A 57,671-nucleotide genomic window follows, 5' to 3' on the forward strand; every position below is an offset into this window, starting at 1 on the left:
CCGCGCACGCCTGCGCAAGCACCGCGAATACGGGTACATCACCCCGCTCGAAACCCGAGCCAGGCTCCGACAAGACTTCACCCCCGCAGCGTAGAAACCCGCTGTCCAAGAACAGGGGGGAACTTCAGGTGCGTCGTAAGGACTCGCCTTGCAGAACGCATCCCGGGGTTACCAGCGGATCCGGGGTGGACTCCTCAAGCTCGGCCACCGTCTGGGTGCTTCGACGATCCGCAGGATCCTCAAACGCCGGCACCCGAGCTGTGCACCAACACGACATGGCGGCAGTTCCTCCGCATCCAAGCTTCCACCACACTCGCCGTCGACTTCTTTCACAATGACTGGGCGGTCACCCTGCGGCGGCTGTATGTCGCGGTCCGACCACGCCACCGCCGATCTCACCCAAGATAGGAAATGGTTCGGCGACGCCTGCGGCAGGATCGCAGGCGTCGCCTCGGTACGAAGGCCGGACGGTCAGATCACAGCGCGGACGTCCGCCCCGGTGCCTCGCCCAGGCCGGTCGCACCGACTACCGCGGCCAGGCCGACTTCGTCCTGCGCGACCAGTTCGTTGACCTCTTCGGTAGTCACCGCGAGGGAGATGGCCCAGAAGTAGACGGCGAGACTGGCCGCGGCCACCACCAGTAGGTCCAACAGGTTCGGCAGCACGGCGAGTTCGCCACCGCCGGACCGGAACCCGTTGCTGTCGTAGTTGCCGACATAGCCGAGAAGCACGTTCATCGCCAGCCACACCGGGATCCAGGCGAAGCCCTTCCAGTCGGCCCTGGTGATCGGCAGCGGATCCTTCTTGCACACCTGGGTGACCGCAAAGATGACGAACCCGACGCCGATGCCGCTCTCGATCTTCCATGTGGTGTCGAAACCACCCCAGTAGATGACCAGGTTGGCGGCGATAAAACCAATGGGCGCGATCACCGCGGCGCCCTTGAGCCGGTAAGGGCGGGGCCGCTGCGGATCCCGCTTGCGCAGCGCGGTCAGCGCCACGGGGGCGAAGGCATACATGATCGCGGTGGCGGAGGTGACAAGGCCCACCAGGCTCTGCCAGCTGGGGAACGGCAGGAAGGCGACCTCACCGATGACGAAGGCCAGCGCCACGGCCCACACCGGGATGCCTCGACGGGTGAGCCTCGCAAACGTCTTGGGCAACTCGCGAGCGTGGCCCTGCGCGTAGGTGAGCCGCGATGAGGCCCCCAGGTACACCAACGCGGTGCCGGCTGGTGAGACGAACGCGTCGGCGTACAGCACGTAGGCGAGCCAGCCCGCGCCGGACGCCGTGGCGAGCGTCGCATACGGGCCGAACGCGCCCTTGTCGATCGGCTTGTCCCAACCGTGCGCCACGGTTGCCGGGTTGAGGGAGCCGATGAACGCGACCTCCAGCAGGATGTAGGTGACCGCACCGACCAACATGGCGATCAGTATCGCGCGGGAAATGTCCTTTTGCGGGTTGCGGGCCTCGCCGCCGAACTGGATGCACTGCTCGAAGCCTTGGGCGGCGAAGACCACACCGGCCGGAAGTGCCGCGAAGACGCCCTCTGGTCCCTTGGCCAGGAAACCGCCACCTGCGTGGAAGTTGCCCGGGTGGAACGACAGCGCGACCAGCACCACGATCGTCAGCAGCGGGACGGCGGCCTTCCAGATGACGGTGACCGAGTTGCTCTCCGACATGGATTTGGTGCCGACCAGGTTGACCACGGTGAACAGCGCCATCAGCACCGTTGCCCAGGCAAAGCCGCTGCCGGTCAGTGTGGAGTTCTGCTGGTTCAGCAGGTGCAGGTGATTGTTGACCCAGCCGATGTTGTCCAGGTAGGTCAGGCTGGCCTCGACCTCGATCGGTGCCAGTGTCACCGCCTGAAGCCAGGCGGACCAGCCTGCGGCGAAGCCGGCCAGACGGCCGAAGGCGAACGCGGGGAACCGCGCGGTGCCGCCGGCGACCGGGTAGGCCGTGCCTAATTCGGCGTGGATGAGAGCGAGCACACCGAGGATCAGTGTGGCCAGGATCCAGGACAGCAAGGATGCCGGGCCGGCATGGGTGGCGGCCTTGTACGCACCGAGCAGCCAGCCCGATCCGATGATCGAGCCGAGCGAGAGCATCGTCAGCCCGAACACGCCAACGTTCCGGCGCAGTTGTTGCTGCCCCGTGCCTGTTGCAGTACGGCCTGTCACTTCCGTCATGAACTACCTCAATGCTGTGAGCCAGGTCCGGTGTCCCCCGTGAATGCGCAACGATCACCGGACAGCGTCGCTGCGCGGTGGGAGGATCCCGGCCACGAGGTCGGCCCGGAGCACGATCAGGACAGGAAGGACCAAGAGCGTGCGCCTGAACGCCTATTGTCAGGCCGCGCTATCTCGATGCAAAGAGTTCGACAGCAACGCTGCTGTTGGCACGCAGCGCCCGCGAAGAGGCGTGGCCCCCTGAAGCAGCCACGCCTGGGTCGACCGCGCATGTGCCGGATCCCCAACCTGACGAGGAGTAACACGGACGACTTGGGTGAGCCGCGACGGTGGCAGCGTCGCACCGGGCCTGTCCCGCTCCACCCACTGCCCATGCCGATCACAGTTCCCGACCAACTCACCCACCTCAACGACCATCGCCGCGGCCACCTCGGCGGTGTCCCACACGAGTACGAATCCGCTGCGTGATCAGCACGGACGTAGTTCTTGGCGTCTGCAACGTTCATATGGTGATGACGGTGGTGACCGCCGGGAATTGGCCAATTCTCGGCCAAGCCTACGCGCCAGCGACCGAACGGCAACGGGATTCCGCCGATGCGCTTAGATGGAATGGATAACTCCCCGGCGTCGCTGCCGCATTCACGCCGTAGGCCGCTTCGCCGGGAACCAGGGGTCGGGCCCCAACAGGGGCGCTTTCGGGAAGGGGAACGGCACGGTGACGAACGAAACGAGTGTAGGTCGCTTCGTCGTGGGGATGAGCGGCTCGCTGGGAAGCTTCGGCGCGCTGCACTGGGCGGTCGCCCAGGCCTGCCGTACCGGCGCGCAGCTCCTGACAGTCATGGCGTGGGAGCCCCTCGGCGGTGAGCCGGTCTACAGGCGTGCCCCGTGTCCACCCCTGCTCGCACAGTACCGCAGGGCCGCGGACGAACGGTTACTGGCCGCGTTAGAGACGGCCTTGTCGGGCAAGCGACTTGACGTGCCGATGGAGACTTGGACAGTACGAGGTCCGGCGGGCCCCGTACTGGTGGCCGCCGCGGACCGAGCGGATGACGTGCTCGTGGTCGGAGCCCCTCGCGGCGGCGTTGCGCGGCGGGTGCTGCGGTCGCGGGTCATCCGGTACTGCCTGACTCACGCGACGTGCGCGGTACTGATCGTGCCGCCATCCCCCCTACAGCGTGACCTCGCCGCCATACGTCGGCGTATCGCCCTGAGACTCCCCATGGGGCCAGGTCTCCAGCGATGGTTTCTCACTCCGAGCCGTAGAGGTTGAGGGGTTCGCCTCTGTCTGACTGCTCCAGTCAAGACGACACCCCGCTCGCTCTCCAGATGCGGTCCGAACCGCGCGTTGGTCAGCGCCTCGGGTTCGCGCTCGTCCAGTCGTACGGGGCCGGGCGGGTAGCTCCCGTAGCTGAACACCGGAAGGCCGATCTCCACCAGTTCCGGTGCGTCGCGGTGCCACCCCCACACCACCATTCCCGCCATGCCCGCCGCCTCGGCCTCCAGCACCGCCAGGTCACCGACACAGGCCTCGTCCGAGGGCCGCTGTTGTCGATGCCCAGCACGTCACCTGGTACGGCCCGGCCGGACGCCTCCAGGAACACATCCACGCTCCCGTAGTGCCGCACCGGCAGCGCTCGCCCCGCGATCCGCTGCCCGGTGACGACCGTCCGAACGCCAGGGGCGCGGCGCGTAGCGGTACGCCGCGCCGTAGGCAGGCGTCGGCCACCACGGCGTGGACAGCTCGGCAAAGACCTTCAGCATGTGTGTCTCCCCGACTCGGCCCCGTCACCACCGGCGGGACGCGGACTCATCGGCCATCCTCACCCGCGCACGGCACCCGCCGCCGGGCCCGTGGCGCTTCGACGCCGGTCGCCTGGCAAGCGTTGGCGGACTGCCCCCTGCCACTTACCGCGAAACGGGGCCGGGTCGCCTCCCGCGCCGATACGTTGAGTCATCACGTCGTGGTGCCGCGATTGGGGATCGGGGGGGACGCGATGGTTTCAGAACGCGATCACATGGTGGCCGACCTGGCGCGCCAGGTGCTCCATCGGATACCGGAGGACCTGCTCGGGCCGGGCGAGTTGGAGCTCTTCGACGAAACAGCCGCGCTTTGGCTCACCCGGCGCGGGAAGCCGGGCAGCGCTCGTAACGACATGTTGGGGTTCGGACTCGACGCCGCGCTGCCCGTGGTGACCGCGGCGGCGCTGACGGCGGCGCACACCGCGGTGGGTTTCCTCTGGGAGGCGACCCGGGACGCGGTACGGGACGAGGCAAGCGGAGTGCTGCGGTCCGGGATCGACCGCGCGGTCGCCCGGCTGCGGGCACACCGACATCGCGAGGGCAGACCCGAGGTCGAGGGGGCCGGCCCCGCGGACAGACCGGACACCTTCCCGGCGAAGGGCCTGGACCCACAGCGGCTCACCCAGGTCCGCAAGGTGGCCTATGGCCAACTGATCGCCTCCGGGACATCCGAGGAGATGGCCGGATTGCTCGCCGATGCCGTGGTCGGAGCCCTTGCCGTGCGAGCGGACGGCCACCAGAAGTGAGCCGGCCCCTGGCGGCACCGGTCCGGCGAGCGGCACCACTGCGGATCGCGTTCCCGTTCCTGCTGGTGTCCTTCACGGTCCTTGCCGCGGCGCTGCATTGGGGAGACCAATGGGGAGCGCGTCTACTGGGGCGCGAACCATGGCAGTTCGTCGCCGGTCCGCTCGGTACCGTCTGCAACCGCGACGCGCAGAGCATGTACCTCTGGCCGACAACATGGAGCCGCTACCAGGACGCGACGCGCATGATGGGGCAGTGTGGGGACTCACCACTCAATCCCCTGCTGGTCTGGTCGCATGTGCTGGGCGCGGCGCTGTTCTGCGTCCTGGCTGTCGTGCTCTACGCGGTCGGGCCCACGTGGCGCATCCATCGACGTGGCCTGATTGATCTTCCAGACGAGCGACTCCCGGAACTCGCCGAGCACCTGGAGGAGTTGTGCCGACGATCGGGAGTGCGGACGTCCTTTCTGCTCCATCCACTCGACCCCACGCTGAGCGGCGCCGCCTTCGGGACCGCGCGAAGACGCTACGTGCAGCTCAACCGCGGACTGCTCGCCCTGCATGCCACGGACCGGGCGCGCTTCGACGCGGTGGTGCTCCACGAGCTCGCGCACATACGCAACCGCGACCTCGACATCACCCAGTTCACGGTTGCCCTCTGGCGGGTCTTCACGGCACTGGCAGTCACCCTCTCCCTCTACACGCTCGCCAACGCCGGTCCGCCCAGGGACTGGCTCTGGATCGCTCAGAGCCTCTACGAACTCCTCGTGGTCTCGGGCTTCGTGCTGCTGGCCCGCAACGCGGTGCTGCGCAGCCGGGAAGTCCACGCCGACTTACGGGTGTTGGAGTGGCAGGGCACCTCCGAGCATCTGGAAGGCGTGCTCGCTCTCGGTACCGCCACCGTCGGCTGGCCGTCCCGAAGATGGTGGCGGTGGCGGGTACACCCCGCGGGTCGGGACCGCATCGGGGTGGTGAGCGGCAGCCGACTCGCTCCCGAAGTCGGCTTCGGCGGTGGCTTCCTGATCGGGGTCGCGGTGATCCTCCTCGACGGCTTGGTGGCATCCGTCGTTCCCTGGCTCACCGGTTACCAGTACGGGACGATGAGCAGCGCCGTACCGTATGTGGCCTTCGCCGCCGGAGGCGTGGTCCTCGCGGCGTGGCAGGCGATCGAAGGTACGCAAGGAGTCGGTCGGATCGGGGTAGGGCTCGGGGTGGGTCTGGTGGCCGGAGCCACCGTGCTCGACGCCCACACCGTTCTGCTGCCGGTCGCCCCCTTGCCGGACGGCTCAGAGGCGCTGATGTTGGTCCTGTGGGCGGCGCTGTCCGTTCTGGCGGCGTGGGCGTACGTGCGCTGGGTCGCCATGTGCCTGCGGGCCTGGGCCGCCGCTGCGCCGTATGCCGCCGGGTACCGGTGGACGCTGCTGGTGACGTGGTTGGCGAGCGCGCTGGTGCTCGACGTGTGGCAGCAGTTGATGTTCCGCTGGATTCCCCAGGAGGCCCTGATCGCACGTTACGTTGGCCTGGGGCCATGGGCGTCCCCGCCCATCGCCCTCTTCGTCGACATCGCGCTGAACGTTCTGCTCTTCCTCCCGCTCCCGCTGACCGGTGCGTTCCTCACCGCGCTGGCCCTGCATCCGCTCACGGCTCACGCGTGGCAGTGGGGATCGGCTCGTCGGAAGGACGCGCCGCGGTGCGATCCAGCGCCCCTACGGATCCGGCAAGCGGTCCTCATCGGGGTGCTGGCCGCGGCCGTCGTGCTCGCGCTGTACTTTCCTGGCTTCCTGCTCATCCGGCACGACGCGCCCGACTGGGCGAGCCAAGGATGGTGGAAGTGGGCGTATCTGGGCCTGCGTTGTGTGATACCCGCCGCAGCGGCGGCCACAGCCGCGGCACTTCGCCATCCGTTGGCCGTCCCGCGCGGCATGCTCGCCGGTCTGGTCGCCGGTCTCGTGGGCAGTCCCGGCATCACCATGGTGGCCAACACCGCCGACTGCCTTGCCAGTAGCCAGGCGTGCCATCCACTGCACGGTATGACGGCTTCGGCGAGCCTGAGCTACGTACTGTTCGGGCTCTTCCCCGCGGCCCTGTTCGCGGTCGCCTCGCGCCTTGCCGTGCGGCGCGGGTGACAGCCGCACCGGCCATCTGTCCGTCCGCTCAGGGCTTCAGTACGATCTTGCCCCGGGTGTGTTGCCGCTCCAGTTCGCGGTAGGCGTCACGCACTTCGTCCAGCGGGTGGACCTTGGCGATGGGGATTTCCAGTTCGCGCTGGTCGATCAGTGCGGCGAGTTCCTTGAGCACCTCGGCGCTGGCGGCTGCCGCGTTGCCCTCCGCCTTGACTCCATGCTTCTGGGCACCGGCGAAGTCGATGATCGTGTCGATGCGGTCGGGCCGCACTCCGAGATCAAGCGCGAGCTCGATGTACCCGTCGCCGAAGGTGTCGATGAAGGCGTCGACCCGGCCGCCCGATGCCGCACGGATCCGGTCGGCCACGCCCTCGCCGTACGTGACCGGGATGGCCCCATGGTCGGTCAGCCACGGGTGGTTCGGCTCGCTCGCCAGGCCGATCACCGTGACTCCGGCCTGCCGCGCGAGTTGTACGGCCAGTGACCCGACGCCGCCGGCGGCCCCGGAGACCACCACGGTGTCGCCCGGTGCGAGCGCGACCGCCCGTACCGCCGCGTACGCCGTCGTCCCGGCCACGAACAGGGAGCCGCCCTGCTCCCACGAGACGCCCGCCGGGCGGTGGATCAGCTCGGTGTCCTCGACCAGGACGTATTCGGCGTGGCTGGCCCGGCGGTTGGTGAATCCGATCACCTCGTCCCCCGGTGCGAAGCCCTCGACGCCCTCGCCGACCTCCTCGACGGTCCCGGCGAGGTCACTGCCCTGGCCGGATGGGAAGGTGGCGGGCCACCGGTCGTGCAGCAGCCCTTCACGGATCTTGGCCTCCCCCGGGTTGATCCCGGCGGCCACCACCTTGACCAGCAGCTGTCCGCGACCGGGCGAGGGACGTTCGACGTCGACGACCTTCAGCACGTCAATGCCGCCGTACTCGGTGAATCGGACTGCTTTGGGCATCGCGCTCCCCTTTCAACGCTTGTGATGAAGACGGCAACAGCCGGGGAGCACCAGGGATTCCCCCCGACGGCTCTTCGGATCCCGCCCGGTGCGAGCGTGAAGCGCCGAGCGCTGAGGAATCACTCGCCGCACCGCATATCCATACATGGAGATCGGAGGTGGACCGGCTTAGCCTGAAGCTGATCGAGGCTCCGCCTCGGCCATCACACGGGCCAGTCTCCGGACCACAGGTCGCCCGGCCTGCCATGCCCTGAAGGAGTCCCTGATGGCCACCACCAAATGGTTCTTCGAACCCGGCCACACCGCCGCCGAGTTCAGTGCCCGGCACATGATGGTCACCTACGTGCGCGGTCAGTTCAAGAACATCCGCGGCCGGCTGGAGGTGGACCCGGAACACCCCGAGCAGGCCAGAGCCGAGGCGACCATCGATGCCGCCCAGGTCTACACCGGCCAGCCCGAGCGGGACGCGCACCTGCGCAGCGCCGACTTCTTCGACGTCGAAAACCATCCCACCTGGACCTTCACCAGCTCCAGCGTCAACCAGGTGAGCCCCAACGAGTTCGAGGTCACCGGCGACCTCACCATCCGGGGCGCCACGCGCCCCGTCACCTTCGACCTCACGTACCTGGGCCAGTGGGACACCCCCTGGTGGGAGGGCGACCAGAACCTCGGCCCCCGCCGCCGGGCCGGTTTCGTCGCCCGCACCCGGCTCAACCGCCATGACTTCGGCGTGAGTTGGAATGACGCACTGGACCGTGGCGGGGTTGTGGTCAGCGACCTGATCGACGTCACCGTCGACATCGAGGCCGTCCAGGAGCCGGACTAGGGCCTGTTCGAAGTCGTGATCAATGATGCGGAGATCCGGCACCGAAGTGGTGCGTGTGCTGGTAGAACACCCGTGTGGCGCGACGTGAACTCAGCGATGGCGAGTGGGAGTTGATCGGGCCCTACCTGCCGGTAGGGCAGTACGAGCCCTACCCCGGGCACCTGCGCGAGCAGCTTTAGGCAGTGATCTGGCGTTCGGTCGGGGCGTCCTGGAGGGCCGCGTGAGGGCTGCGACGCGTTGGGCGAGTTGTCCGGAGAGCGCCTCGGCGATCAGTGAGCCGCGTGTCGGGAAGTGCCGGTAGTGGGTGGCGGCACCCACACACCTCATACAGCGCCGTGCTGATCAGCGATACGGCGGCGCCGGCCTGGCACGAGGGCTGCATCGCACCAACTCCTACTGCACGCTGCTGGGGACGGCAGGCCAGCCTCCCCTGCTGCCGGGCACTCCACAATGGGGCGATCTCAGAATGGGGCGATCTCAGCGGTCAGTTGGGCAATCACTTCAGCCGTCAGCTCCGTGATCCGCCGGTTCCCGACGATCACGTCACGCACTGCGATCCCCACCACGCACTTGATCAACGCTCACGACGCCGACGCGCTACGCCCGACCACGCACGAGCTCATTAGCTGTACCTAGCCCGGGTCCCGGTCCGTCGCCGCGCGGGCGTACCCGGCCAGGCCATCGGCCATCCGCTGCATGAAGCGGGTCAGGTACCACCGCCAGAACGGCCCCGAGAGACGCAGCTTCGGCTCGAAGGTCGCCGACCAGGTGATGTCGGTGCCACCCTGCGGCACCTCGGCGAGTTCGACGGTGCCTCGATAGGACCGGAACGGACCGCTCACGTTCTCGTAGCCGAACCGCCGGTCGGTGACCAGCTCGACGATGCATTCCCGGGAGACCGCCCGGCCGGTACGAAAGACTCGTGTGTCGCCGACCTGCTGTCGGCCTTCGGGATCGCCGCCGTCCTCGATCTCAACGGCGTCGATCGGCGACCACGACGGCCAGGTGGCGGCATGGACGAGCACCGCGAAGACGGCGTCGGGGTTCGCCTGCGAATGTGAGGTCACGGCATAGGTGTACGGCACTCCGCCACATTAGGACGGCGCGGTCGGCTCGGGACATGCGCGGGATTGTTCACCCGTCGATGAGATCTTGCGGTACACCGACGGCCGGACACCGACGTGCACCAGGAAAGCTGAGGACAGGCTGCCAGCGCTGGAGAAGCCGCAGCGCTCGGCGATCTGCCCGATGGTGAGGTCGGTGCCGTCGAGCAACCGCCGCGCCTGCTCGATCCGCAGGCGGGTGAGAAACCGATGCGGCGTCTCGCCGGTGGCTTCGCGGAACACGCGGATGAAGTGGTAGACGCTCAAATGCACTTCGGCGGCGATGTCGGCGAGCGTCAGCGGATGGGCCAGGCGGTCTCGCATGACCGCGATGCCTTTGCGGACAGCCGTGCGCTCGGGACCCGGTACGCGGTGGTCTCGGCCTTGAGTCAGCAGATGTGTCGCGAGGAAGGCCGCGGCCGATTCCGCATACACGTCATTCGCGCCCTCGGCAGCGGGCAGCGCGCGCATGACATGTTCAACAACCGCGTTACCCGCACCCAGGCCGGCGGACAGCGCTTCGAAGTCCGGTTCCGAACAGCCCAGTTCAGCTGCGGCCCGCTCAACGGTCACCCGCGGAATGTGCACCTGGATGCTGTGCATCGCCGACGTCGCGCGGTAACTGCGAACGGTCGAGTGGCCGGGGACCATGAGTTCCAAGCGGCCGGGGACCCAGCGTCGCCGCGTCGATCTCCCGCCGGCGTGTATCCGCATCACCGCATCCCCGCTCGTGCAGAGCACAAGATGCAGATCGGACACCCCGGGCAGCGGAAGATGCTCCGCCTCCCGCGCGTGGGTGAAGTGCTGCACAAGCAACGACCGCCAGCCGGCGTCCTGCCAACTGCAGTAAGTACGCCGTACGAACGTTGCCATGTCGAAACCGGCGTACGGCGCCAGATCGAAGTCAGACGAGTCGAACACCCCACGAGTCTAGGCTTGTTGTGCGGTCGCGTTCGGCGGCTCGGGACTCGGTTGGGGTGTGCTCCCGCGGGCGGGTGGCCAGCGGGGCGGCGCGGTCGCGGACCAGGCTGAGTCGGGTGGTCTGCCGGGACATCACGGTGCCCAGCGTCCAGTCGACCGCGGTGCGCATCCGGTTACCGGGCAACGACAGCAGATGGTCACCGCGGGTGACCGCCTTGGCCGGGAACCCGCCCAGCGGCACGTGCAGCGGATCGACCGCGGGCCCTTCACTGAGTGATCGGACAAGGGCGCCGGGATCACGGGCTGCCCACCGAGTACGGGTCGTGGAAGTCGCCACGTACGGGTCGCCGTTGGGGACGGTCGACATTCGTACCTCGATGGGGGCGCTGGTCAGGGGCTTCGAGGGCCCCGGTACGTTCTGGGAGCGGCAGCCGAGCAACTCAGGGGGACGTCTGAACGGCGATGGGCAGTGACGACATAGGCCAGGCGCCGGAGCCGGACCGGGATCAGGCGGGGGATCGGATCGCAGGCCGGTCCGGGGGCGCGGCCCCGGGGCTGGTTCCCGGGCCCGGCGGGTGGCCGGCGCCGTGGCCGGCCCCTGGATGTAGCGCTCACGAGTGTCTACAGGCATCCGACGCACGGCTGCCGCACGCTAGACGCCATGAGCGCAATCATCGTCTTCCCCGTCCAACCCGGGAACCCGCCATACCGCGTCGTGCAGATCCACAGGGACCGAGTCGGCATCGCTCACGACCTGTTCGACGTGCTCCGCCTCGCACACCAGGCAGGTCTCGAACACGTCGATCTTGACGACCCGGAAGACGTGCGCTGGCTAGGAGGCGACAAGTACCGCTGGACCCCATAGCCCCGCACAAGTCTGCGCGGGGCCTTCGCATTGGGACCTGCCGCGTACCCCCGGCCACAACCATGTGGCCGGGGGCATTCAACGGTGACCCGCGCCGCCCGGTGCGTCAGCCGACGGCTACCGCCTGCGCGCCGTAGTCGCGGTGCCTGCTGATGTTCTTCTCCAGCAGGGCCAGGGTCTCCGCGACGCCGACATGGCCGTCCCCGGTCTGCGGTAGCCGCCCGTCCGCCTGCTTGAGGTCGACCAGCGCCTGGTCGATGGCGGTGTGGGCTGCGAATAGGCAGGGTGTGCTGTAGATCGCGACGTTCACGCCGAGTGCGGCGAGCTCGGGCAAGGACAGCCGCGGCGACTTTCCGCCTGCGATCTGGTTGAACAGCAGGGGCTTGTCGCCGATGACCTCGCGCACCTTATGGATCCGGTCGACGCTGCGCACTCCGTCGACCAGGACCACGTCCGCGTCGGTCGCGGCCAGCGCCTTGGCCCGGCGCAGGATCTCGCTCTCCTCGGTGGCGTCGGTTCGGGCGACGACCAGTAAGTCCCGCCGTGCGGCGATGACCATGTCGAGCTTGTCGAGGTACTCCTCAAGCGGCAGTACTTGCTTGCCGTCCACGTGTCCACAGCGGCGGGGCCTTTTCTGGTCTTCGAGGATCACCCCGGAGGCGCCGCATGCCTCCAGTTGCCGCACGACGTGGCAGGCGGTTTCGGGGTCCACGTAGCCATCGTCGATGTCGACGAGCAGGTGCTGTCCGGGGAAGGCCAGCCGCAGTCGCTGTACGAACGCGACGATGTCCGGCCAGGCGATGAAGCCGATGTCGGGTAACCCGTAGTGGGATGCGGCGAAGCCGAAGCCGGAGACGAACATCCCGTCATAGTGCTGGGCCGCGATCGAGGCGGAGTACATGTCGTAGATGCCGATCAGTGGCGTGGTTCCGTCCTCGGCTATCGCCGCGCGCAACCTTCTGGGGTAGTTCACGCTGTCCTCCGAGTGTTGGGTGCATGGCGCATCTGCCGGGTCCTGCCCGCGAAGTACAGCTCGGCAGGTCGCGCCGAGGACTTGGGGGGCTCGTGCAACGTTCGGCAAAGCGTTGACAAAGCAACGGTTGCGGCCCCCGGACGCGATGTGTTTCGCGCCGTCCCGTTCGCTGGGGTTAACGGCGGGATATGTTGTCGGGTTCAATCCCAGGGGAGCGCTGCCCTGTCCTTCCGGTGACATCGTGATTCTGCAGCGCACGGTGCTCGTACGGCGGCGTACACCAGCGCACTGCAGCAGCTTCACCGTGTCCGTTCCGCGTGAGGCGCTGCGGCCCTTGCGCTACCGGACGCGGTCGAGCCGGATCACGACGACGACGGCGAGGACTGATCGGGGCCGACCGGGCCGCTCCTGCCGGGGCGGATGTCGACCTCGCAGAGTGCGTTTGCATCAACGTACTTCGACCTCCGACCACTGGGCGGTCGTGAGTGTTCCGGGCGGTTCTCCCCGCCCGGAACACTCACGAGGCCGAAGCGGCAGCCCGAGCGTTTCCCACACGGTCAGCATCGCGATCGAGACGCTCTCCGTGCGTTCGATGTCCTCGGCGACATCAGGGCTGGTGAGCTGGAGGAGGGTGGAGAACTTCTCGTTCTGCGGCTGACCGCCGTAGGCGGCGCGCCGCCGCTTCGCGAGGAGGTTGTCCGTCCACAGCAGACGACAAAAGGCAAAGGCAAGGAGGTTACCCACTCCTCGCCACTCTCAACTTATAGCGCACCGGGGGGCTTGCGGCAAGGCCCGGGTCGTGCCGCAGAATCGCCGGCCGAAGCCAGAATCTGCGGAAATGGGAGTCGCGAAGTGCGTGTGTTGTTGTCGACGTATGGGTCGCGCGGGGACGTCGAACCGTTGGTGGGACTCGCGGTGCGGTTGCGGGCACTCGGCGCGGAGGTGCGGGTGTGCGCACCGCCGGACGAGGAGTTCGCTGAGCTGCTGGCCGGTGTCGGCGTGCCGATGGTGCCCTTCGGCCGGTCGGCGCGCGCGCTCACGACTGCGGCGCCCCCGCCGTCGTCGTCGGACCTGCCCCGGCGCGCGTCCGAGTTGATCGCCAGCCAGTTCGACGCGGTCACCGCGGCGGCCGAGGGATGTGACGCGCTGGTGGCGACCGGCATGATGCCTGCTGCGGCCGGCGCGCGGTCGGTGGCCGAGAAACTGGGCATCCGCTACGTGTACACGACCTTCCAGCAGCTCACCCTGCCGTCACCGCACCACCCGCCGCTGGCGTATCCGGGCCGACCGTTCCCGCCGGAGGTGACCGACAACCGGATGCTGTGGGACCTGGACGCTAAGAGCATCAACGCGCTGTTCGGTGAGGCGCTCAACACCCACCGGGCGTCGATCGGCCTGCCCCCGGTGGACAACGTCCGCGACTACGTCATCGGCGACCAGCCGTGGCTGGCGACGGACCCGACCCTGGACCCGTGGCAGGAGACGGCGGACCTCGACATCGTGCACACCGGCGCGTGGATCCTGCCTGACGAACGCCCACTCCCGGACGAGCTGGTGGCGTTCCTGGACGCCGGCACACCACCGGTGTACGTGGGCTTCGGCAGCATGCCCATGCGCGCATCGACGTACGTCGCCCAGGTGGCCATCGAGGCGATCCGCGCGCAGGGCCGCCGCGCACTCGTCGCCCGCGGCTGGGCCGACCTGGCCCTGATCGACGACCGGGACGACTGCTTCGTCGTCGGCGAGGTCAACCAGCAGGCACTGTTCGCCCGGGTGGCCGCCGTCGTGCACCACGGCGGCGCGGGCACCACGACGACGGCCACCCGGGCGGGCACGCCTCAGGTGGTGGTGCCCCAGGCGGCGGACCAGCCGTACTGGGCCGGCCGGGTGGCCGACCTGGGCATCGGCACGGCGCACGACGGTCCGACTCCGACCAGCGAGTCCCTGTCCGCCGCGCTCAGGACGGCCCTGACCCCCGAGACCCGCGCACGAGCAACCGCCGTGGCCGGCACGATCCGCACCGACGGGACAACGGTGGCCGCGGAGATGCTGCTCGACGCGATCAGCCGAGAAAGGCCGCCCATGTCCGCGTGAACCACGCGGGATCGTCCAGCCAGGACCCGGAACACGAGAACCTGCGAACCCTGGCGACCTGAACCGACATCGGCCACGGGGTCCACGTCAGACGGAGCGTCGCTCGCCTTGGCCACCAGGTTCGTCACGCCGGTCCAGGCGCCTTGCTGCGCGCAATGGTTGCGAGCGACCTCAGATCGGAGCTGATGACATGAATCCCCTGACTACCAGCACGTTTGACCTTCCCGACCACCTCTCCCCCAAGGCCGACCCGACGCTGATCGCCGGCGACGAGCAGCACTTCGCGGCCATCGCGGAGTGCCTGGAGCAGTCGATCGCCGAACTGTCCGACCGCCTTGACGACTTGCGCAAGGCGCCCGGCGGCCTGGGCCGGCAGGCGATGGACCGGGACATGGAGATCCACCGGCTGACCGCTCGCCTGCGCGCCCTGCGTCGCTTCGGTTTGGACCTGTGTCTCGGACACATCGTCAGCGCGGACAACCCCGAACCCGTGTACGTCGGACGACTCGGCCTTACGGACAGCGCGGGTCGTCGGCTGCTGATCGACTGGCGCTCCCCCGCGGCTGAGCCGTTCTTCGGAGCCACCCACGCCAACCCGATGGGGCTGGCAAGCCGCCGCAGGTATCGCTGGACCCGCGGCCGGATCAGTGACTACTGGGACGAGGTGTTCACTGCGGACGGGTTTGTCGGGCACGCCGCGCTCGACGACCAGTCCGCCTTCATCGCCAGTCTGGGCAGCAACCGGTCGTCCCGGATGCGAGACGTGCTCGGCACCATCCAGGCCGACCAGGACGCCATCATCCGCGCGGGTTCCCGCGGCGCTCTCGTCGTCGACGGCGGTCCGGGTACGGGCAAGACCGTCGTCGCTCTGCACCGCTCCGCCTACCTCCTCTACTGCGACCCCCGCCTCGGTCACCGCCGGGGCGGCGTGCTGTTCGTCGGTCCGCACCAGCCCTACCTGGGCTACGTCGCCGACGTCCTCCCCAGCCTCGGTGAGGAGGGGGTGCAGACCTGCACCCTGCGGGACCTCGTCTCCGAGGGAGCCATGGCGGCGATCGAGACCGACCCGGACGTGGCCCTCCTGAAGTCGTCCGCGAACCTGGTGAAGGCGATCGAGACGGCCGTCAGGTTCTACGAGGAGCCGCCCACCCAGGGGATGACGGTCGCGACCCACTGGTCCGACATCTGGCTGAGCGCCGACGATTGGGCCGTGGCGTTCGAAGCAGCAGAACCCGGTACTCCGCACAACGAGGCGCGCGACCAGATCTGGGAGGAGCTACTCACGATCCTGATAGACAAGCACGACGGCGACGCCTCGGATGACCTGCTCCGGCGGTCGCTGCTGCAGAACAGGGAGTTGCTCACGACCTTCTACCGCGCGTGGCCGCTGCTCGAAGCGGCTGACCTCGTCGGAGACCTGTGGTCGGTACCCGCCTACCTGCGGATGTGCGCTCCCTGGCTCAGCCGCGAAGACGTTCGGAAGCTGCAGCGCGAGGACGCCCAGGCCTGGACGGTGTCCGACCTGCCGCTCCTGGACGCAGCACGGCAGCGGCTCGGCGACCCGGAGGCGGCACGACGAAAGCGTCGGCACAACGCCGCTGTCGCCGCCGAACGCGAGCGCATGTCCCACGTCATCGACGACCTGCTCGAGGCCGACGACGACGGTGAAGGTGCGGTGACGATGCTGCGCGGACAGGACCTGCAGGACAGTCTGATCGACGAGGACGCCCTGCCCAACGCCGACGCGGACCTGCTCGCCGGCCCGTTCGCGCACATCGTCGTGGACGAGGCTCAGGAACTGACCGACGCAGAGTGGCAGATGCTGCTGCTCCGCTGCCCGTCCCGGAGCTTCACCATTGTCGGGGACCGCGCCCAGGCGAGGCACGGGTTCACGGAGTCGTGGCAGGAACGGCTCGAGCGGATCGGGCTCGATCGGATCAACCTGGCCTCGCTGAGCATCAACTACCGGACACCGGAAGAGGTCATGGCGGAAGCCGAGCCGGTCATCCGGGCCATGCTCCCCGACGCCAACGTGCCGACCTCCATCCGCAGCAGCGACGTCCCCGTCGTACACGGATCCGCTTCGGACCTGGACTCGATCCTCGACACCTGGCTCGCCGCACATGCCGACGGGATCGCCTGCGTCATCGGCGATCCCACGTTCCGGGCGACGTCCCGCGTCCGGTCACTGACCCCGGAACTGTCGAAGGGGCTTGAGTTCGACCTGGTCGTCCTCATCGACCCACAGGCGTTCGGCAAGGACATCGAAGGAGCGGTCGACCGCTATGTCGCGATGACCCGAGCGACCCAGCAACTCGTCATCCTCACGAGCTCCTGACGTCGCCCGGACGAACGCCCACACCCGGCCGACCTGGTGGCGTTCCTGGGCGTCGGCACACCACCGGTCTACGTGGGCTTCGGCAGCCTGCCCATGCGCGGGATGGCGGGGGCGCGGCGGTTGCCAGCGGTGGGAGCGGCTCGACGCGGAGTTGGACGTCATCGGCCGTCGGACTCGGCGTACTTGCTGTCTCGGTCGCGGAACAGGAAGCGCAGCGACGGCATGGTCAACAAAGCCCCCACCCACCGAACTCCAAGCCCTGATCACCGCCGTCGGCACCGGCAGACTCCTTGACCTCTACTGCCCGGTCTGACAAACCACCGCCAGGCACAGGCGAGGGCGTCCGTTCGCCGTTTCACAACGTGCGGATGACGTCGGCCGGCGGCGTGCGCAGAGCCTGCCGCGTGGGGAGTTCGATAGTGAGGAAGGCCGTGGCGGTGACCGTGAGGGCGAGGGCGGGCAGGAGCCAGGCGGGGCCCGCGGGCCAGGGGCGGCCGAGGAAGCCCTGGCCCAGGAGGGCGAGGGGCAGCGCGGACAGCAGCAGTGCGGTGGTCAGCGCGGTGGCCGCGGTCACCGCCGCCTCGCGGCGCATCATCGCGCGGATCTGACGCGGTGTGGTCCCGTTCAGGCGGAGGGCCCCCAACTCGACGCGGCGCTGTGCGGTGGCGGCGACGAGTTTGTTGGCAATGCTGAGCAGGAGGTAGACGAGCAGGACGACGATCGTCGCCAGGTTGATCCACACCTCGGGCGAGGCGTGCTTCAGGCCGCCGACGGAACCGGCGTTGGTGTTCTCCAGCGTCAGTCCGGGGCGGGACGCAGCCAGCGCGGTCAGGCCCCGCCCGGCCGTGTCCGTGCCGTCGGTGCGGATCAGGATGCTCTGGTCAAGGCCCGTCGTGGTGTGGCCTGCGGCCAGGTCATGGGAGAGGACGATCGTGCCGAAGCCGAGGCCGCGGGCGTAGACGGCCACGACCTTGGCGTCGACCCGTGCGCCGTCGCCGAGGACCAGCCTCACCCGCTGTCCCGGTTCCGCTCCCCGCGACCGGGCTACATCGCTGCTGACGGCGATGGTGTCGCCGGTGAGGCGGCCCAGACTCCCGTGCCGCACGTCGAGGTCGAGGACGTCCGACGCGTCCGGGGTGAGGATCATCGCGGAGCCGGACTCGGCCTCCGTGTCACCGAATTGCTGGTAAGGCCACACCACGGTGGTCGTACTGACCGGGGCGGCCGCCCGTACGCCGGGCGTTCTGCGTACGGCGGCGAGCGTGCCGGCGGGCAGTCCGCCCAGGCCGGGCGCGCTCAGGCGCTGCTGGGCGAGCGTGCCGGTGCGGGTGTCGTCAGCGGTGGCGGCCAGCAGGGTGGTCTGGGTGAGGGTGTAGGTCAGGACGAACAGGACCGCCATGGCCAGCGCGCTGACGATCCCCGCGTTGCGCAGGGCGTAGGCGCGGACGTTGGACATCGCCAGCCAGGTCGGCGCCGAGGCGCCGGACCGCGTCAGACGAGCCGCCGTATCGCCGATGCCGCGCACGAGGGCCGGGCCGGCCAGGGAGAGGCCGATGGCTGCGAGGATGCCGGCGATGGACGTGGCCGTCGCACCGATGACGGTGCGGGAGAACAGCGGTACCGCGGACATCGTGGTCGCGGCGGCGATGACCAGCAGGCCGCCGCGCGTCCGGATCCTCGACGGGTTGCGTGGCTCGCTGCGTGATGCGGCGACCGCCTCGGTGGCCGGCATGCGGGAGGTGCGCCAGGTCGCGCCCCGGGCCGAGAGCTGCACGGCCACGGCCGTCAGGAGGACCGTCGCGACGGCGGGCAGCGGGCTGATGGTCAGGGGGAGTTCGGCCGGAACGACCCCGAGGTCCGCCAGCAGCCGGAGGAACTGCCCGGCCAGCAGATAGCCGAGCGCCACGCCGGGTATGAGGGCCACGGCCGCGACGACGGTCGACTGGGCGGCGGCCAGGCGGCGGATCTGCTTCGGGGTGGCGCCGACGGCCCGCATCAGCGCCAGGTCGCGGCGCTGCCCGGCGACCGCCACGGCCAGCGCGCTCGCCATGACGAACCCGGTGATCAGCAGGATGACTCCGGCGAGCGAGCCGGCGAGGAGGATCAGCAGCGAACGGGACGCGCCCGCGCCGGGCGACACGAGGTCCCCGCGGGACCCGCCGGTGACCGCCCCAAGACCGGTGCCGTTCAGCTTCGTACGGACCTCGGCGGCGACCCGTTCCGCGGCGCCGGGCGCGGTACGCAGGCCGATCAGGTCGACACGGTCCCCGCGACCCGACAGTCGTACGGCCGTCGTGTCGGCGAAGAGGATACCGGCGCCCGTCGCGTCGACGACCGCCGAGATGCGATAGCCGGCGGCGGGACGGGCGTTGACGACGACCTGGACCCGATCGCCCACCTTCACCCCGGCCGCGGCAGCGGTGGCGCTGGCCACGGCGATCTCTCCGGAACCGGACGGCGCGTGCCCCCTGATACGTGCGGCGGCCAGCAACTGCGTCGAGGACCAGCCGTGTCCCGCCGCCTGGGGATCCCCGGCGGGTACGACCCGTCCGTGGGCGTCGACGAGGGCGGCGGGGAAGCCGAGGTCGCCGACGGCCGCGGTGACGTCCGGCAACCCGGCCAATTCCCCGACCAGTCGGGCCGGGACCGTCCGCCGCTCGGGCAGTGCGATCGGCAGGTCGCCGGCCGGGTGGTACTCCTGGTCGGCTGCGACCACGACGTCCGCGCCGCCGAGACGGCCGGCGGGCAGATGGGAGCGCAGACCGGACTCGGCCAGTACGCCGGTGCCGGTGATCAGGGCCGCGCCGCCGAGGACCGCGCACGCCACGGCGATCAGCGCGCTGATCCGGTACCCGACCATATGTACTGCGAGACGAAGCATGACTCAGCCCTCCCCCAACGCGACTAGGCGGCGGGCCAGTTCGGGAGCGGTGGGTTTGTCGAGGGCCTCGACCACCCGGCCGTCGGCCATCACCAGCACCCGGTGCGCCCGGGCCGCGGCGGCCGGGTCGTGGGTGACCATCACCACCGTCTGGTGCAACTCGTTCACGAGGTCCCGCAGCAGGTCCAGGACCTCGTGGGCACTGCGCAGGTCCAGCGCGCCGGTCGGCTCGTCGGCGAACACGACGGCTGGCCTGGCCGCCAACGCCCTTACGACGGCGGCTCGTTGCTGCTGGCCGCCGGAGAGCTCGGCCGGCTGGTGGGCCAGCCGGTCCGCCAGTCCGACCCGCTCCACCAGCATCCGCACCCAGTCGTGGTCCGGGGTGCGTCCCGCCAGCCGCAGCGGCAGCGTGATGTTGTCCTCGATGCTGAGCGAGGGGATCAGGTTGTACGCCTGGAACACGAACCCGATGCGTTCCCGGCGCAGTTCGGTGCGGCGGGTCTCGTTCAGTCCGGCGATCTCCCGGCCGTCGATGCGGATGCTCCCCGACGTCGGGGAGTCGAGCCCGGCGGCGCAGTGCATCAGTGTGCTCTTGCCGGAGCCCGACGGGCCCATCACGGCGAGGAACGTACCTCGCTCGACGGTCAGCGACACGTCGTCCAGGGCGCGTACGCCCCCCGGGTACGCCTTGGTGACATTCGCGAGGGCGATGGCGGTCACCGACGGCCTCGCAGGCTGCGCACGACGAGGCTCCCGCCGCAGACCACGGTGACGGCGCCGCAGGCCAGGTGTACCCAGGTGTGCGCATCGGCGTACGAAGCCGCCATGTTGGCGACCGTGCTGATCACCACCAGCACCCAGAGCATCGAACGGAGAACGTCCCGTCGGGTGGGGCCGGGCGACGACGTCCCGTCGGTGCCGGTGAGGCGGTAGGGGTCGGTCTTCGGCATGGGGTTCCTCCGTTGGTGCCGAGCGGTGATCGGGCTGTCGTCCCCGACGCTAAGGACCGGCACCCCTCCCGGCCGATCCGGCAGACCACCCTGTCGGAGGTACAGCAGGCTGTACTCCTCGGCCCCGCGGCTGACGGTGAACCGGCATGCGGCATAGGGTCGTTCGCGAAGACCCGCGGGGGAGGGAGGGCGGATGGCGGTCCACCAGGACGCGGCGGCCAGTGACCGGCAGGTGGGTTTCAAGGAAACCGTCGTACGGGCCCTGCGCGCCGCGGGCGCCGCGATAGGACAGCTCGCCTCCGGGCTCGGTACGGCCCCGCTCGCCCTGCTCGTGCTGCTCTGGCTGGCCGTCGCCGCCGCGACGAGTCCCGCCGGGGTCGGGCTGCTCATGACGCCCGCGCTCCTGCGCGCGCTGCACGCTTTGGCCGGCCGCGAGCGCGACCGGCTCGCCCGCTGGGGTCCCGAGGTCGTTGCCCCGAAACCTCCGCCGACGCACCTGCGGCTCGCACTCGTCGACCCCACCACGCGACGGGAGCTGCGCTGGCTGGTCCGGCACGCCACCCTCGGGCTCCTGATGGGCCTGGTCGGCGTCCTGCTACCGCTGTTCGCGGTCCGCGACGGCCTCTTCCCGCTGTACTGGAGGCTGGCGCCCATGGACGCGACCGCAACGTCCCTGGGGTTCGGCACCGCGCACTCCTGGGCGGACGCCATCGCCGTGGCCCTGCTGGGCGTTGGCTGGATCGCCATCGTCCTGGGGCTGACCCCCGGCATGGCGCGCCTGCAGGCCCGGCCGGGACGGCGACTCCTGGTGGCCGGCCCGGAAACGGACCTGTCCCTGCGCGTCGCCGAGCTCACCGCCACGCGCGCGGCGGCCCTGGACGCCCACGCCACCGAACTGCGCCGCATCGAGCGCTCCCTGCACGACGGCACCCAGAACCGGCTCGTCTCCGTCACCGTCCTGCTCGGAGCCGCCCGCCGCATGGTGGCCCGCGACCCCGACGGCGCCGGCGAACTCCTCGAACGCGCGCAGTCCGCCGCCGAGCAGGCGCTGGCCGAGCTGCGTACAGTCGCGCGCGGCATCCTGCCGCCGGTGCTGGACGACCGGGGCCTGGCCGGCGCGCTGTCCGGGCTGGCAGCGAACTGCGCGGTGGCCTGCCGGATCGATGTGGACGTACCCGAGCGGTGCGCCGCCTCCGTCGAGGCGACCGCCTACTTCGTCGTGGCCGAAGCCCTGACCAACATCGCCAAGCACAGCGGCGCCGTCCGTGCCACCGTCAGGGCGCGCAGCAACGGCGGCCGTCTGCGTCTGCGCGTCGAGGACGACGGCCGGGGCGGCGCGGACGAGGACGGCGGCTCCGGCCTCACCGGCATCCGCCGCCGGATCGCGGCACACGACGGCAACCTGTCCCTGACCAGCCCGCCCGGCGGCCCGACAACCCTTGAGGTGGATCTTCCATGCGGATCGTGATTGCCGAGGACGACGCGTTGCTGCGCGAGGGGCTCGCCCTGCTGCTGCGCGCCGAGTCCCTCGACGTGGTGGCCACCGCGGGCACCCCCGACGAGGCACTGGACGCCATCGACGCACACAGACCCGACGTCGCCATCCTCGATGTGCGCATGCCCCCGACCCACACCGACGAAGGCATCCGCGCGGCCGTGGAGGCCCGACGCCGCCGGCCCGACCTGGCCGTCCTCGTGCTGTCCGCGTACGTCGAGCAGACCTTCGCCACGGAGTTGCTCACCGGCGGCGTGGGCGGGCTCGGCTATCTGCTCAAGGAACGGGTCGGGCGGGTGGAGGAGTTCCTGGACGCGCTTCGGCGGGTGGCGGCCGGAGGCACCGCCATCGACCCCGAGGTCGTCGCCCAGCTCTTCACCCGGTCCCGCCAGGACACCCGGCTGGACCGGCTCAGCCCCCGCGAACAGGACGTACTCGCCCTGATGGCCGAGGGGTTGGGCAACAGCGCCATCGCCCAACGGCTCGTCGTCACCGACGGCGCGGTCCACAAGCACATCCGCAGCATCTTCGCCAAGCTGGACCTGTCCCCGACCGACCAGGTGGACCGGCGCGTCGCGGCCGTCCTCCACTACCTGGACGACGTCCGCCGCCTGTCCTGACGTGGCGCCAGACGTCGCTGGAGAGGCGGGAGGTACAGCAGGCTGTACCTCCCCTTGGCCAGTTGGCATCATCGTGCCGACGCGGACCCGTTCCTACGCTGGTGAGCACACCGAGATGTGGTGTGACTACCAACTTCCCCGAGGGACCGCATCCATGAACACGGCCGTTCGAACCTCCCGCCTCGCAGCCACTGCCCTCGTCGCAGCCGTCACCGGCATCGGACTGCTGGCGCCCACCGCCAACGCGACGGCGTACACCCCGAAGCAGGCGCCGGCGCAAGGGTCGGCGCAGAGGTCGGCGCACGCGCAGAACACACTGCAGGAACAGGTGGACGCGCTCCAGCGCACAGGCACCGTGGGCGCCATCGCCCTGTCGGCCCGCCCTGGCCACCGCACGTTCGCCGCCGCCGGGGTGGCCGACACCACCACCGGGCGGCCCGCCCGGCCCGGCGACCGCTTCCGGGTCGGCAGCATCACCAAGACCTTCGTCTCCACCGTGATGCTCCAACTGGTCGCAGAGGGCCGGGTGTCGCTGGACGACACCGTCGACCACCGGCTGCCCGGCGTGGTGTCCGGCAACGGCAACGACGGCCGCAAGATCACCTTGCGGCAGCTGCTGAACCACACCAGCGGCCTGTTCGACTACACCCGGGACCTCCCGGAGTTCACCAGCGTGGACCGCTTCCAGGCCGACCGGTACACCGCCTGGGCCCCGGACCAGCTGGTGGCCGTCGCGATGCGGCACGCCCCGCACTTCGCACCCGGCACCGCCTGGGAGTACTCCAACACCAACTACATCCTCGCCGGGATAATCATCCAGAAGGTCACCGGGCACACCTGGCAGCACGAGGTGACCCACCGCATCCTCCGGCCGCTCGGGCTGCACGACACCTTCGCCCCGGTCCACTCTCCGCGCATCCCCGGCCCGCACTTGGAGGGCTACTCCGCCTTCGGCGGCCCCGGTCCGGCCATCGATGTCAGCGCGCTCGACCCCAGCGCGGCCGGCTCGGCCGGCGGGATGATCAGCACTACCGCCGACCTGTCCCGGTTCTACTCCGCGCTGCTGGGCGGCCGGCTGCTGCCGCCGGCCCAGCTGGCCGAGATGAAGACGACGGTGCCGGCCCCGACCCTGGACCCGACGATGCCCGACGCACGCTACGGCCTGGGGCTGATCCAGGCGCCGCTGCCCTGCGGCGGGTTCTTCTACGGACACGGCGGCGACATCCCCGGCTATATCGCCATCGCCAGTGTCAGCGCGGACGGCCGACGGACCGCGGTGGTGGAGTCGACGGGCGACGGGTCTCCCGATCTCAGCAGCGAGCAGGCCCGGGTCGACATGCTCGGCCGGCAGATCTGCGCCGCCGACCACAAGCAGTCGCACAAGTAGTCGCAGCCTGGTGGACCTGAGCACCGGCCAGGTCTCCCCCGAGCCCATGCCCCAGTCCATGCCGCGGCGACGCGCCACCGAAGAGAGAGCAGAGACAGTCATGTTGAGGGGCCGAAGCCCACGCCACCGCAAGATCGCCCGTCCAGCAGGAACCGGCACGGCGCCCAGGTCCACCACGACGGCCGCGGTCGGGAACAGCCCGCTCGGCCGGGAGCACCGCCGCCACGAGGCACGCGCGGGCCTGAAGACGTACTTCCTCTACCTGGTCGTCCTGACCGCCCTGTCCGATGCCGGCGCCATCGCCACCGGCAAGGAACTTCCCTGGCTGCTCATGGAGATGTGGTCGCCAGGAGCTGCCGCGATCATCACCCGTGCGGTACGCAGGGAGGGGTTCTCGGATGTCTCATTCCAGCTCCGGTCCCGTGGCACGCTCCGGATGGCCACGCTCGGCGCCCTGTACCCCGTGGCAGTCGCGGTGGTGGCCTACAGCGTGGGGTGGATGACCCACCTGGCTCGCCTGGTCGCTCCCGCGAACGTACTCGGCGTCCACTTCCCCGCGGGCATGCCGGCCGCCGCTCAGGTCACTCTGTCGGTGATCCTGGTGCCCCTCCTCGGCGGGCTGGTCAACATCGTTCCGGTGCTCGGCGAGGAACTGGGGTGGCGCGGCTACATGCTGACCCGGCTCATCGACGCGGAGGTTCCCCGGCCGGTGCTGGTCGGCGGCCTGATCTGGGGCCTGTGGCACATGCCCGTGATCTTCGGCGGCGTCTACCTCGCCAAGGGCGGAGGTCAGGTGGCCGTGGTCGCCTTGCTGTTCCTGCTGTCCATCCTGACGCAGAACCATCTCATGGCCTGGCTGCGGCTGCGTACCGGCAGCATCTGGCCGAGCGTCGCCTACCACGCGACGTGGAACGCCATAATCCAAGGCGCGCTCGACCCCGCCACCAGTGGATCCCACGCCTGGTTGTTCCTCGGCGAACAGGGTGTCGTCCTGCTCGCAGTCAACCTCGCCGGTGTGCGGTTGATCCTTTCTGGCCGCAGAGGGGCAGTACAGATACATGGCCTGACCAGCAGCAACGGTTTTCCGAACGGCACAGGATCAGCTCCATGATCGAGCCAACCTAGGCCACTCTGCCCGGAGTTGGGCCTTGCTCGACAGCGGGCGGGAACGCTTGGCTGCCGCGCAATCGCGCCAGGGGCACCCGTGTGCCGCTGTGCGGAAACGATTTGGCGAACCTCCCGGCCATCGCCGCCGAGCGATCCCGGGAAGCGGGAAAGCGCCTAATGGAGCGCTCCTGACACCGACTTGACGGATGAACGCCGTGGCGCACCATGGCCGAAAAGGCGCTGCCGCCCGTGTACAAGTCGTAATCTTTGGGACTCGCGCCGATCGTGTCCTGATCGCGTCGGCCTGCCATTGCCGCCTTGATACGCTCATGCGGCCGGTGGGGGAAGAGGTTTAGCTTCATCAAGCCCTGGTCGGGCCATGGCGGTTGTCGACGCATGTGGCCCGACCACATTCAGGAGCGTTTCCCTGCGGTGTCCGGCTGGCACCGTCAATTCCGTTTGTGTTCCACACGGTCCAAAACATTCTGGCAACGGCAGAAGGAAAATGATCCGTCCCCGGGGGAGCCCATGCCCAACATACGCGTGATGAACTGGAACATCGAAAAGCTGGGCAAGACCAAGTTGGACGTGAACGGGATGGGCAGAGCCTTGGCGCGCACGGTCGTCGCCGCCGACGTGGACATCCTGCTGGTGTTGGAAGTCGTACCGGATTCGGCGATATATGCCATGGAGCAGTTGTCCCGAGCGCTCAACCTCGCCGAAGGGGCCGCGCGTCCGAACGCCCCCCGGGTCGCTCACCGGTGGCAGGGGTACTTTCTCTCCCCCAAATCGAGCACCGAGTGCTACGGCGTTTTCATCAGGGACCTCGACACCGTTCGTCCGGTGTTCCCAGACACCGCCAAGGGCGACGAAAAGAATCCGCTGCGTGACCTCACGGACGTCAGCTTCAAGATATGGCCGTCGCCGGACTGGACGAATAGCGCCTATCCGATCAGCAGCTCTCCGCCAACGTTTCCGCTCTGTCAGACATATCTGGGTGAAGACGCCGACAGCGACGACTCCGGGGAACGGCCGAACAAGCGTCGTCGCCACAACTTCCCGGGACAGTCCCAGGGCAATGGCGGGTTCGCGCTAGGATTGGGTTATCGACTTCCGGTGCTCACCATGTTCTGCGTGCACACGCGGAGCGCGGAGTATCTCATCCCCATCGTGGCCTGCCACCATGCCGCGGTACGGTCAGGCAGGAACGGCCTCGCGCAATCCCAGATCGAGCGGTTGAAGGAACTGCACATCGCCCAGTTGTTCAACGGGCTCGGGGCGAGCCGGCACATCGATGTCCTGGAGTCCGACAGCCCGCCGAAACATCGTCCGGTGCGGGTCCAAGAACTCTGTTTCACCGGTGACTACAACGTCGACTTCCTCAACAACGGGTCGAATGGCGCCAACGACCTCGCCGCGAAGAACTACCGTGCCTACCTCGCGCTCACCCCAACCCAGCAACAGGGCGGCTCGGCCACGCCGCCGGCGCTACCCGGGGAGGAGCAGAAACCGCCGGACATGACCAGGGGTCCCGTACCGGTTGCCCCACTGCCCGAGCACCATTGCTTTCCGCTGGGCCTTCGCGCTGCGGTCACCACCCAGGCAACCATCCTTCATCACTACAGGCCCAAGCAGCCGCCACCGCCCCCTCCCTACACGTCAGCCGCGTTCGACAACTTCTTCTACGGCGGCACTCGGATGTCCCAGGCCACCATCGCGCACGGAGTCGGGAACATCGACTCCGGTGAGGTGGTGTACGTCCACGAGAACATCGTCCAGCAGGGCGGCGAGGCGGCGGACCGGCTTGTCGACGTCTCCCAAATCGCCGCGCACTATTTCAAGCGAGGGACGAAGAACGCCAAACATGCGCCTGGACTTCTACAGCCTCACAGCGCCGGCACGCCCTTGAACTCCAACGACCGGCTCATCGGAGCGCGGTTCCTGAGCGACCATCTCCCGGTCGTCATACAGTTCGAATGCCCCTGAGTAGGAGTTTTCTTCCGTGGACTTAGCCGAGCTCAAGGGGATCGTCCGCCAGCGACTGCGATCACAACCGTTCACCGTGTCCGGAGCGGTTGTGGAGTCCCCCGCCATCACCACCTTGCTCACCGGGGCTTTCGGAACCGATGGCTGTACGGTCGAAGGTGCGCGGGTCACATCCGACACCGCGTCGGAGATCACGGTGCGCGGTGTGTTGCGCGAGAAGGTCGCCGGACTCACCCAACAGCCCGTCTCCATTACGTTCACCGTCGTCGGCTCCCAGGCCGAAGCGCATATCGAGTTGGCGGAACTGGGAGCGGACTGGCAGCCCTCGACCAGCTTCCCGGTGCTGGGTGGATCGGTACTGGACTCCTTTGAGTTCTCCAGTCCGGTACTCAATCTGGACTCGGACGGGCGCAGTGCACTGCCGCCGGGGTTTCCCGCCTCGCACGGCTACCCCGAGTACTCCGCCGACCTGCGTGCCAGGATGGTTCAGGGAATGAGCCTGCGGGCATCGCTCAAGCCCAAGAGCGGCGGTGAACTGCTCAGTTGGCTGCTCGGCCCGCCGCCCTGGGAGGTCAGCGGTCCCGTCGCGCTTCCGGCGGAGTACCCCAGCATCGTCCTGTCATCCCAGGTGGGCCACAGCGTCCAGTTGGGCGGTATCAAGGTCGGTTACTCCCTCAACCCCGCGACGCTGGCCGTCATTTCCCCGCACACGGAGAAACCTGTCCCCACCAGTGGTCTCCAGTTGGTGGGCGAGTTGAACACCACGCTCAACAGCGGTGCGGTGCGCATTCCCTTCGTGGTCCGGCAGAACTACCTGGACTCCTCACTCACCACCGTGGAGTCGGCCGTGCCACCGGCTACGGGGATCACCGTCGCGCAGATCGCGGAACTGCTCGGCATCACGGACTCCTCCCGGCTCACCTCTCAACTCCCGCAAGGATTCCCCCAGCTGTCCGAGGTCCATCTCGACGGGGTCTCGTTGACCATCGCGCCGCACAACCGCCAGGTGGTCTCCGCGAGCGTGACGGTGCGGTGGCAGCCTGAGACGAGGTACGAGGTTCTGGGCGGCCTGATCTCCTTCAGGTCCCTCGCTTTGACCTTCACCTACCTCGCGGCGCCGGTGGGCGGCACGCCGTGTGTGCTGACCGACGTCACTGCCGAGGCCGCCATCGGCGGCTCCACGCTCACCGCCGGCATCAGCCCTGCGGAAGGAACCTTCTGGTGCGAACTCGGCGCGGATGAGGGTGAATCGGGGGACGTCGTCGATCTCACCGCACTGGTGAAACAGACCGAAACCACTGGATCCGTGCCCATGCCCGCCGTGGTCTGCACCTGGGCGCGGGTCTTCGGTGACGTGGCTACGGGCACATATCGGGTACAGGCCTCTGCGGGCGACTGGAAGTTGAAGTTCTCCACCAGTGAACTGGTGGTCAGCGAGGTGAGCCTGGACATCGCCAAGGACTCCACCGGATTCTCCGGCCAGATCGTCGGCCAACTGGCCATCGCCGGAGTCAGGTTGTTCGGCCGGGCCGAATACCACGGCAAACGTGGCTGGGTATTCCAACTCGGTACCCTGGAGAGCGCGAACATCTCACTGACCGCACTGGCCGCGGAGGCGGCCGGGATGTTCGATCTCCATGTCCCGGCCACGCTGCCAGACCTCACCCTGGACTCCGTCAACGTCACGTTCGACGTCGCCACGGGAGAGTTCACCTTCGCCTGCGGTGCGACCCTCGACCTCCCCAGCGGTACGGCGGCACTGGGCGTGGAGATCACCAAGAACTCCTTCACCGGGCTGCTGTGGATCGGCGACTCCTACTTCGAGATCGACCTGACGAAACAAGGGAAGGACAAGTCCTTCACGGCCACCTGGCAGGCCGCCGATCAGAAAGACGCGCTGAAACTCTCCACCATCATCAGGGAGTTCGGTGCGGACGCCCCGGCGATCCCCTCCCCCTTCGACATCGCGCTGACCTCCGCGACGGTGCGGTACGACGGCACCGACCATGGACTCGCCGTCGCCGCGACCTCCCAGCAGGGGGACGTCGCCTTCGTCACCCTGCCGAAACGGACCACCCCCACCACGATGGAGGCGGCACGGGTGGTGCTGGCCACGGTCCGGCTCGACGCCGGCCTGGCGGACCTTCCGGCGCTGGGACCGCAGATCCCGCCGGACCTGGATCTGCGACTGGCCGGGGTGCGCGTGGTGGCGGCCTCCCGTGCCCTCACCACCGACGCGGACGTCAAACGCGTCAACGCCATGCTGGCGTCCGTCGCCTCGTCGAACCCGACACTGCGGCTTCCGGCGGACGGCATGACCGGCAAGACGCTCCTCGGGCTGGCGGTGGTGATCCGCGGCGAAACCCTGGTGCTGGGCGCCCCCGACGGGGCCGGCCCGAAGAACCTCGCGCTGCCACCCGCCGCGCCCGGCACCACGGCGACGGGTCAGCGACCGGGGCTCGGCCCATCAGCGACCGGGGAGCGGCCGCGGTCAGGCTCCGGCGAACCGGCCCGCGCCGAGGAAGGCACCGCGGGCACGCTCTGGCACCAGGTCGACCTCGCCCTCGGGCCGGTGCGTCTCGACCGCCTCGGAGTCCGGTACGACCAAGGAACCGTCTGGCTGTTGGTGGACGCCGGGGTGGACATCGGCGGGCTGGTCCTGTCCGGCCGCGGTCTGGGACTGGGCATCCCGCTGGCTGACCCCCAGCACATCACGCCCTGTCTGGAGGGGCTCGGTGTCGCCTGGGCGCGCCCGCCGCTGGAACTGTCCGGAGCCTTCGTCAACGAGCGGAACCCCGACTACCTGGTGAAGGCCGTCGGCGCCGCCGTGCTCACGGCGCCGACGCTCAGTGTCAGCGCCGTCGGGGGGTACGCCCAGCGGGTCGGTCAGCAGCCCTCGCTCTTCGTCTTCGGCCAGCTCGGCTTCGCCGAGGGGCAGGGCCTCGGGCCGCCGCCGTTCCGCATCACCGGCGCCGCCGCCGGTTTTGGCTACAACACCAGCGTCCGCTCGCCGGACATCACCGAGGTGGACGTCTTCCCGTTCATGCCCGCGGAGAAGGGCGGCGGGACGGATGCGATGGCCCTGCTGGACTCGTTGACGAAGGGCACCGGCGGCGGCAAGCCATGGCTCAGCGAAGCGCCGGGACGGGTGTGGCTGGCGGCCGGTCTGCGCTTCGACTCGTTCCAGTTCGTGCACTGTCGCGCGCTGGCCCTGGGTGAGTTCAGCCTCGAAGGCGACCGGGAGTTCACCCTCGCCCTCCTCGGCCACGCGTCCGCCGACTTCCCGTTACGCACCACCGGCGCCGCCCGCTACGCGCACGTCGGTCTCACACTCGCCGCCTCATACACGTCCTACGAGGACGCGCTGAGGGTGAAGGCACGCATCCAGCCGGGTTCCTATCTGGTCCACCCGTCCTGCAAGTTGAGCGGGGACGCGGCCTTCGCGCTCTGGTTCGGCCGCAGTCCGCACGCCGGGGACTTCGTGCTGACCGTCGGCGGATACCATCCACGGTTCGTCCGACCCGCCCACTACCCCGCGGCGGACCGGCTGCGTCTGGAGTGGGACTGGGGCCCGGTGTCGTTGCGCGGCGCCTGCTACGCGGCGCTCACACCGTCCGCGTTCATGGTGGGCGCCGAACTCCAGCTGGCCTTCCACGAGGGGCCGATCAGCGCGTGGTGCCGCGCGGTGTTGGACGCGCTGGTCCAGTGGGACCCGTTCCAGTTCCGGGTCGGTCTCTCGGTGCGCATCGGTGTGCACATCGACATCCTCATTCCCATCAACGCCGAGATCGGCGTCGACCTGGATCTGTGGGGGCCGCCCACCGGCGGAATCGCCCATGTGCACGTGGTGTTCGGGTGGACCTTCGACATCCGATTCGGTGAGGATCCGCCGGCGGCGCCGAAACGGCTCGGCTGGGACGACTTCGTCGCCCGTATGCTGCCCGGTCCCGTGGTGCAGGTCGTGGTGGAGTCCGGGCGGCTTCCGGCGCGGCCCGCCAACGGGACGGAAGAACAGCGAGACGAGATCTGCGAGATGTCCCGGGAAGGCTTCACCGCGCTCACCCGGTCCACGGTCCCCGCCGAGAAGGTACGGATCGTCACACCATCCACCCCGGACGGCAGGGCACCGGCCAACGCCCAGGACGGCAAGGCCATCGCCGTCCGCCCGGTCGGGGCGGACCGGGCGAGCTCCGTGCACAAGATCACGGTCAGCCACGACGGACAGGTCATCGACCCGGAAGCGGCCCCCTACCGCTGGACGGTGGTCCCGCAGCAGGGCAAGGTGCCGCTCGCCCTGTGGGGAGCCCCGCTCGCCTCGGCCGACAACTCCCCGCCCATGCCCGACGCGAGGAAGCCGGAGCTGGTCGACGCCGTGACGGGCACGCGGATCACCGCGCCGCGGCCTGAACCGGCTCCCGACCCGGTGGCGGCCACCGAGAAGGCGATCAGCTGGGAGTGCGAGCAGGACGCCGAGACCCCGCTTCCCTCCGCCGGTCAGGCCGGGCCCGCTCCCACCCGCCCGTACCCCCGCTCCACCCTCGCCACCGAGCTGACCACCACGGATCGCCAGGTCTTCGCGGAGGGTCTGCACACCTGCGGGGTGGCGCTGCCCCCGGGGGGCTCCCTCACCGACTCGTTGCGGGAGTACACCCAACACCTCCACTCCTACCTGCGCGCCGACCCGATGGCGCAGCTCACCGAGGCGTCATGAGTGCCGTCCGCCATGTGAAGGGAATGCTGTGATTCCCAACCGAACCCTGTCCCTGCACGACTACTGGAACGGCGTACCCGCGGGCGAGTACACCATCACGGTGGAGCAATCGGTCAGCGGCACCGTCGACGCCCACTCCTTCGGAAAGTCCTTCTCGGACACCCGCACCCTTCAGGTCCGCGGGCCGCGGTTCGCGCTCACCTCGGAGTTGGTGTACGCGACCTACCCGGTCCCCGGCTCCACCGGTCAGTACGGCAACGACCTGCCACACCTGGTGCTCTCCCGCGCCGTGCTGCCATGGGAGCGCATACTGGACGCGTCGGAGCCCACCGTGCCGTGGCTCGCGCTGCTGCTGCTCGACGAGAACGAGCTGCCCGTCGACGCGGCCTCGGGCCGTGGCGACCAGACCCGTCCGGTGAGCGAACTGCTCCCTGGCTCCAGCCACGTTCAGCCGGCGAAGACCCTGGTACCCGAGCTCGCCGCGGAGAAGGACCCGGCCGGACCCGCCACCTGCCGGACGATCGACATCCCGGTAGGCGTCTTCACCGACGTCATGCCCCGCTTCACCGAGTTGCGCGACCTCTGCCACGTACGGCGGGTGGCCGGAGCGGGCGGCGGCGACTACGCGGTGGTGCTCAGCAACCGCCTGCCGCGCGGCGATGCCCGTTACACCGCCCACCTGGTGTCGCTGGAGGGATTCGGCAAGGACCAGCTCTCCGGCAGGGTTCCGTTGTCGCTGCCGGACCAGAGCCAGGCGGAGAAGGTACGGATGGTCTCACTGTGGTCCTGGTCCTTCACCAGCAGCGCACGTGCCAAGCCAAGTTTCCTGGCGGTGGCGAAGAACCTGGCCGACCGCAGCAAGGGGAAGCTCCCGCTGCGCCTGCCCGACACCTCGACGGGCGACGGCTCCGTGGCGAAGCGACTGTGGAACGGATATGTTCCGGTCGGCCACCAACTGCCCACGGGCGAGCGCAGCTTCGCCTGGTACCGCGGGCCGTTCACGCCCGTGGTACCGCAGGCGCTGCCCGCCGGGGAGAAGGCACTGGCGTCCGAAGCGGCGGCGCTGATCTACTCCGTGGGCCACGGGGTGTTCGACGTCAGCTACGCCTCCGCGTTCGCCCTGGGAAAGACCATTGCGCTGGCCAACACCGACCTGGCGAAGTCACTGGGCGAGCTGCGCCAGCAGGGAATGCGAGCCGCCCAGGAGTTCGCCAAGCGGCTGGGGCAAGGGCTCTCCATGGACACGGGTGTCGGGGAGCGCCACCGGACGAAGCGCCAGATCGACGCCGTACCGGCCGATCCGTTGGCGGGCGTCGGCACGATCACCCGGTCCGCGTTCGAGCGGCTGGCCGGGGCCACCAACCTGCTGGCGGAGGGGCCGGAGACGCCCGGGGAACACCCCGCGCGATCGCGCCCGATCGGCGCGGTGGGCGCCGCACCGGCCGAGGGCACCGATCCACTGGCGCCGCTGCTGTCCTCCTCGGCCGGCGGCGCGGACGGCTCCCCTGCGCTACGCGCGGTGCGCCACACGGTGGCCCGGCACGCCCAGCGGATCGCCAAGGCTGGTCTGGACCCTGACAAGCTCCTGACGGCCGTGCCGTTTGACCATCTCGTGCCCAACGCGGACCTGCTGCCTCCGGAAAGCGTGCGCTTCTTCCACGTCGACCCGGAGTGGGTCAAGGCGCTGACCGCGGGCGCCAGCAGCCTCGGCCTCAGCACCACCTTGGACATCCAGTTGCACACGGAGCTCAACCAACGGGTGCTGGCGACCACCGCGTTGCCCGCCGCGGGCATGCTGCTGCGGTCGACGTTGTACCGTGACTGGCCCGATCTGCTGGTCCTCGCCCGGCGGAACACCTCCGGCGGGAGCGAGGACGTGCTGTTCGGCGCTCCCCGGCCGCTCGCGCCCGATCTGGCGCTGGTCTTCTTCAGCCAGCCGCCCGACACGGTGGTGATCCGACAGCCGCCCCAGGTGCTCCACTTCGGCCTGGACGGTGCCGACTTCATCCAGTTGCGCCATCCCCGCCAGCCAGGCGGGGGCGAGGTGGGCTCGTCCATGGACCGGCGGCTGACCGGTATCGGTGGTCTGCTCCGCGCCCGTCAGGGCGCGGGCGGCCGGGAGGTGCTGGACGTGGAGGCGCTGGCCACCGCACTCCGCGACAAGCTGGCCGAGTCACCGCCGGAATGGGAATCCTCGCAACCTCTTCCGCCCGCCGTGCTCGGCCTGCAACTGCTCAACACTCCGGGTCAGTTGGTGCTCGGCACCGCCCTGAAGGACGGTGCGGAGTCATGAGCACAGCGACCGACATCTTCGAGGAAGGGAACGGCAGCGGGATGACGGACACCTCGCAGTCGCTGATCGTGCCGGTGGAGGTGGCGGCGTTGGCGGTCACCGGCCAGATGACCGTCTCCTCGATGTTCCGCCGCTGGGTACCGAAGTTCTTCAAGCGCAAACCACGGCAGAGTCCGGAGCCGGACCCCTCCGCCGCCAGCGACCTGGGACAGCCCCAGGACCGTGGCGTCTATCTGCACTGGCTCCTTCCACCGGCGCTGGTGCGCGGCCGGGTGGATCTCAGTACGGGACAGGGCACTGAAGCCGACATCGCCTTTCCCACCATCCCCAACCGGTGGCTGGTGGTGCGTCACTTCCGCCCGACCGCCGAATCCGGGAAGCCGCTGCCCAAGGCGGCCGGATGGCTGATCCGCAGCGACTTCCTCGACCCGAGAAAGGGAACCTCGCCCTACCTGCACAACGGCGAGTCGACCAAGATCGGTGCCAGCATCGACCTTGAGAACGGTTCCTGGAGCGAACCGCTGGCCCCGCGGCCGCAGTTCCTCACCGCCGCGGGTCCCGGCCTGCCGGACTTCACCTCCTTCCAGCCCTACAACGCCAATGTGCTCTCCTTCCACGACCAGTTGCCGGACGGCCTGATCGACACCGCGGGAACCATCAGCTACCTCGTGGCCGGCTGGTACTCGGACGCCGACGAAGACCCGCTCTGCGCCCGGCAGATCGAGAAGCTCCTGACTTTCCGCGGTGAGGCGGCCCACCACACCACGGAACAGTCACGCTTCGAGGCCGCGTTGCACGCTCTGGGGTGGCGGTGCGCCGACGGCACCCGGGCCGTCCACCGATCGCTCTACGTGGGCACCACGCTGGGCCTGGCGTGGCAGGTGGACGCCACGCCCGACTCCGACCTGCCGATGTTCCCGATGCGCGACATGCGGGTCGCGGTGGGCAACGGAGCGACCGACGCGCGCACCGCGCTGCTGGAGGAGACCGCCACACCACGTGACCGTCTGCTGCTCGAGGCGTTCGAGTACGGAGTGCTCGACGAACTCGACGACGCCTTGGTCGACGGCGGCCGTGACATCCTCGACGCCGCCGCCCACCGCACCTGGTTCTCGCCGACGCCTGCCGGCTTCACCTGGCAAATCGTGGATTGCCCACCGGCACACGGCGAACAGGAACCGGCCCGCAAGCCGCGACCTGACGAGGAGGTCATGGCCGAACGTGCCTGGCTGGCCCGGCTCAACCGGGACCAAAGGGCGTTCGACGACGCGATGCGCGACCTCGCCGCGCTGCGCGGCCGACTCTACGGCCTGTGGTGGTCATCCGGGCTCGAGGCGGCGCCCGACGACTTCAGGACCGACTGCGCCACGCAGCTCGACCCCGCCAGGGACGGTCTGGCCAAGCGGGTGAAGTCCCAGTGGGAAGCCTGCTTCGGCGCGGACGGCGCGCGCGCGAAGATCCCGTACGGCGACACGCCGAGCGCACTGCGGGCGAGCATCGAGGAGTACCGCGAACAGCACAAGCTCTCCACGGGCAGACCGCTGGCCGCCGACCGCGAGCTGAAACGGGTACCGGCCGCCCCCTACCAGCGGCCAACCGACCCGGTGGTGCTGATCAACGGGCCCGGCGCAAGGATGGAACCGCCGCGCACCACCCCGCTCGACTGCCGCACCCCCGCCCAACTGCTCGCCGGCGTCGCGCTGGAGGAGGGCATCCCCACCACACCGAGCCGGATTCCGCCCGCCCCAGCACACCTGGCCGATGTGACCGGGGCACTGCCCTGGGCGCCCATGGCCGATGTCCTGGCGGAGTTCGCGGTGCTCGAGGAGGCCGCGCGGCTGGTGTGGCCCAGTGGTAGCCCCGAGCAACGGCCCCGCGGACCACTCGATCAGATCTCGTACCAGGGGAAGAGCCTCAGGATCCACGACCGTGCCGGGAAGGACGGCGTCTGGCCGGAGTTCACCGAACTGTGGCGGCAGCCATGGCGGCCGCTCTACCTGCTGTGGCAAGTCAGCTGCCATCCGCTGCCGTACCTCACCGGCAGCGAGGAGTCCGCGGTGGCCAACTGGACGTTCGACGGCCGACGGCACCGGTGGTCCGGTACGGGCAATCTGAAGGACCAGTCCATCAGGGGCCGGGCCAGGCTCTCCCCACTACCGGGTTTCGCGCTGCGCGGACGAGTCGAGGAGTACATCAACAGGTACGGCGATGAGTACGCCGACACACTGCGGCGACAGGCCGACTCGGAGCAGAACCGGAACCAGATCTCACAGACCCTGGACGGCATCAACGCCTGGCTGGCGCAACGGGTTCCGGCACACCACTTCGACCCCTTGGACGGCCCGGGCAGGACGCTGCTGGCCACTGAGCCGGTGGTGCCCAACCCCGCCGTTGACGAGGAGCTGCGCCACTTCGACCCGGTTCGATCGGCTCAACTCATCTTCGCCGACCTGACGTTGGTCGACCAGTTCGGCCAGACCTGCCGACTGGTCAACCCAAACGTCCCGGCCGAACGGCGGCTGTTGAGGGCGCCCAGCGTGACGCCCGATCCCGACCCCGATCACCCAGACGAACCGCTGGTCGCCAACGCGTCGGAGGCCGGGTACCGTGACCGGTTCGTCCAACTGCCACCCCGTCTCCACCAACCGGCCCGCACCCGCCTTGAGTGGCTCTCCGGACGCGACGACGACCATCCCGTCTCCGTGGACGCCCTACCGGTCGACCCAGATCACACCCCCGTGTGCGGCTGGCTGGTGCCCAATGCCCGAGAGGGCACGCTACTGGTGTACGGCGGGAAGGGCGAAGGCCTGGGCGAGCTGCACATCGCCGGGGAGCAGGGCAAGGAGCGGGTGGAGTGGATTCCGCTGCCCGGCTCTCCCTGGCTGACGCGCCAGACGGTCCTGGCTGACTCCGACACGTTCACCACGGCCCATCCGCATCTCGGCGGGCTGGTGCGGGAACTGCTCGAAGAGCCGCCGAAACCGGTGGATCCGACACCGGCCGCACTCACCCGGGGACCGGCCGCCTTCCGGGATCTGCTCGCCGTGATCGACCGCGCCTTGCACGCCATCGCCCCCGCGGCCCAACACACCGAGCCGCACTGGTCGTTGCTGGTCGGACGCCCCCTGGCGCTCGTGCGGGCTCGGGTACGCATCGAGCTGGCTGGTCCCCCCGCACCTGCGCCCACCTGGTCGCGCCTGCTGAGCGGCCCGCTGGCGGACGACGGCAACCCGCTGCGGTCGATCCGCTGGCCGGTGCGGCTGGGTGATCCCTTCCGGGCCGGTGACGGTCTGGTCGGCTACTTCACCGCCGACCCCGCCGCGTCGACCGCCAAGTCGACCCCGTACCACCGGATGTACACCGCGTACCGTCCACCGCGGCCGGAATCGACCTACCCGCTGCCGATCGACGCCGCGGCCGACCCGCGGGTACTGGCCGCACACACACCGGACAGCTCGGCCCCCGCGTCCGCCAACGCCGCCGCCTGGCTGACGCTGCTGGTCGATCCGTGGGCGACCGTCCACGCGCACACCGGCATCCTCCCGGTGATCAGCGCCGCACTGCCAGAACCGTATGTGCGCGGCCCGCTGTCCTCGCTGACGCCGAGCCTGCGGACGGGACCGCTGCTGGCGAGCGTGGTGCCAGGGACCGCCGTACCCGGTGCCACCGCGCCGTCGGATCCCACGGTCGCGCTGCCCCGCTCTACCGCCTGGCAAGCCACCTGGTCCTGGTCGGAGCGGAGTGCGGCGGGTACGGGCACCGGCTCCTGGTCGGAGCTCGCGCTGTCGAACACCAGCACCGGTGTCCACCCGCCGCAAAGCGTCCCGGTGGCCCGCACCGGGTTCCTCACCCTCACCCCCGACCCGCGAGGAAAGACATCATGACCCAGACCGCGCCCCCCGACGCGCCCGTGTGCACCCTGGACACCTCCACCGGAGGGCTGGTGCACATCGGCGCCGCCCACGCCGCTGAGGAGAGCGCACTGCGCCTGGCGGTGAACAACCCCACCGGGCGCCCTCTGCGCTGCGAGCGGGTGACCCTTACCCTGCCGGTCGGCACGGGGCCTGAGGATCTGAGCAGCGATCCCAGTACGCTGCGCCTGGCCTCGGAGACGGAGGAGTGGCAGCTCGACCGGGTCGCGTCGGACCGGTTCGAACTCGTACCGAGCGGTCCAGCGGAAGCAGTCGAACTGGCCGCGGGAGAGACCCGAACCCTGCTCCTGAGCGGGTTGCGCCCGAACGCCAGGCCCGGCACCTCCGCGGTGCGCACCGCCGTGCGCTGGGCGACGTCGCCGGGGACGTTCTCCGAATCCACCAAGGACGTGTTCAACCTCGTCAAGAGCGAGGAGTCCGATCTCATCAAGGACTTCACCGCGTCTGCCACCAGCGTCCAGAACGGCGACGCCGTCAAGATCAGATGGAAGGGCCGCCCCAAGGACGGACGGCCCGTCTACCGCCTCTACTTCGACAACACGGAGATCAAGGCGGACGACGACAAGTACATGGACAAGGAGGGCAACGGCAGTTACACCACCCCCGGGTTGACCAGGACCACGGCCTTCATGCTGCTCGTCAAGACCAAGGACGCCGACTACGGAAGCACCCTCGCCGTGACGGTGCGTGAACCCGACCTGGTCGTCGGCGAGTTGACCAGCAACGGTGTGGTGAAGCTGCTCGGCGAGCCGAAGACCCTGCACTCCGCGACCTCCGCCACCACGCCGTACACTGCCACCCACACCGCGACGACCGATGGCCTGATCGCCGGGCGCGTGGAGTGCGAGGAGGACGGCAGGCCCGCGGACTTCACCGCCATCGTCACCGCTCCGCTCGCCCCCAAGCCGGCCTCCTCCACCAGCACCAGTCACACCACCACCGCGTGCGCCCGGGTGGCCAAGTCCCCCGAGAACGTTCTGGTTCCGGTGCCGAAAGGCGCCACCGTGGAGGTGTCGGTGCGGGCCGAAGCCGGCAGCTACACCACCCAGCTCACCTGGTTCCCCATGGGCATCGGTGACCTCGCCGAAAGAGCCTGACCCCACCGGCACACGCGGCCGGGTCCCACCCCGGTCCTGCTCCCTCCACACCAGAAGGACGACCATCAGATGACCAGCGGTCTCACCGCAGCCCTCACCCTGCCCGCCGTGAACGGCGCCAAGCCCACCTGCTACCTCTTCCAGGGCACGTGGGCAGCGCGGTACACCCAGGACGGCCAGGCCTGGACCTTTGACAGTCCGTTCGGGCTGCCGCAGCACGTCTGCACTCTCTGGCCGGGCCTCGCCGCGACCGTCGGGCATCACCCCTACGTCGGCGCGTTCACCGCCAAGAACGAGATCTACTTCCTCCGCCCCGATCACCTTGTCCGCTACAACATCGCCAAGGACAAGGTGGAGAGCGCCGACGACGCGAAACCGGGGAACACCTTCAAACTCGACCACCTGGGCGAGGAGTTCCTCAAGTCTCTCAGCGGGGCCATGGACACCCCCAAGGGCATCTACCTCTTCAGCGGCCCCAGGTGGGCGCTGTTCCAGCTCAACACGGGGGCGTTACGGAAGCAGGGCACCCTGTCCACCACGGTGCTCACCGGTGTCGACGGGGCCTGCTGGCTGCCCGGGGCCGACAGCGGCTACCTCTTCCGAGAAGACCGTTACTACACCTGCACCGCCGCCGACGACGGCACCCTGACCGCCGCCGCGGGCGGGGCGATCACCGACCTGTGGAAGGGAGCGCCGCTGCGGCGTCCCCTCGCCGACCTCTACGCGGCGGGCGACGAGGCGCGGCTGCCGGTGCGGTTCCGTACCGACCTCGACCTCAGCACCGACGCGGGGCCGTCCGTCCGCACCGTCAAGGCGGAGGGGACGGTCATCCAGGGCGACGGCCTCAAGACCGCCTACGGCCGCGCGTGTTGGTCCGTCTCTCCCGACGGCAAACACGCCTTCCTCACCAACCAGAGGAAGGTGGTCGTGGTGGACTTGGACAAGGTGGCCAGCGGAACCTCGGTGATCCGTGGCAAGGACGTCGACCAGGCGCTGTGGGACGCGGTCGTCACCGGTGACGGAAACCACCTGTGGGTGACCAACGCCGGTATGACCGACAGCCACGGCAAGACCCTGCACGACGTGGACGTCAGCGAGGGCGGCGCGGCGACGGACGTGTCCCACTACATCGGCGGCGCTGCCTATGGCCTCGCGTTGTCCGCCAAGGGCGACCGGGCCTTCGTCGGCGTCGAGCGGAATGCCGCCGACGCGGCGGTCGTGGTGGTGAACACCGGAAACGGTTCCACGATCAGCACCCTGCCGCTCAGCGATCCCGACGGTAAGGCGCCGCAGCCCATCGTGCGCAGGGTGGCCGTCACACCCGACGGCGGGACGGTCTTCGCCGCCCGGGGCGACGGATCCGTGGCGAAGCTCAAGGGGACCGAGCCACTCGTTCCCATCCCGCTGACCGATCTGACCATCCGCGACCTGGCGGTGTCGTCGGACGGACGCCAGCTGTGCGCCGTCGCGCCACATGACGACGGATCCGTCGCGATCGTGGACACCGAAACCAACGCGGTGCGCCGGGCCAAACTGCCGCATGACGCCATGGACCCGTGCGGCGTGGTGATCGACCCCAACGGCGGCTTCGCCTACGTGGCCGGATATATCCGCGACGCGGCCGACGACGCCAAGGGACGGGTCTGGGTGGTCGACCTCACGAGCGCCGAACTGGCCGCCACCGTCGAGGCCGACTGGGGTGCGGAGCGGACCCCGATCACCTACCTGGCACTGGGCTGGCGCTGGGCGTAGCTTCCACGGCCCTCCCCCGCGTCCTCGCCACCTCCCGTTCGCTCAGGAAGGCAGACCAAGGATGAACGACATCCCGGCGGCCGGCGGCGGCTCCGCACAGCCGCCCCTCTTCGACTACCAGTCACCCACCAAGCCGTCCCCGCTCGACGTTACGGTCGAGGGAGCCGAGGTGTCACGGGGGAAGCTGCGGATCACCGTCACCAACACGACCTCCACGACACACACGTGCGACACGTTGACGTTCGCCCTCGCCGTCGGCGGGGGCGCCGCCGCCTTCACCGCAGCCCACAAGGCCGCGGACATCCAAATCACCCATCCCAGCGGCTGGGCGCTGGAAACCGTCTCGGGCAGGACCGGGGTCTTCGAAGCCAGCCCCAACGACGAGGCAGCGGCGGACGTTCCGCGCAACACACCGCTGGAATTCGTCCTTTCCAACATCGCGGTCAACACGGCGCCGGGCACGGCCGAGTTGGTCGTCACCGAGAAGACCATCCAGGGCGGCACCAGGGTCGGCGAGACGAAGCTGTACTGCCCCAAGGCGACGGGCGGTCTGCGGTTGGCCGACTTCCGTCCGACGCTGCAGGTGATCCCGGCGGGCGATAAGGCCGAACTCACCTGGAAATTCACTCCGGTTGAGGGTGCCAAGGTCGATCTGCACTACTTCGACGCCGCGGAAGGCAAGGAGAAGAAGGTATCGGTCAGCGGCGACCGCAACCACCAGGTGAGGCTCTACGAGGACACCAGTTTCATGCTCCACGCCTACGTCGGACCCGAAGCGGCCCCGACCGTCAGCTACCAGCTGTACACGTTCGTCACCGTCTCCCTACCGTATCTGCGCACCAAGGATCTGACCGTGGTCGGTGCCGCCTCGCTCCTCGGACGCGCACGCCCGCACACGACCCGGCCAAGGCTCACCCCCGAGCCCTCCGTCACCACCGTCAACCTCAGCGCCTCGTACACCGCCGAGACCGACGGCCTGCTCACCGGGTCGGTGCGAACGTTCTTCGAGGGCACCAACGCCCAACTGGCCGTCACCGTGAAACCGCCGAACGCGACCGGCACCGAGCACACCGCGTACGTCTACTGCGCTGACGATGTCGACTCCAGGGTCTACGCACCGGGGCCGAACCTGGCCATGCCGGTACCGAAGGGAAGCACCGTCGACGTCGACTGGAAGCTGGTCAGGTCCGCGGAGTTCGACGACGCCCAGCACGCCGGTACCCATCTGTTCGCCACGACGATGGAGTGGCACCCCTGGGGTACGGGTAAGTTGGTGCCGATGACCACGGTGTGAACCAGCCGGTGCCCACAGGCCGCCACGATGGCCTCTACACGCTTCAGTTTGTGCCGGGACTTCGCCATCAGCATCAGCACCGACTTCGTCGCCCGCGACCGACGCCGGCGGCCGGCCCCCGCCGCGACGATTCCGCCGGGCGGGGGCGCTGCGTCACAGCGCTTACCGGGCCAGGACGGCGCGTTCGGCGTCGTCCGCGGTCAGGTCGGCGTTGAGCGCGGCGGCCGCCGTGACCCCGGACGCCGCGGACTGCATGACGCCGGCGGTCACGTCGAGCACGTTGCCGGCGACCCACACGCCGGGCACACCGGTGAAGCCGCTTGGGTCGGCCTCGACCTGGCGGCCGATGCCGAGCGGGTGCTCGACCACCTTCACGCCAAGGGGGTCGAGCAGCTCGTGCCGGGACTCGAACCGCGGGCCGATGACGATGACTTCGCGCGGTTGAACCTCCCCCGAGGCGAGCCGGACGCCGGCGACGCGGTCCTCGCTGACCTCGATCGCCTCCACCTCGCCGGGTACGACCGTGACGCCGCGGGCCGCGAGCCGAGCCAGTTGCTCTTCCGTGGGCTCGGGCGCGGTGTGCTGGAACAGCACCACGTCCTCGCTCCACTGGCGCCACATCAGTGCCTGCGTCGCCGCGCCGGGTCCGGTGCCGAGGACGGCGAGGGCGCGGTCGCGGTGCTCCCAGCCGAAGCAGTAGGGGCAGTGGACGACGTCGCGTCCCCACCGCTCGTGCAGGCCGGGGATGTGCGGGTACTGGTCCACCAGTCCGGTGGTCACGAGCACCCGCCGCGCCAGGTGGCAGGTGCCCTCCCGGGTGGTGAGGCGGAAGCGGCCGTCATCGAGCCGCATGATGATCTCGACGGTGCCCTCGACGATCCGCCCGCCGTAGCCGCGCACCTCCTGCCGCCCGAGCCTGAGCAGTTCCAGGGGAGGCGTGCCGTCGCGGGTCAGGTAGCCGTGCGAGTGAGCGGCCGGCGCGTTGCGCGGGTGGCCCGCGTCGACGACGAGGACCGAACGACGCGCGCGGCCAAGGGTCAAGGCGGCGCCGAGGCCGGCCAGGCCGCCGCCCACCACGACGACATCGGCACAGTCTCCGACGTCGCCTGATTCGGGTGCGGGTTCAGCTCGTTGTGGTGTGGTCATGTGCCAACTGTGCAGCGGCCTGGCCAGGTGGCGGAAAAAACTTTGCGGAAAGCGCAAGCTTGCTCCATGACCGACAACCTCAATGCCATCCTCGACGCGGTCGGGCCACGACTGCGCGCCATCCGCAAGCAGCGCGGATCCACGCTGGAACAGCTCGCGGAGCTGACGGGCATGTCCGTCAGCACGCTGTCCCGGATCGAGTCGGGCCAGCGGCGCCCGACACTGGAGGTCCTGCTTCCCCTCGCGCAGGCGTACCGCATGCCGCTCGACGAACTGGTCGGTGCCCCGGCAACAGGCGATCCGCGCATTCACCCGCAACCGGTGAACCGTGACGGCGTGGTGTGGGTGCCCCTCTCCCGCGACCCGGGCGGCCTCAGTGCGTTCAAACAGGTCCTGCCGGTGCCCGCACAGGTCCCCGAGCGGCTCGATCAGCAGGTACACGAGGGTTACGAGTGGCTCTACGTCCTCACCGGCAAGCTGCGGCTCGCTCTCGGAGAGAAGGATTTCCTCCTGGGTGCCGGTGAGGCCGCCGAGTTCGACACCCGGGTGCCGCACGCCATCGCGAACGCCGGCCGCCGGCCACTTGAGCTGCTCATCATCTTCGGGCAGCAAGGCGAGCGGATGCATCTCCGCGCCCGCACGAAGTGAAGCCGCTCTCCGACCAGCCGATGGCGGCCGCGCATGCCCTCGCATCGGGATGCGGCTCCGCACAAGCCACCGCCACGTGGCACTTTTGCGGTTCTCGCAAGTTCCTTTGCCCGTGTTGCCCGGCTCAGAGCACGGTTGGGTCCGTCGGAACCGGATCAACGAGAAAGCGAGTGCCGCACGATGGGATACAGCCGGGACATCACTGGTGAGCAATTCACGCGGGACTGGAAGGCGTGGCGGGCTGGTTGGGAGCAGTGGCTCGTCGCACCGCACGGCTGGCTGTCGGCGCGATCGCTGTGCTGGCTGGATGCCACTCCCCGCCGCTACCCGGGGCTGCCGGGCCTGTGGTCCCAGGACCACGGCGAGGTCGTCATCGACCCGGAAGGGGCGACGATGTCGTTCGGCGGCGCGAGCTTCGACACCGTGAGGCGGCTTTTGATGGTCGACGCTCCCGATGACCAGCGGGTGGCGGCAGGTGAGCTGGAGATCGGCATCACCTACCGCGAGACCTACATGATCGTGGTCTACGACCCGGACGCGCCGACGCGACTGCACTTTCGTGGGGTCCCCGTCTTCGAGCCGAACCCCGATTGGGTACTGACTGGCCACTACGAACCGTACGAGTCGTCCAGCCTGATCAAACTCGGCTCCGTCGATCCGGGGCTGAGCGAGCACACATACGACTCCCCCGGGCGCGTGCACTTCCAGCACGACCATCACACCTACAGCCTGCAGGTGCTGCGCTCCGGTGGGACGCTGAACACCGTGTTCGCTGACGGCACGAGTGGCGTCACCACCTATAGCGCGGGCCGCTCGCTGGTGATCTCCGATGTGGGCGAGGACGGACGGGTGCGCCTGGACTTCAATCGGGCGGTGAACCTGCCGTGCGCGTTCAGCGACAACTTCCCCATCTGCCCCGTCCCACCGCCGAGCAACCGACTGCCCTTCGCCATCGAGGCGGGAGAGCAGACACCACGAGAGAAGACCGGCTGACCGCCCGTAGCCTCCTGACCGATCACGGCGCATCCCGACCATGTGTGTGTCCGCAATAACGCGGGCCAGAACGGCGCCGCCAGCATGTTGTTCTCCCAGGTGCCGTACTGGGAGCCGTCGATCCCGGCGCGCGTTGTCCGGGTACCCAGAGCTCGCCTTCGCGGCCGTGGCGGTGAGCCGCTGCTTCAGTGCCGCGGTGAACGCCGATGCCGTGTTGGGCAGCCCGGCCTACTCTCAGTAGTCGGCGACCAACGGCTCGCACGCCTCCCAGGACAGCAACTGGTCGTGCCGGCTGGCGTACGACTCCGAGCCGATGACCGCCACGTCCCAGGCCGCAGCTCCTGGGTGAGGCAGACAAGGGGGCCTGCGACCGGAGCGCTGCCGCAACCGGCCAACTTGATGCAATTGTTTCATATGTGACGTGTCATCAAGCTGTAACAAGAAGGCATGAGGCGTTGAGGGCGCGACCCGCCAACTGCTTGACTGAGTTTCGGATCGAGCGGCCCGCGCTTGCTCATGACTGAGTTGCTGCTGCGTGAAGGGGCTCCATGGCGCACCTCGGAGGATTGCGCGCAGGGGCACTGAGATACCCTTCCGTCGCTCAACTTGGCTACCGCGAGAGCGTGGTCGCCCGGCCGGAATCTGGGTAATCCGCACGACTCCGGAGCCTGACATTATTTCAGCTCCCGGTTGTCTTTTCTACGTTGGGAGAGAGAATGCGTAACAAGCTGGCGAAGATAGCAGTTGTGATTGCGGGTGTCGCGTCGCTGTCCGGACTTGCTGCGGCGTCCGCGCAGGCTGCGCCGGCCGACCGTGTGGTGGGCTACTACCCGACTGACGACGCGTGCATCGCAGCGGGCTTTGCGCAGTTCGGGAACCAGTTCCACTGCGACAACATGACCCTCGATGGCTCGTGGGAACTCACCGTCAATTCGTGAGTCTTCCATGCCGACCAGTTGAGCCGACACCGGCAGGGGACTCGGCAGAATCGTCTGCGGGGAGCTGTGGGATTTCGTAGTGTCCCCCGGATCATTCGGTGCGCCCGGCCTCAGCGGCTGACTGCCATGAGTAACGGTCGGACTTGTCGCACCTTTGGGCGGCGTGGAAACCACGCATGGCTGTTCACTCGCCGTGCCCTCTCCGCCGCCCCTTGTGCAGCGTCAGGGGCGGTAGCGCCAGGGGCGGGAGAGCCATGGGCGGGAGAGCTATGCCCGTCCGCTTGCGTGAATCAGGCGGACCGATCGCATACCCCGCGATAGTCCTAAACCTCGCGCCTTCATGAGGCGGCCTGTTCCGACAGGTGGACTGACAGACCGTGACCGCATTGCCGTGCGACTGCGAGCCGACCGGCTACTGGTGGAGGGCGACTCCAGCACGACGATCAGTGACACCCTCGGCCTGCGCGCGGTCTGGCGCCGCGGCATCCACACCGCACTCTCGCCTGAACCGCATGTCACTGACCGGCCAGCCGCTGCCCGCCACGTTCTTCGTGGCGGGCAGCCGAGGCAGCGCACCGATTGCGGACCGGGAACGTCTCCGACGGTGCCGGGGCTGGGCACCACGGCCGTACCTGCTCGGCCTCGCCGTGCCCAGGGGCAGCCGCCAGCCCGACTGACCGGCTGATTCCGGAAGCGCCGTCGTGACCGAACAGCACTTGGCATTAGGCTCGTTGAGGTTCAAGGAGCGAATGATGCCGACCCAGCAGGATGAACGGCCCGGGGCCGCAGCGACCGATGTGGGCATGCTCGGTGCGGGTGAAACGGACCGGAGGAAAGACGGCGAGTCAGGTACCGGGATCCGGGGCCTCGTCGTCCGGGCCGTCGGCGATGCCCCGGTGGCGTTGGAGCAGCTCGCCGGCGGGCTCGGTAACGCGCTGCTGGCGCTGTTCGTCCTGGTCTGGCTAGCCGTCGTCGCGGTGGCGTCCCTGGCCGGGGTCGGGAGGTTCCTGGCGCCGTCCGTGCTGCGCGCCCTGCACGGCGTCGCTCAACGCGAACGCGACCGGCTGAGCCGGTGGGATCCGGAGTTGGTCTGCCCAGGGCCTGCACCGACCCGGCTGCGGTCGGCCGTAGCGGACTCCACCACCCGCCGGGAGCTGCGCTGGCTGGTCGTTCATGCCACGCTGGGGCTGCTCGTGGACCTGGTCGGCGTCCTCCTCCCGATCTGCGCCGTCCGCGACACCACCTACCCGCTGTGGTGGCGCCTGTCGCCGGGCGGGGCCAGTACGTCGGTGGGATTGGGAACCACGCACAACTGGTTCGACGCCGTCGCCGTCTCCCTGCTGGGCCTGGGGTGGATCGCCGTCATCGTGGGGCTCGTCCCGGTGGCCCGGTTGCAGGCGCAGCGGACCCGCCGTCTGTTGTCGGCTGACCCGGACACGGACTTGTCCTTGCGGATTGCGGAGCTGACCGCTACCCGGGCGGCTGCGTTGGACGCCCATGCCGCCGAACTGCACCGTATTGAACGGTCGTTGCACGATGGGTCGCAGAACCGCCTGGTCACCGTAGCGGTTCTGCTCGGGGCGGCCCGCCGGATGGTGGCCCGAGATCCATCCGGGGCGGAGGAGTTGTTGGAGCGTGCACAGAGCGCGGCCGAGCAGGCGTTGGCTGAACTGCGCACGGTGGTCCGCAGTATCCTCCCGCCGGTGCTGGCGGACCGGGGACTGCAAGGGGCGCTGGCGGGGCTGGCTGCCTCGTGTCCGGTGCCGTGCCGGATCGATGTGGACGTCCCTCAGCGGTGCGCCGCCTCGGTGGAGGCGACCGCCTACTTCGTGGTGGCGGAGGCGTTGACCAACGTTGCCAAGCACAGTGACGCCGGGCAGGTGGTGGTCACCCTGCGCGGTGGTGGGGACCGGTTGCGTCTGTGCGTGACGGACGACGGTCGTGGTGGTGCGGATGAGCAAGGCAGGTCCGGCTTGGCCGGTATCCGCCGGCGGATTTCGGCGCACGACGGCACGCTCACCGTGGTCAGCCCGCCCGGTGGCCCGACCACTCTTGAGGTGGAACTGCCATGCGGATCGTGATTGCCGAGGATGACCCGCTGCTGCGGGAAGGAGTAGTGCTGCTGTTGTGCGCAGAGTCGTTGGGCGTGGTGGCCGCCGCCGGCACCCCGGACGCGGCGTTGGAGGCCATTGACCTTCACACCGGCGCCTTGGAGCCAAGTTCCAAAGCGGCAACGCACTTGGACGCCGCACGGCATGATCTGCTGGCCTTCACGGCCTATCCGCACGAGATCACGCCACCGGACGTGACCGCACCGCAGTGAGACAGTCCCTCCTACATGGAACTCCTTCTTGCGTTCAGGACACACGAACCGCCGGAATGGCCGGGTCAGGCGCTATGGCTGTGTGATCAGTGAGCATTTCCGCGCTCTTCGGGATCGTTTCCCAGTCGCCTGGCGCTGGACATGACGCCGACAGGGCAGGGGAGAACCGGCACCGCGCGAGTACCGCTGTGGACAGGCGGTGGTACGGGTGGCGAACGGTTCCCGGTGATGCTCACCGGGTGTGGTCGGGGTGATCCCGCGTCACTCGTTCGGGCGCTCTGCCGCCCGGAGCGCGCTGCCTAGCTTGGGGTGGAGTGACCACTGCGGCTGAAGGCGGTAGACATGGCGAAAGTTTCCTGCCGGCTGATCCGACGCGTGGCGGTACTGATGGCCGCCATGCGCGCACGACCGGCCCTTCCTCCCTCCCCTCCGGCACAGCGGCTCCCCGGCCCGCGCCCCCGCGCGTGGCTGGTGGCGTTACTGGCATTAGTGGCCTGAGGACTTCCGTTGGCCGTCGGCTCTCCGGCGATGGCCACGGAGCTTCCCGGGCCGATCAACACCGGGGTCGACGGGTTCATCCCGATCCTTTACACCCCCTCCGGGCACACCGTCCCGCAGGTGTGGCAGATCGCCCACCACTCCTGGCAGCCGACCGCCAGCCCGAAGGTGACCTGCGTGGATCTGGCTACCAGCACACCGTGCACCACCCCCTCCGGCGGGTCGACGACCTGGCCCAAGCCGTTGAACACGGCCGCGGGCCCGCTGGGCAGTGGGTCCACCGGCGATATCTCCACAACCAGGGAACCGCTGTTCGTCGTCAGCGGCGGGATCCTGTACTACCCGGCGGTGACCCGGACGGCGCTGTCGGGGTTCCCCGACGGCTCGGTCGGCGTGGGCTGCGTCAACCTGGCCACCCAGGCCGACTGCGCGTACGTCCCCCTGCAAGGACTGACCAACACCCCCGGCGGCACCAACGTCAACGGACTGACCGGGTTCGTACAGTCCGGCACCAAGCTCTACGGCGTCTCCACCACCGGGCAGGTGCCCTGCTTCGACACCTCGACGACCAGCGCCTGCGCCGGGCAGCCCTACACCGGGAACGTTCCGCCCAACCCCAACTCCGCCGCGGCCGGGGCCGGACTCCAGGACTACTTCGGGTCAATGGCCCTGATCAGCGGAAAGCTCTACATCAGCGCGACGAATCCGCCGTCGTTGACTGGCTTCGACCCCTCGTCCAACGCCGCGTGCACCGGCTGGACACCGCAGCCGGTCGGCAACGCCAACTCGATCTTCACCGACGGCGTCTACGCCGACTACAACAGCAGCGGAACCGCCGCCGGGGTGTGCGTCAGCGTGGGCAACCTCAACACCTCCACCAACGTCGTCATCAACTGCTTCAACCTCAGCGGCAGCCCGACCGGCGTGCCTGCGTTCCTGCGCAGCATCTACCCGACCGGGCACGCCATCAGCCTGACCATGAACCCGTTGACCATCACGGTGGGCGGCCATCTGCGCTCGTACTTCCCATTCGGCACCTCGGACCAGGGCTATACCGGCCAGGTCCTGTGCTTTGACTGGACCGCGCAGAGCCGGTGCACCGGGTTCCCCTACCCCGACCCGCACGCGGGGGTCAACAGCGGCAAGACCTTCGATTACGGCTATGGCTACGACGGCACCTGTCTGTTCGGTGTCGGCGACTCCGGATGGCTTTTCAGCCTTGACCCGACCACCGGCTCCACCCCCTGCTGACCAACCGGGCAGCAGGCCCCCGCGATCCCAATGCCGAACCTGGCTTGAGGAGGATGAGCATGTTACGGAGACTCAATCGCACACAACACGGGCGGGCGGCGGCCCATCGCAACCCCCGGCCGACTGTGGGGAGATCGCGCCGACGGCGCGCGGTGGCCGTCCTCGCCGCGGTCGCGGCGGCGATCACCACGACCGTGATCACGGCGGCTCCGGCCTCGGCGGCCACTACCGCCACCGCCGTTGCCGGCGGGGCATACCACAGTCTGGTGCTGACCTCCACCGGGTCGGTGCTGGGCTTCGGGCAGAACTCCAACGGCCAGTTGGGAGACGGCACCACCACCGACCGGCACACCCCGGTGACCATGTCGCTGCCCAGCGGCACCACTGCCAAGGCCGTCTGCGCTGGCAACTCCTTCAGCCTGGTGCTGACCTCCAGCGGGTCGCTTCTGGCCACCGGATGGAACGCGTATGGCCAGTTGGGCAACGGCACCACCACCGACAGCACCACCCCTGTCTCCGTGTCCCTGCCGTCCGGCACCACCGTCCCCGCGATCGCCTGCGGCGCGTACCACAGCCTGGCGTTGACCTCGTCGGGGACAGTGCTGGCCTGGGGCTCCAACAGCAACGGCCAGTTGGGAGACGGCACCATCACCAACCGGACCACGCCGGTGACAGTATCGCTGCCGTCCGGCACCACCGCCACGGCCGTGGGCGCGGGCGCCGACTTCAGCTACGCGGTGACCTCCAGCGGGTCGGCGCTGGCCTGGGGCGATGACTTCATCAGCCAGTTGGGAGACGGCGGTACCACCGACCAGCACACCCCTGTCTCCGTGTCCCTGCCGTCCGGCACCACCGTCAAGTCCATGGCCGGAGGCGACTACCACGGCCTGGCGGTGACCGGCACCAACTCGGCGGAAGCCTGGGGCTACAACGGCAACGGCCAGCTGGGGAACGGAACCACCACGGACAGCACCACCCCCACCGCGGTATCACTGCCCAGCGGCACTACCGCGACCGCGGTCTCCGCCGGGAGCGCCTACAGCCTCTCCCTGACCTCCGCAGGGTCAGTGCTCTCCTGGGGCTGGAACTACTACGGCCAGTTGGGCAACGGCACCACCACCGACAGCACCACCCCGGTAACCGTCTCCCTGCCGTCCGGCACCACCGCCACGGCCATCTCCGCCGGCAACTACCACGGCCTGGCCGTGACCAACTCCGGCTCCGTGCTGGCCTGGGGCTACAACACCTACGGCCAGTTGGGCAACGGCACCACCACCGACAGCACCACCCCGGTAACGGTATCCCTCCCGTGACCGCTCCCACGCCGCCGCGGCGCTAGGTGTTCTCCCCACGGCACCCGCACCGTGATCCACAACTGAACGAGAAAGAGCCCTTCCGGCGCCCCGCGGCCGCCGGAAGGGCTCAGTTGCACGCGTACATCACGAACATCGAAACGAGCGGCACCTCGCCCCACCGAAACCCGGCGACTGGCCTGCCTGGGCGTGACGAAGGCGTTCGCGATGCTGCGGTTACTGCCGATGAGCGAGCGGGAAAAGGGCGTGGAGATTCTGGCGCTGCGCCATCAGATCACGGTGCTGGAACGGCAGCTGAGCGGGCAGCGGGTACGGTTCAGCGCGGACGACCGGGCGTTCCTTGGCGGCGCTGCTGCACCAGTTGCCAACGCAGGCGCTACGCCGGATGCGCTTGCTGGTACGGCCGGACACGGTGCTGCGCTGGCACCGCGACGTGGTCGCCCGCCGTCACGCCGCCCAGTCCCGACCCAAACGCGGAGGCCGGCCCCGCACCGTGCACTCGATCCGAGCCCCGGTACTGCGCCTGGCGAGAGAGAACCCGAACTGGGGCTACCGGCGCCTGCACGGCGAACTCCTCGTCCTCGGCGTAAAGGTGGCAACGCCCACGGTCTGGGAAATCCTGAAGGAGGCCGGGATCCCGCCAGCGCCCGAGCGGGCATCCAGCACCTGGGCCGACTTCCTGCGCTCGCAAGCCGATGCGCTTCTCGCATGTGACTTCTTCGAGACGGTCACCTTGTCCGGGGTCCGGGTACCCCGCATGAACTCAATCATGGAAAGGTGGGTGCAAACCTGCCGACGCGAACTGCTGGACCGCACGCTGATCGGGAACCAGCGGCACCTGCTCCATGCCTTGCGCGAGTTCGAGTACTTCTACAACCAGCACAGGCCCAATCAAGGCATCGCCAACGCCCGCCCAATGCACCCACTCCCCCAACCGATCACCGATCTCGAGAAGATGAACCATCTCGGCATACGAAGGCTTGAGCGTCTGGGCGAACTCCTCCACAAGTACCAACATGCGGCCTGACCTCGGTGGATGCGGTTCTCGGCAAGGGCAGGGCCGGCTACCAGGTCGCGGAAGAGGTCGAGGAGTCGGCCCGCCTGGCGGGGGCGGACTTCCGTGGTTTCGCCGTAGCGGCCCGTGCAGTCCGCGGCCCTGCGCCGGGTCGGCGCCACCGATGCCGTCGTCGGTCACGTCCCAGCGCCAGCCCCGCGCCAAGCTGGCTGACGGTCCGCCAGAGCCGGTTGGTCCGATCGTGATTGGCGGCGTTGGTGATCAGCTCGCATGCAGCGACCCTGCTCAGGGGCCACAGGGGACGGCCGGTTGACCGCAGACGGTGACGTTGTCGATGACGGGTCCGCATTCGGTGTTGGGCGTGGTACTGGCGAACGTCAGCGTCGTGGAGGTGTTCACGGCCACGAAGGACACCTGCCGGGCCACATAGCCCATGTTCGTCGTGGTCTTGCCGGTGATGTCGAAGGAGAAGTCCTGAAAGTCCTGTCCGTCGATGAGGACTTTGCCGGTCCTGACAGTCGGGGTGGCGCATACGGGATTGCCGGCGAGAGCGTACGTTACGACGTACGTGGTGCCCGGGGTCGTGGTGAAAGTCTGGGACACCGCCCCCGGGCTATGCCCGTTGAGGTCCAAGGACTGGGTCCCCTGGGCCGGCTGAAAGTAGCTGGAGCCGACCAGGTCAACGGTCCCGCTGGTGACCGTCCACGGCCCGATGGCCTCGCCGGTCGTGAAGTCCTGTAAGACGACACCCGGTGGCAGGACGGGTGTTTCGAAGCTGCCGTCGCTGAAACCTGCCATGATTTTTCCCCTTTCTGGAGACAGGAAAGGACTTACGTGCCTGTCACGATAGGAAGTGGCCAAAGAGAAGGGGGTAGCCCGAACGGGTGACCGGGGGTATACGGGGAACAGCCGATGGCCAGCCGCGCCTGGTGCATGCACCAGGCGTACGCGGGTCCCGCACTCAGTGGTTCTCCCTGAATGGCCGCAACGGATTCCACCGGCCCCACCAGATAGTGGGACCGGGCTGGTTGGACGGCCGAGACACAAGCGCAGCTGGCCAAATGAGCGCCCCCGAGTCTGGTGGAGTCCGCGATCGTGTGATCAAGCAGTCAGCGTGGGCCGTTCCAGACTCTCAGGTACGTCTTGCTCGTACTCGTCAGGCGGAACGCAGTCCAGGGCGGAGTGGAACCGTTCCCGGTTGTACCACGTCACCCGGGCGAAGACCGCCCGCTCGACCTGGTCGAGGTCTCGCCACGGCCCCTGATGTTCAATCAACTCCGCCTTGAAGGTACCCATGGCGTGATCGTACGAGTCGGCGACCGAGCCGACCGACGCCGAGGCACCGACCTCGGCCAGACGATCGGTACAGCGGGTCGACACGTACTGTGATCCCCGGACGCTATGGCTTCGCATTGCTCAGTGCAATCCATGCGCTGGGCCAGCCCGTCTGGCTGCGTGAGCTGCCCACGGTGCAGACTCTGCGCACCGTGCTGCTGCAGAACCACACGCGCACCACTGCGAGGAACTGGCGGGAGGTGGTCAAGCGGCGGCAGGGAAGACATTCACCAATCCCAGCAATGGCGCGGCGTGCTCCCCGATGAGCACTACCCGCACTCCGGCTGCACCACGCCCGCTACCGCGGCCTGGCAAAACCCACCTCGAACAAACCTACTCCGCCGCTGCCCTCAACCTCATCCGACTCGATGCCTGGTGGAACGGACACCCCCTTGACCGCACCCGAACACCTACCTCGCCCGACTCGAACTGAGCCTGACCGCTTGATCAACCCAATGACCACCAGGGTCGGGCACTGTCCCGCGGGAAATCTCCGGTTCGAGGGGCACGGAAAACTGTTCCCTCCGGACGGAGTCCCTGACGCGAAACAAGTAAGGCAGTATTATCATTAGCCCCTTTGGATGATTGTCGGCCCTTCAAGCTGTTCGTATTTCGCTGATGGTGGGTTTACTTGTCCCATCGAGCCCCGGCGAGTAGCCCATCCCGTCCCGGGGACTGGTAATCGCCGACTGGCTGCCAGCGGCCAGCGGTACAACTGATGGGCGCTCCCTGGTGGCTAGCAAGTGCCCCCCTCGTCTCTGCTACGGGCACGCTGGCTGGGGACAGGACAGCTCGTGGCCGGGCCCATCCGCTTCAGACGGACCTAGATCACTAAGGGCACACCATGGCCAACGCTGTTCAGTCGACCTGGCGTCAGCTCCTCGGGCTTCGCTGGGATGGAAGTGGTTCTGTCCACGCCGCAGCCTCGACAGATCCAATCGTGCCGGTGGGTAGTATGCCGACGGGAGTGGTGATCACTCCAAGTGGCACCAGCGCTTACGTGCTGAACGAGGGCGACAACACCGTCAGCGTCATCACTACCGCGAGCAACACCGTCCTCACCACCATCCCCGTGGGGTCGTCTCCGTTCGGGGCGGCGTTGACACCGGACGGTGCGCGTGTCTACGTGACCAACGCCGGCGACAACACGGTGAGCGTCATCACTACCGCGAGCAACACCGTCCTCACCACCATCCCTGTGGGCACAGGCCCCTTGGGAGTTGCCGTCAGCCCCAACGGCCAATACGTCTATGTGGCCAACAACACTGATGGCACGGTGAGCGTCATCACTACCGCGAGCAACACCGTCCTCACCACCATCCCTGTGGGCACAGGCCCCTTGGGGGTGGCCGCAGCCAACACTCCCGACGGCAATAACGTCTATGTGACCAACAACGTGGACAACACCGTCAGAGTGATCAGCACCGCGAGCAACACCCCGATCACCACCATCCCGGTAGGCACGGGACCCACGGGGGTAGCGTTCACCCCCAACGGTCAGCGCGCCTATGTCGTCAACAACGGCGACAGCACGGTCAGCGTCGTCACCACTGCCAACAACACTCCCATCGCAACCATCGCGGTGGGCCCATCTCCTGTCGGGGTAGGGATCTCACCCGACGGCCGCCATGCCTATGTCGTCAACAACGGCAACGGCACGGTCAGCGTCATCTCCACGGTGACTAATGCCGTCACCTTGACCATCCCCGTGGGCACGCAGCCTTTGTACGCAGCGGTCACGCCCGACGGCACGGCTCTGTACGTCACCAACAATGGTGACAACACCGTGACCGTCACCGCGACCGTCCCCTTCGCCACCGCGACGACGCTGGCCACGGCTCCCGACCCATCGGTGTTCGGACAGGTCAAGATCCTTACCGCCAACGTAAGTTCGCCAGCAGGCATCCCGACAGGGACCGCCAGCTTCTTCGACGGCACGACCCTCGTGGGCACCGCCACCCTCAACCCCACCGGCACGGCCACCTTGACCACCGGCGCCCTGTCGGCGGGACCTCACCCGATGACCGCCGTCTACAACGGAGACAGCAACTTCAGCAGTTCCACATCACCGGTCGATATGCAGACCGTCAGCAAAGCCGGCACCACCACCACGATCGCCTCGGCTCCGAACCCCTCGAAGGTCGGCCAGACCGTCCTGCTGACGGCGACTGTCACGGCGACGCCTCCAGGAGGCGGCACGCCGACCGGAATGATCAGCTTCCTCGATGGCAGCATGCCTCTCGGCACCAGCACCATGGACAACACCGGCGTGGCCACCTTGGCGGTCTCGACCTTCCCCGCAGGTTCCCACGCACTCACGGCCGCTTACGGCGGAGACAGCAACTTCAACGGCTCTTCCGGAAGTCTCAGCCAAACCGTCAACAGCGCCCTGACCACGTTGACCGCGACCCCGGCCTCCGTCCTCTTCGACATCTTCCACGTCCAGTTCTACATCCCCACGCTCGGCGCCACCCTCACCGACTCAAACGGCGCGGGCATCCCTGGTCGCCTCATCACCTTCAGCGTCTTACCCCTCACCGGCCCCATCACCCTGGGCACCGCCGTCACGGACGCCCACGGCACAGCAACTCTCTCCAACGTCATCGTCCCCCCGACGCTGATCACCACCAACCAATACATCGCTGCGTTCGCCGGAGACGCGACTCTGAGCCCGGCTATCACGACCGCTTCACTGGGCTTCGACCTCTTCCCCTCATGACCGCGCCAAGGTACGAACGACCTTCAGTAGCCAACGGGACTGTGCGGTGCCCTGCGCGCAGAGCGAGGCCCTGGCATCGTCTATGACCGCGTGCGCAACCGTTCAGTCGAGCCGGGCAGCCAGCCCGCTCGGGGGCTTGTTCTGGCCTTTCCGCCGCTGCCCGGGTCATCCGGGGAACAGCGCGCCACGGCCTGTCTTCTGGCAAGCGTCTCCGGACGCCATCGAATGCGCGCGAGTCGGACCCAATCAGCCGTTTCCGCCTCGGCCAACTCGCGCTGCACGGTGTCGTCCTCAGATGGCTCGGGCCTCCCGGCTGGCGCCTCTCGGGTTACTTCCGCGGGCCGACCCAGCACCTTTTGGAGTCCAACTGTAATGACCGACACGGAACTACGGACTCCCTAAGGTGCTGCCATGGCCGAACCATCGCATGAATCCTCGTCCCAGCGAGTCGAGTTCGAAATCCCAGTCGAGGCGGAAGCCGGAACCTACGCCGATATCGTGGCAGTTTGGCATACGCCGGATATTTTTGTGCTGGACTTTGCAGCGATCCGACGCGCGCCAACGCATAGGCAGGACCCCGACACTGACCTGCAAGTCACACTCTTTCCCGTGAAGCTCGTCTCTCGAGTGAGAGTGCCACCGTCCCAGGTCTTTGAGATCATGAAAGCGCTCTCACAGCATCTCGCTCAATGGGAGGCCGAGATGGGTCAGACAGAGCCGGAATGAGGGAGGTCCGTTGGATTTCCTTATGGCGCTATTTCTAGCGCATGGCTGTTAATTCGTCCTGCAACCAAGGCAGATTTCAGGCGGAACCAGTCGACAGGGACTTCGTGAAGGCACGGCAGGCGGCGTAGTCCGGTAGCAGACCGCCGGAGCGGGCTTCGCCCAGCAAAGGTGCGGCCTGATCACGGGGGGAGAAGTGCAGTTCTCCTCCAGGCCAGTGCACTGCGAGTTCTGGGTCGAGTGGGTGAATAGAGCGTTCACCTGTCGGGTTGTAGGTCTGCGAGCACAGGTAGGAGAGGGTTGCGCGGTCAGTGAGTGCGCAGACGCCATGCCCCAT

General features: G+C 68.7%; 40 protein-coding genes and 3 pseudogenes (1 of these 43 running past the window's edge). 28 read left to right on the forward strand and 15 right to left on the reverse strand.

The window, feature by feature from the left end; translation table 11 throughout:
• Positions 1-476: 476 nt before the first annotated feature.
• Positions 477-2,189 carry an APC family permease gene (locus P2L57_RS17215; RefSeq protein WP_275815348.1) on the reverse strand — a complete coding sequence of 571 codons (1,713 nt, stop codon included), beginning with the start codon at positions 2,187-2,189 and terminating at the stop codon, positions 477-479.
• Positions 2,190-2,943: 754 nt separating this feature from the next.
• Here P2L57_RS17215 and P2L57_RS17220 point away from each other — a divergent pair.
• Entirely contained in the window at positions 2,944-3,459 is a 516-nt protein-coding gene (locus P2L57_RS17220) for a universal stress protein (RefSeq protein ID WP_372515748.1), read from the forward strand.
• Positions 3,460-3,626: 167 nt separating this feature from the next.
• On the opposite strand, the pseudogene P2L57_RS40745 reads toward P2L57_RS17220, so the two are convergent.
• A pseudogene (locus P2L57_RS40745) lies at positions 3,627-3,671 on the reverse strand (hypothetical protein); the annotation flags it as partial.
• A 512-nt stretch (positions 3,672-4,183) separates the two neighbouring features.
• Between P2L57_RS40745 and P2L57_RS17225 the strand changes: the two are divergent.
• Together P2L57_RS17225 and P2L57_RS17230 are read left to right on the forward strand one after the other, a co-directional pair.
• Positions 4,184-4,735 (forward strand): hypothetical protein, encoded by a 552-nt coding sequence (locus P2L57_RS17225; RefSeq protein ID WP_275815352.1) that lies wholly within the window; start codon positions 4,184-4,186, stop codon positions 4,733-4,735.
• Complete coding sequence (locus P2L57_RS17230) at positions 4,732-6,858, forward strand: M48 family metalloprotease (RefSeq protein ID WP_275815354.1); 2,127 nt, start codon at positions 4,732-4,734, stop codon at positions 6,856-6,858. Before P2L57_RS17225 ends, P2L57_RS17230 begins: the two co-directional genes overlap by 4 nt.
• 28 nt (positions 6,859-6,886) lie before the next feature.
• Here P2L57_RS17230 and P2L57_RS17235 read toward each other — a convergent pair whose 3' ends face one another.
• Positions 6,887-7,807, reverse strand: coding sequence for an NADP-dependent oxidoreductase (locus P2L57_RS17235; RefSeq protein ID WP_275815356.1), 921 nt, complete (start codon positions 7,805-7,807; stop codon positions 6,887-6,889).
• A gap of 265 nt (positions 7,808-8,072) precedes the next feature.
• Between P2L57_RS17235 and P2L57_RS17240 the strand changes: the two genes are divergently transcribed.
• Positions 8,073-8,633, forward strand: coding sequence for a YceI family protein (locus P2L57_RS17240; RefSeq protein ID WP_275815358.1), 561 nt, complete (start codon positions 8,073-8,075; stop codon positions 8,631-8,633).
• Positions 8,634-9,265: 632 nt separating this feature from the next.
• On the opposite strand, the gene P2L57_RS17245 is transcribed toward P2L57_RS17240, so the two are convergent.
• From P2L57_RS17245 to P2L57_RS17255, 3 genes are read right to left on the reverse strand one after another with little or no spacing between them, the layout of a single operon-like run.
• Positions 9,266-9,700 (reverse strand): SRPBCC family protein, encoded by a 435-nt coding sequence (locus P2L57_RS17245; protein ID WP_275815360.1) that lies wholly within the window; start codon positions 9,698-9,700, stop codon positions 9,266-9,268.
• Between the two features lie 27 nt (positions 9,701-9,727).
• Positions 9,728-10,657 (reverse strand): AraC family transcriptional regulator, encoded by a 930-nt coding sequence (locus P2L57_RS17250; RefSeq protein WP_275815362.1) that lies wholly within the window; start codon positions 10,655-10,657, stop codon positions 9,728-9,730.
• Positions 10,641-11,024, reverse strand: coding sequence for a hypothetical protein (locus tag P2L57_RS17255; protein ID WP_275815364.1), 384 nt, complete (start codon positions 11,022-11,024; stop codon positions 10,641-10,643). The genes P2L57_RS17250 and P2L57_RS17255 overlap by 17 nt, the downstream gene beginning before the upstream one ends.
• 294 nt (positions 11,025-11,318) lie before the next feature.
• On the opposite strand from P2L57_RS17255, the gene P2L57_RS17260 reads away from it, so the two are divergent.
• Positions 11,319-11,522 (forward strand): hypothetical protein, encoded by a 204-nt coding sequence (locus P2L57_RS17260; RefSeq protein ID WP_275815366.1) that lies wholly within the window; start codon positions 11,319-11,321, stop codon positions 11,520-11,522.
• Between the two features lie 106 nt (positions 11,523-11,628).
• On the opposite strand, the gene P2L57_RS17265 is transcribed toward P2L57_RS17260, so the two are convergent.
• Both P2L57_RS17265 and P2L57_RS17270 read right to left on the reverse strand, forming a co-directional pair.
• Entirely contained in the window at positions 11,629-12,495 is an 867-nt protein-coding gene (locus tag P2L57_RS17265) for an isocitrate lyase/PEP mutase family protein (RefSeq protein ID WP_275815368.1), read from the reverse strand.
• Positions 12,496-12,942: 447 nt separating this feature from the next.
• Complete coding sequence (locus tag P2L57_RS17270; protein WP_275815781.1) at positions 12,943-13,239, reverse strand: hypothetical protein; 297 nt, start codon at positions 13,237-13,239, stop codon at positions 12,943-12,945.
• Positions 13,240-13,347: 108 nt separating this feature from the next.
• On the opposite strand from P2L57_RS17270, the gene P2L57_RS17275 reads away from it, so the two are divergent.
• Positions 13,348-14,589 carry a glycosyltransferase gene (locus P2L57_RS17275; RefSeq protein WP_275815369.1) on the forward strand — a complete coding sequence of 414 codons (1,242 nt, stop codon included), beginning with the start codon at positions 13,348-13,350 and terminating at the stop codon, positions 14,587-14,589.
• A gap of 190 nt (positions 14,590-14,779) precedes the next feature.
• The gene (helR, locus tag P2L57_RS17280; protein ID WP_275815371.1) at positions 14,780-16,927 is read left to right on the forward strand and encodes an RNA polymerase recycling motor ATPase HelR; all 2,148 of its coding nucleotides are present in this window, start codon (positions 14,780-14,782) and stop codon (positions 16,925-16,927) included.
• A 355-nt stretch (positions 16,928-17,282) separates the two neighbouring features.
• Here the strand turns inward: helR and P2L57_RS17285 are convergent, their stop codons facing one another.
• The 3 genes from P2L57_RS17285 to P2L57_RS17295 are packed head-to-tail and all read right to left on the reverse strand — an operon-like array spanning position 17,283 to position 20,758.
• Positions 17,283-19,808: an ABC transporter permease gene (locus tag P2L57_RS17285; protein ID WP_275815373.1), complete on the reverse strand. Its 2,526-nt coding sequence runs from the start codon at positions 19,806-19,808 to the stop codon at positions 17,283-17,285.
• A gap of 3 nt (positions 19,809-19,811) precedes the next feature.
• Positions 19,812-20,528: an ABC transporter ATP-binding protein gene (locus P2L57_RS17290; protein ID WP_275815375.1), complete on the reverse strand. Its 717-nt coding sequence runs from the start codon at positions 20,526-20,528 to the stop codon at positions 19,812-19,814.
• Positions 20,525-20,758: a hypothetical protein gene (locus P2L57_RS17295; RefSeq protein WP_275815377.1), complete on the reverse strand. Its 234-nt coding sequence runs from the start codon at positions 20,756-20,758 to the stop codon at positions 20,525-20,527. Before P2L57_RS17295 ends, P2L57_RS17290 begins: the two co-directional genes overlap by 4 nt.
• 193 nt (positions 20,759-20,951) lie before the next feature.
• Between P2L57_RS17295 and P2L57_RS17300 the strand changes: the two genes are divergently transcribed.
• The 11 genes from P2L57_RS17300 (at position 20,952) to P2L57_RS17350 (ending at position 42,432) form a co-directional block, all read left to right on the forward strand.
• Positions 20,952-22,226 (forward strand): sensor histidine kinase, encoded by a 1,275-nt coding sequence (locus tag P2L57_RS17300; RefSeq protein WP_275815379.1) that lies wholly within the window; start codon positions 20,952-20,954, stop codon positions 22,224-22,226.
• The gene (locus P2L57_RS17305) at positions 22,214-22,873 is read left to right on the forward strand and encodes a response regulator transcription factor (protein WP_275815381.1); all 660 of its coding nucleotides are present in this window, start codon (positions 22,214-22,216) and stop codon (positions 22,871-22,873) included. The genes P2L57_RS17300 and P2L57_RS17305 overlap by 13 nt, the downstream gene beginning before the upstream one ends.
• 154 nt (positions 22,874-23,027) lie before the next feature.
• The gene (locus P2L57_RS17310) at positions 23,028-24,260 is read left to right on the forward strand and encodes a serine hydrolase domain-containing protein (RefSeq protein WP_275815383.1); all 1,233 of its coding nucleotides are present in this window, start codon (positions 23,028-23,030) and stop codon (positions 24,258-24,260) included.
• A 100-nt stretch (positions 24,261-24,360) separates the two neighbouring features.
• On the forward strand, positions 24,361-25,371 hold the full coding sequence (locus P2L57_RS17315; protein WP_275815385.1) for a CPBP family intramembrane glutamic endopeptidase: 1,011 nt from the start codon (positions 24,361-24,363) through the stop codon (positions 25,369-25,371).
• Positions 25,372-25,913: 542 nt separating this feature from the next.
• The gene (locus tag P2L57_RS17320) at positions 25,914-27,353 is read left to right on the forward strand and encodes a hypothetical protein (protein ID WP_275815387.1); all 1,440 of its coding nucleotides are present in this window, start codon (positions 25,914-25,916) and stop codon (positions 27,351-27,353) included.
• 16 nt (positions 27,354-27,369) lie between these two features.
• Entirely contained in the window at positions 27,370-32,064 is a 4,695-nt protein-coding gene (locus P2L57_RS17325) for a DUF6603 domain-containing protein (protein WP_275815389.1), read from the forward strand.
• Between the two features lie 28 nt (positions 32,065-32,092).
• A complete protein-coding gene (locus P2L57_RS17330; RefSeq protein ID WP_275815391.1) occupies positions 32,093-34,357 on the forward strand; it encodes a hypothetical protein in 2,265 nt (754 codons plus the stop codon).
• Positions 34,354-38,241, forward strand: coding sequence for a hypothetical protein (locus tag P2L57_RS17335; RefSeq protein WP_275815393.1), 3,888 nt, complete (start codon positions 34,354-34,356; stop codon positions 38,239-38,241). Before P2L57_RS17330 ends, P2L57_RS17335 begins: the two co-directional genes overlap by 4 nt.
• Positions 38,238-39,386 carry a hypothetical protein gene (locus P2L57_RS17340; protein ID WP_275815395.1) on the forward strand — a complete coding sequence of 383 codons (1,149 nt, stop codon included), beginning with the start codon at positions 38,238-38,240 and terminating at the stop codon, positions 39,384-39,386. Before P2L57_RS17335 ends, P2L57_RS17340 begins: the two co-directional genes overlap by 4 nt.
• A 69-nt stretch (positions 39,387-39,455) precedes the next feature.
• The gene (locus tag P2L57_RS17345) at positions 39,456-41,138 is read left to right on the forward strand and encodes a YncE family protein (protein ID WP_275815397.1); all 1,683 of its coding nucleotides are present in this window, start codon (positions 39,456-39,458) and stop codon (positions 41,136-41,138) included.
• Positions 41,139-41,199: 61 nt separating this feature from the next.
• Entirely contained in the window at positions 41,200-42,432 is a 1,233-nt protein-coding gene (locus P2L57_RS17350) for a hypothetical protein (protein WP_275815399.1), read from the forward strand.
• Between the two features lie 162 nt (positions 42,433-42,594).
• On the opposite strand, the gene P2L57_RS17355 is transcribed toward P2L57_RS17350, so the two are convergent.
• Complete coding sequence (locus P2L57_RS17355) at positions 42,595-43,578, reverse strand: NAD(P)/FAD-dependent oxidoreductase (RefSeq protein ID WP_275815401.1); 984 nt, start codon at positions 43,576-43,578, stop codon at positions 42,595-42,597.
• Positions 43,579-43,644: 66 nt separating this feature from the next.
• Between P2L57_RS17355 and P2L57_RS17360 the strand changes: the two genes are divergently transcribed.
• From P2L57_RS17360 to P2L57_RS17400, 8 genes and pseudogenes are all read left to right on the forward strand, one after another.
• Positions 43,645-44,226 (forward strand): helix-turn-helix domain-containing protein, encoded by a 582-nt coding sequence (locus tag P2L57_RS17360; protein ID WP_275815403.1) that lies wholly within the window; start codon positions 43,645-43,647, stop codon positions 44,224-44,226.
• Positions 44,227-44,406: 180 nt separating this feature from the next.
• Positions 44,407-45,219, forward strand: a complete 813-nt coding sequence (locus P2L57_RS17365; protein WP_275815405.1) for a DUF1684 domain-containing protein — start codon at positions 44,407-44,409, stop codon at positions 45,217-45,219.
• A gap of 716 nt (positions 45,220-45,935) precedes the next feature.
• A complete protein-coding gene (locus P2L57_RS17370) occupies positions 45,936-46,157 on the forward strand; it encodes a hypothetical protein (RefSeq protein WP_275815407.1) in 222 nt (73 codons plus the stop codon).
• Positions 46,158-46,909: 752 nt separating this feature from the next.
• Positions 46,910-48,238, forward strand: coding sequence for a sensor histidine kinase (locus tag P2L57_RS17380; RefSeq protein WP_275815409.1), 1,329 nt, complete (start codon positions 46,910-46,912; stop codon positions 48,236-48,238).
• Positions 48,226-48,357 (forward strand): annotated as a pseudogene (locus tag P2L57_RS17385) (DNA-binding response regulator); the annotation flags it as partial. The gene P2L57_RS17380 and the pseudogene P2L57_RS17385, both read left to right, overlap by 13 nt.
• 651 nt (positions 48,358-49,008) lie before the next feature.
• On the forward strand, positions 49,009-50,229 hold the full coding sequence (locus P2L57_RS17390) for a hypothetical protein (RefSeq protein WP_275815411.1): 1,221 nt from the start codon (positions 49,009-49,011) through the stop codon (positions 50,227-50,229).
• 152 nt (positions 50,230-50,381) lie between these two features.
• The gene (locus P2L57_RS17395) at positions 50,382-51,542 is read left to right on the forward strand and encodes an RCC1 domain-containing protein (protein ID WP_275815413.1); all 1,161 of its coding nucleotides are present in this window, start codon (positions 50,382-50,384) and stop codon (positions 51,540-51,542) included.
• A 207-nt stretch (positions 51,543-51,749) separates the two neighbouring features.
• Positions 51,750-52,569 (forward strand): annotated as a pseudogene (locus tag P2L57_RS17400) (integrase core domain-containing protein).
• A 273-nt stretch (positions 52,570-52,842) separates the two neighbouring features.
• On the opposite strand, the gene P2L57_RS17405 reads toward P2L57_RS17400, so the two are convergent.
• Together P2L57_RS17405 and P2L57_RS40750 are read right to left on the reverse strand one after the other, a co-directional pair.
• Entirely contained in the window at positions 52,843-53,355 is a 513-nt protein-coding gene (locus P2L57_RS17405) for a choice-of-anchor C family protein (protein WP_275815414.1), read from the reverse strand.
• Positions 53,356-53,658: 303 nt separating this feature from the next.
• Positions 53,659-53,853, reverse strand: coding sequence for an integrase core domain-containing protein (locus tag P2L57_RS40750; protein WP_372515736.1), 195 nt, complete (start codon positions 53,851-53,853; stop codon positions 53,659-53,661).
• 883 nt (positions 53,854-54,736) lie between these two features.
• On the opposite strand from P2L57_RS40750, the gene P2L57_RS17415 reads away from it, so the two are divergent.
• Both P2L57_RS17415 and P2L57_RS17420 read left to right on the forward strand, forming a co-directional pair.
• On the forward strand, positions 54,737-56,611 hold the full coding sequence (locus P2L57_RS17415) for an Ig-like domain repeat protein (RefSeq protein ID WP_275815416.1): 1,875 nt from the start codon (positions 54,737-54,739) through the stop codon (positions 56,609-56,611).
• 411 nt (positions 56,612-57,022) lie between these two features.
• Complete coding sequence (locus P2L57_RS17420; RefSeq protein ID WP_275815418.1) at positions 57,023-57,337, forward strand: DUF3467 domain-containing protein; 315 nt, start codon at positions 57,023-57,025, stop codon at positions 57,335-57,337.
• Between the two features lie 76 nt (positions 57,338-57,413).
• On the opposite strand, the gene P2L57_RS17425 is transcribed toward P2L57_RS17420, so the two are convergent.
• Positions 57,414-57,671 carry the 3' portion of a dTDP-4-dehydrorhamnose 3,5-epimerase family protein gene (locus tag P2L57_RS17425; protein ID WP_275815755.1) on the reverse strand. The gene runs 348 nt beyond the window's last position, so only the last 258 of its 606 coding nucleotides appear in the window; the start codon falls outside the window, past its right edge; it ends in the stop codon at positions 57,414-57,416.

It is taken from the genome of Streptantibioticus ferralitis (genome assembly GCF_029223525.1).
GTDB classification, from domain to species: domain Bacteria; phylum Actinomycetota; class Actinomycetes; order Streptomycetales; family Streptomycetaceae; genus Streptantibioticus_A; species Streptantibioticus_A ferralitis.

Excerpts from the sequence above, each read along its gene's own strand:
- P2L57_RS17380 (WP_275815409.1), top strand. The coding sequence starts at position 46,910 with ATGCCGACCCAGCAGGATGAACGGCCCGGGGCCGCAGCGACCGATGTG.
- P2L57_RS17255 (WP_275815364.1), bottom strand. The coding sequence starts at position 11,024 with ATGTCGACCGTCCCCAACGGCGACCCGTACGTGGCGACTTCCACGACC.
- P2L57_RS17370 (WP_275815407.1), top strand. The coding sequence starts at position 45,936 with ATGCGTAACAAGCTGGCGAAGATAGCAGTTGTGATTGCGGGTGTCGCG.
- P2L57_RS17320 (WP_275815387.1), top strand. The coding sequence starts at position 25,914 with ATGAACTGGAACATCGAAAAGCTGGGCAAGACCAAGTTGGACGTGAAC.
- P2L57_RS17285 (WP_275815373.1), bottom strand. The coding sequence starts at position 19,808 with ATGCTTCGTCTCGCAGTACATATGGTCGGGTACCGGATCAGCGCGCTG.
- P2L57_RS17260 (WP_275815366.1), top strand. The coding sequence starts at position 11,319 with ATGAGCGCAATCATCGTCTTCCCCGTCCAACCCGGGAACCCGCCATAC.
- P2L57_RS40750 (WP_372515736.1), bottom strand. The coding sequence starts at position 53,853 with ATGGGTACCTTCAAGGCGGAGTTGATTGAACATCAGGGGCCGTGGCGA.
- P2L57_RS17405 (WP_275815414.1), bottom strand. The coding sequence starts at position 53,355 with ATGGCAGGTTTCAGCGACGGCAGCTTCGAAACACCCGTCCTGCCACCG.
- P2L57_RS17235 (WP_275815356.1), bottom strand. The coding sequence starts at position 7,807 with ATGCCCAAAGCAGTCCGATTCACCGAGTACGGCGGCATTGACGTGCTG.
- P2L57_RS17240 (WP_275815358.1), top strand. The coding sequence starts at position 8,073 with ATGGCCACCACCAAATGGTTCTTCGAACCCGGCCACACCGCCGCCGAG.
- P2L57_RS17215 (WP_275815348.1), bottom strand. The coding sequence starts at position 2,189 with ATGACGGAAGTGACAGGCCGTACTGCAACAGGCACGGGGCAGCAACAA.
- P2L57_RS17390 (WP_275815411.1), top strand. The coding sequence starts at position 49,009 with ATGGCCACGGAGCTTCCCGGGCCGATCAACACCGGGGTCGACGGGTTC.
- helR (WP_275815371.1), top strand. The coding sequence starts at position 14,780 with ATGAATCCCCTGACTACCAGCACGTTTGACCTTCCCGACCACCTCTCC.
- P2L57_RS17360 (WP_275815403.1), top strand. The coding sequence starts at position 43,645 with ATGACCGACAACCTCAATGCCATCCTCGACGCGGTCGGGCCACGACTG.
- P2L57_RS17315 (WP_275815385.1), top strand. The coding sequence starts at position 24,361 with ATGTTGAGGGGCCGAAGCCCACGCCACCGCAAGATCGCCCGTCCAGCA.
- P2L57_RS17305 (WP_275815381.1), top strand. The coding sequence starts at position 22,214 with ATGCGGATCGTGATTGCCGAGGACGACGCGTTGCTGCGCGAGGGGCTC.
- P2L57_RS17420 (WP_275815418.1), top strand. The coding sequence starts at position 57,023 with ATGGCCGAACCATCGCATGAATCCTCGTCCCAGCGAGTCGAGTTCGAA.
- P2L57_RS17355 (WP_275815401.1), bottom strand. The coding sequence starts at position 43,578 with ATGACCACACCACAACGAGCTGAACCCGCACCCGAATCAGGCGACGTC.
- P2L57_RS17220 (WP_372515748.1), top strand. The coding sequence starts at position 2,944 with ATGAGCGGCTCGCTGGGAAGCTTCGGCGCGCTGCACTGGGCGGTCGCC.
- P2L57_RS17340 (WP_275815395.1), top strand. The coding sequence starts at position 38,238 with ATGACCCAGACCGCGCCCCCCGACGCGCCCGTGTGCACCCTGGACACC.
- P2L57_RS17310 (WP_275815383.1), top strand. The coding sequence starts at position 23,028 with ATGAACACGGCCGTTCGAACCTCCCGCCTCGCAGCCACTGCCCTCGTC.
- P2L57_RS17415 (WP_275815416.1), top strand. The coding sequence starts at position 54,737 with ATGGCCAACGCTGTTCAGTCGACCTGGCGTCAGCTCCTCGGGCTTCGC.
- P2L57_RS17295 (WP_275815377.1), bottom strand. The coding sequence starts at position 20,758 with ATGCCGAAGACCGACCCCTACCGCCTCACCGGCACCGACGGGACGTCG.
- P2L57_RS17350 (WP_275815399.1), top strand. The coding sequence starts at position 41,200 with ATGAACGACATCCCGGCGGCCGGCGGCGGCTCCGCACAGCCGCCCCTC.
- P2L57_RS17300 (WP_275815379.1), top strand. The coding sequence starts at position 20,952 with ATGGCGGTCCACCAGGACGCGGCGGCCAGTGACCGGCAGGTGGGTTTC.
- P2L57_RS17335 (WP_275815393.1), top strand. The coding sequence starts at position 34,354 with ATGAGCACAGCGACCGACATCTTCGAGGAAGGGAACGGCAGCGGGATG.
- P2L57_RS17345 (WP_275815397.1), top strand. The coding sequence starts at position 39,456 with ATGACCAGCGGTCTCACCGCAGCCCTCACCCTGCCCGCCGTGAACGGC.
- P2L57_RS17225 (WP_275815352.1), top strand. The coding sequence starts at position 4,184 with ATGGTTTCAGAACGCGATCACATGGTGGCCGACCTGGCGCGCCAGGTG.
- P2L57_RS17365 (WP_275815405.1), top strand. The coding sequence starts at position 44,407 with ATGGGATACAGCCGGGACATCACTGGTGAGCAATTCACGCGGGACTGG.